71 protein-coding genes and 1 pseudogene (2 of these 72 cut by a window edge) are annotated in these 53,307 nt (G+C 63.1%); 24 read left to right on the plus strand and 48 right to left on the minus strand.

Features of this window, described 5'->3' with window-relative positions:
* The 6 genes from QX071_RS27545 to QX071_RS27570 all read left to right on the plus strand — a co-directional run.
* Positions 1-351, plus strand: the 3' portion of a protein-coding gene (locus tag QX071_RS27545; protein WP_316172167.1) for a hypothetical protein. The gene continues 96 nt to the left of window position 1, outside the view; 351 of the gene's 447 nt are visible here — the last part of the coding sequence; the start codon falls outside the window, past its left edge; its stop codon occupies positions 349-351.
* A 211-nt stretch (positions 352-562) separates the two neighbouring features.
* A complete protein-coding gene (locus QX071_RS27550) occupies positions 563-1,465 on the plus strand; it encodes a hypothetical protein (RefSeq protein WP_316172166.1) in 903 nt (300 codons plus the stop codon).
* 272 nt (positions 1,466-1,737) lie between these two features.
* Positions 1,738-2,502 (plus strand): SOS response-associated peptidase, encoded by a 765-nt coding sequence (locus tag QX071_RS27555; RefSeq protein ID WP_316172165.1) that lies wholly within the window; start codon positions 1,738-1,740, stop codon positions 2,500-2,502.
* Positions 2,499-3,284: an MltR family transcriptional regulator gene (locus QX071_RS27560; protein ID WP_316172164.1), complete on the plus strand. Its 786-nt coding sequence runs from the start codon at positions 2,499-2,501 to the stop codon at positions 3,282-3,284. The genes QX071_RS27555 and QX071_RS27560 overlap by 4 nt, the downstream gene beginning before the upstream one ends.
* An 86-nt stretch (positions 3,285-3,370) precedes the next feature.
* Positions 3,371-3,637 (plus strand): hypothetical protein, encoded by a 267-nt coding sequence (locus QX071_RS27565; protein ID WP_316172163.1) that lies wholly within the window; start codon positions 3,371-3,373, stop codon positions 3,635-3,637.
* Positions 3,638-3,650: 13 nt separating this feature from the next.
* Positions 3,651-3,953, plus strand: coding sequence for a hypothetical protein (locus tag QX071_RS27570; RefSeq protein WP_316172162.1), 303 nt, complete (start codon positions 3,651-3,653; stop codon positions 3,951-3,953).
* Positions 3,954-4,236: 283 nt separating this feature from the next.
* Here QX071_RS27570 and QX071_RS27575 read toward each other — a convergent pair whose 3' ends face one another.
* The 29 genes from QX071_RS27575 to QX071_RS27715 form a co-directional block, all read right to left on the minus strand.
* Positions 4,237-4,419 (minus strand): hypothetical protein, encoded by a 183-nt coding sequence (locus tag QX071_RS27575; protein ID WP_316172161.1) that lies wholly within the window; start codon positions 4,417-4,419, stop codon positions 4,237-4,239.
* Positions 4,419-4,814, minus strand: a complete 396-nt coding sequence (locus tag QX071_RS27580) for a hypothetical protein (protein ID WP_316172160.1) — start codon at positions 4,812-4,814, stop codon at positions 4,419-4,421. The genes QX071_RS27575 and QX071_RS27580 overlap by 1 nt, the downstream gene beginning before the upstream one ends.
* Before the next feature lie 20 nt (positions 4,815-4,834).
* Positions 4,835-5,335 carry a hypothetical protein gene (locus QX071_RS27585; RefSeq protein ID WP_316172159.1) on the minus strand — a complete coding sequence of 167 codons (501 nt, stop codon included), beginning with the start codon at positions 5,333-5,335 and terminating at the stop codon, positions 4,835-4,837.
* A 117-nt stretch (positions 5,336-5,452) separates the two neighbouring features.
* A complete protein-coding gene (locus QX071_RS27590; protein WP_316172158.1) occupies positions 5,453-5,896 on the minus strand; it encodes a protease IV in 444 nt (147 codons plus the stop codon).
* A 3-nt stretch (positions 5,897-5,899) separates the two neighbouring features.
* Entirely contained in the window at positions 5,900-6,403 is a 504-nt protein-coding gene (locus QX071_RS27595) for a lysozyme (RefSeq protein ID WP_316172157.1), read from the minus strand.
* Positions 6,403-6,621 (minus strand): hypothetical protein, encoded by a 219-nt coding sequence (locus QX071_RS27600; protein ID WP_316172156.1) that lies wholly within the window; start codon positions 6,619-6,621, stop codon positions 6,403-6,405. Before QX071_RS27600 ends, QX071_RS27595 begins: the two co-directional genes overlap by 1 nt.
* 68 nt (positions 6,622-6,689) lie before the next feature.
* Positions 6,690-8,207, minus strand: coding sequence for a hypothetical protein (locus QX071_RS27605; RefSeq protein ID WP_316172155.1), 1,518 nt, complete (start codon positions 8,205-8,207; stop codon positions 6,690-6,692).
* A gap of 80 nt (positions 8,208-8,287) precedes the next feature.
* Positions 8,288-8,899, minus strand: coding sequence for a DUF4376 domain-containing protein (locus tag QX071_RS27610; protein WP_316172154.1), 612 nt, complete (start codon positions 8,897-8,899; stop codon positions 8,288-8,290).
* Between the two features lie 15 nt (positions 8,900-8,914).
* Positions 8,915-10,312 (minus strand): hypothetical protein, encoded by a 1,398-nt coding sequence (locus QX071_RS27615; RefSeq protein WP_316172153.1) that lies wholly within the window; start codon positions 10,310-10,312, stop codon positions 8,915-8,917.
* Entirely contained in the window at positions 10,302-11,003 is a 702-nt protein-coding gene (locus tag QX071_RS27620; RefSeq protein ID WP_316172152.1) for a hypothetical protein, read from the minus strand. Before QX071_RS27620 ends, QX071_RS27615 begins: the two co-directional genes overlap by 11 nt.
* A 12-nt stretch (positions 11,004-11,015) precedes the next feature.
* A complete protein-coding gene (locus tag QX071_RS27625; protein WP_316172151.1) occupies positions 11,016-12,152 on the minus strand; it encodes a baseplate J/gp47 family protein in 1,137 nt (378 codons plus the stop codon).
* A 54-nt stretch (positions 12,153-12,206) separates the two neighbouring features.
* Complete coding sequence (locus QX071_RS27630; RefSeq protein WP_316172150.1) at positions 12,207-12,791, minus strand: phage GP46 family protein; 585 nt, start codon at positions 12,789-12,791, stop codon at positions 12,207-12,209.
* On the minus strand, positions 12,788-13,396 hold the full coding sequence (locus tag QX071_RS27635; protein ID WP_316172149.1) for a phage baseplate assembly protein: 609 nt from the start codon (positions 13,394-13,396) through the stop codon (positions 12,788-12,790). The genes QX071_RS27630 and QX071_RS27635 overlap by 4 nt, the downstream gene beginning before the upstream one ends.
* On the minus strand, positions 13,396-14,448 hold the full coding sequence (locus tag QX071_RS27640; protein WP_316172148.1) for a phage baseplate assembly protein: 1,053 nt from the start codon (positions 14,446-14,448) through the stop codon (positions 13,396-13,398). Before QX071_RS27640 ends, QX071_RS27635 begins: the two co-directional genes overlap by 1 nt.
* 5 nt (positions 14,449-14,453) lie before the next feature.
* Complete coding sequence (locus QX071_RS27645; RefSeq protein WP_316172147.1) at positions 14,454-15,686, minus strand: DNA circularization N-terminal domain-containing protein; 1,233 nt, start codon at positions 15,684-15,686, stop codon at positions 14,454-14,456.
* Positions 15,687-15,698: 12 nt separating this feature from the next.
* Positions 15,699-17,828 (minus strand): hypothetical protein, encoded by a 2,130-nt coding sequence (locus QX071_RS27650; protein ID WP_316172146.1) that lies wholly within the window; start codon positions 17,826-17,828, stop codon positions 15,699-15,701.
* A gap of 124 nt (positions 17,829-17,952) precedes the next feature.
* The gene (locus QX071_RS27655) at positions 17,953-18,279 is read right to left on the minus strand and encodes a hypothetical protein (protein WP_316172145.1); all 327 of its coding nucleotides are present in this window, start codon (positions 18,277-18,279) and stop codon (positions 17,953-17,955) included.
* Between the two features lie 30 nt (positions 18,280-18,309).
* Entirely contained in the window at positions 18,310-18,699 is a 390-nt protein-coding gene (locus QX071_RS27660; protein WP_316172144.1) for a phage tail tube protein, read from the minus strand.
* Between the two features lie 72 nt (positions 18,700-18,771).
* Positions 18,772-20,280 carry a phage tail sheath C-terminal domain-containing protein gene (locus tag QX071_RS27665; RefSeq protein WP_316172143.1) on the minus strand — a complete coding sequence of 503 codons (1,509 nt, stop codon included), beginning with the start codon at positions 20,278-20,280 and terminating at the stop codon, positions 18,772-18,774.
* Positions 20,281-20,313: 33 nt separating this feature from the next.
* The gene (locus tag QX071_RS27670; protein WP_316172142.1) at positions 20,314-20,529 is read right to left on the minus strand and encodes a DUF2635 domain-containing protein; all 216 of its coding nucleotides are present in this window, start codon (positions 20,527-20,529) and stop codon (positions 20,314-20,316) included.
* A 21-nt stretch (positions 20,530-20,550) separates the two neighbouring features.
* A complete protein-coding gene (locus QX071_RS27675; RefSeq protein WP_316172141.1) occupies positions 20,551-21,333 on the minus strand; it encodes a hypothetical protein in 783 nt (260 codons plus the stop codon).
* Positions 21,330-21,734, minus strand: coding sequence for a hypothetical protein (locus QX071_RS27680; RefSeq protein ID WP_316172140.1), 405 nt, complete (start codon positions 21,732-21,734; stop codon positions 21,330-21,332). The genes QX071_RS27675 and QX071_RS27680 overlap by 4 nt, the downstream gene beginning before the upstream one ends.
* Positions 21,735-21,759: 25 nt before the next feature.
* On the minus strand, positions 21,760-22,794 hold the full coding sequence (locus tag QX071_RS27685; protein ID WP_316172139.1) for a major capsid protein: 1,035 nt from the start codon (positions 22,792-22,794) through the stop codon (positions 21,760-21,762).
* A gap of 111 nt (positions 22,795-22,905) precedes the next feature.
* Positions 22,906-23,583: a head decoration protein gene (locus tag QX071_RS27690; RefSeq protein WP_316172138.1), complete on the minus strand. Its 678-nt coding sequence runs from the start codon at positions 23,581-23,583 to the stop codon at positions 22,906-22,908.
* A gap of 79 nt (positions 23,584-23,662) precedes the next feature.
* A complete protein-coding gene (locus QX071_RS27695; RefSeq protein WP_316172137.1) occupies positions 23,663-24,991 on the minus strand; it encodes a S49 family peptidase in 1,329 nt (442 codons plus the stop codon).
* A gap of 11 nt (positions 24,992-25,002) precedes the next feature.
* Entirely contained in the window at positions 25,003-25,290 is a 288-nt protein-coding gene (locus QX071_RS27700) for a hypothetical protein (RefSeq protein ID WP_316172136.1), read from the minus strand.
* Entirely contained in the window at positions 25,290-26,915 is a 1,626-nt protein-coding gene (locus tag QX071_RS27705; protein WP_316172135.1) for a phage portal protein, read from the minus strand. The genes QX071_RS27700 and QX071_RS27705 overlap by 1 nt, the downstream gene beginning before the upstream one ends.
* An 11-nt stretch (positions 26,916-26,926) precedes the next feature.
* Positions 26,927-29,017, minus strand: coding sequence for a terminase gpA endonuclease subunit (locus QX071_RS27710; protein ID WP_316172134.1), 2,091 nt, complete (start codon positions 29,015-29,017; stop codon positions 26,927-26,929).
* The gene (locus QX071_RS27715; protein WP_315705046.1) at positions 28,917-29,426 is read right to left on the minus strand and encodes a hypothetical protein; all 510 of its coding nucleotides are present in this window, start codon (positions 29,424-29,426) and stop codon (positions 28,917-28,919) included. Before QX071_RS27715 ends, QX071_RS27710 begins: the two co-directional genes overlap by 101 nt.
* A 543-nt stretch (positions 29,427-29,969) precedes the next feature.
* Between QX071_RS27715 and QX071_RS27720 the strand changes: the two genes are divergently transcribed.
* From QX071_RS27720 to QX071_RS27770, 12 genes and pseudogenes are all read left to right on the plus strand, one after another.
* Positions 29,970-30,278, plus strand: a complete 309-nt coding sequence (locus tag QX071_RS27720) for a hypothetical protein (protein ID WP_316172133.1) — start codon at positions 29,970-29,972, stop codon at positions 30,276-30,278.
* A gap of 218 nt (positions 30,279-30,496) precedes the next feature.
* A complete protein-coding gene (locus QX071_RS27725) occupies positions 30,497-31,381 on the plus strand; it encodes a hypothetical protein (protein WP_316172132.1) in 885 nt (294 codons plus the stop codon).
* Between the two features lie 35 nt (positions 31,382-31,416).
* Complete coding sequence (locus tag QX071_RS27730) at positions 31,417-32,421, plus strand: ATP-binding protein (protein WP_316172131.1); 1,005 nt, start codon at positions 31,417-31,419, stop codon at positions 32,419-32,421.
* Positions 32,418-33,821: a DUF2201 family putative metallopeptidase gene (locus tag QX071_RS27735; RefSeq protein ID WP_316172130.1), complete on the plus strand. Its 1,404-nt coding sequence runs from the start codon at positions 32,418-32,420 to the stop codon at positions 33,819-33,821. Before QX071_RS27730 ends, QX071_RS27735 begins: the two co-directional genes overlap by 4 nt.
* A 13-nt stretch (positions 33,822-33,834) precedes the next feature.
* Entirely contained in the window at positions 33,835-34,059 is a 225-nt protein-coding gene (locus tag QX071_RS27740) for a hypothetical protein (RefSeq protein ID WP_316172129.1), read from the plus strand.
* Between the two features lie 377 nt (positions 34,060-34,436).
* The gene (locus QX071_RS27745) at positions 34,437-36,278 is read left to right on the plus strand and encodes a ParB/RepB/Spo0J family partition protein (protein WP_316172128.1); all 1,842 of its coding nucleotides are present in this window, start codon (positions 34,437-34,439) and stop codon (positions 36,276-36,278) included.
* Positions 36,275-36,487 (plus strand): hypothetical protein, encoded by a 213-nt coding sequence (locus QX071_RS27750; RefSeq protein ID WP_316172127.1) that lies wholly within the window; start codon positions 36,275-36,277, stop codon positions 36,485-36,487. The genes QX071_RS27745 and QX071_RS27750 overlap by 4 nt, the downstream gene beginning before the upstream one ends.
* Before the next feature lie 114 nt (positions 36,488-36,601).
* Positions 36,602-37,426 carry an N-6 DNA methylase gene (locus QX071_RS27755; protein WP_316172126.1) on the plus strand — a complete coding sequence of 275 codons (825 nt, stop codon included), beginning with the start codon at positions 36,602-36,604 and terminating at the stop codon, positions 37,424-37,426.
* A complete protein-coding gene (locus QX071_RS27760) occupies positions 37,413-37,646 on the plus strand; it encodes a hypothetical protein (RefSeq protein ID WP_316172125.1) in 234 nt (77 codons plus the stop codon). Before QX071_RS27755 ends, QX071_RS27760 begins: the two co-directional genes overlap by 14 nt.
* A 58-nt stretch (positions 37,647-37,704) precedes the next feature.
* A pseudogene (locus QX071_RS34135) lies at positions 37,705-38,154 on the plus strand (ParB/RepB/Spo0J family partition protein); the annotation flags it as partial.
* 415 nt (positions 38,155-38,569) lie between these two features.
* Entirely contained in the window at positions 38,570-38,926 is a 357-nt protein-coding gene (locus tag QX071_RS34140; protein WP_410052555.1) for an ASCH domain-containing protein, read from the plus strand.
* A gap of 12 nt (positions 38,927-38,938) precedes the next feature.
* Positions 38,939-39,082 carry a hypothetical protein gene (locus QX071_RS27770; RefSeq protein WP_316172123.1) on the plus strand — a complete coding sequence of 48 codons (144 nt, stop codon included), beginning with the start codon at positions 38,939-38,941 and terminating at the stop codon, positions 39,080-39,082.
* Positions 39,083-39,103: 21 nt separating this feature from the next.
* Here the strand turns inward: QX071_RS27770 and QX071_RS27775 are convergent, their stop codons facing one another.
* From QX071_RS27775 to QX071_RS27800, 6 genes are all read right to left on the minus strand, one after another.
* Positions 39,104-39,364 (minus strand): acyl carrier protein, encoded by a 261-nt coding sequence (locus QX071_RS27775; RefSeq protein WP_316172122.1) that lies wholly within the window; start codon positions 39,362-39,364, stop codon positions 39,104-39,106.
* A 197-nt stretch (positions 39,365-39,561) separates the two neighbouring features.
* Complete coding sequence (locus QX071_RS27780) at positions 39,562-40,707, minus strand: ABC transporter ATP-binding protein (protein ID WP_316172121.1); 1,146 nt, start codon at positions 40,705-40,707, stop codon at positions 39,562-39,564.
* 9 nt (positions 40,708-40,716) lie between these two features.
* Positions 40,717-41,313: a ParB/Srx family N-terminal domain-containing protein gene (locus tag QX071_RS27785; protein WP_316172120.1), complete on the minus strand. Its 597-nt coding sequence runs from the start codon at positions 41,311-41,313 to the stop codon at positions 40,717-40,719.
* Positions 41,314-41,511: 198 nt separating this feature from the next.
* Positions 41,512-42,231 carry a hypothetical protein gene (locus QX071_RS27790; protein WP_316172119.1) on the minus strand — a complete coding sequence of 240 codons (720 nt, stop codon included), beginning with the start codon at positions 42,229-42,231 and terminating at the stop codon, positions 41,512-41,514.
* A 411-nt stretch (positions 42,232-42,642) separates the two neighbouring features.
* Entirely contained in the window at positions 42,643-43,299 is a 657-nt protein-coding gene (locus tag QX071_RS27795; protein ID WP_316172118.1) for a hypothetical protein, read from the minus strand.
* A gap of 11 nt (positions 43,300-43,310) precedes the next feature.
* A complete protein-coding gene (locus QX071_RS27800) occupies positions 43,311-43,508 on the minus strand; it encodes a hypothetical protein (protein WP_316172117.1) in 198 nt (65 codons plus the stop codon).
* A gap of 494 nt (positions 43,509-44,002) precedes the next feature.
* On the opposite strand from QX071_RS27800, the gene QX071_RS27805 reads away from it, so the two are divergent.
* Positions 44,003-44,653 (plus strand): hypothetical protein, encoded by a 651-nt coding sequence (locus QX071_RS27805; protein WP_316172116.1) that lies wholly within the window; start codon positions 44,003-44,005, stop codon positions 44,651-44,653.
* On the opposite strand, the gene QX071_RS27810 is transcribed toward QX071_RS27805, so the two are convergent.
* The 13 genes from QX071_RS27810 to QX071_RS27870 all read right to left on the minus strand — a co-directional run bounded on the left by QX071_RS27810 (position 44,650) and on the right by QX071_RS27870 (position 51,282).
* Complete coding sequence (locus QX071_RS27810; protein WP_316172115.1) at positions 44,650-45,216, minus strand: hypothetical protein; 567 nt, start codon at positions 45,214-45,216, stop codon at positions 44,650-44,652. The two genes, QX071_RS27805 and QX071_RS27810, sit on opposite strands and share 4 nt — an antisense overlap.
* 275 nt (positions 45,217-45,491) lie before the next feature.
* Positions 45,492-45,917 (minus strand): hypothetical protein, encoded by a 426-nt coding sequence (locus QX071_RS27815; RefSeq protein WP_316172114.1) that lies wholly within the window; start codon positions 45,915-45,917, stop codon positions 45,492-45,494.
* 222 nt (positions 45,918-46,139) lie between these two features.
* Complete coding sequence (locus QX071_RS27820; RefSeq protein ID WP_316172113.1) at positions 46,140-46,469, minus strand: hypothetical protein; 330 nt, start codon at positions 46,467-46,469, stop codon at positions 46,140-46,142.
* A complete protein-coding gene (locus QX071_RS27825; RefSeq protein WP_316201067.1) occupies positions 46,466-46,675 on the minus strand; it encodes a hypothetical protein in 210 nt (69 codons plus the stop codon). Before QX071_RS27825 ends, QX071_RS27820 begins: the two co-directional genes overlap by 4 nt.
* Positions 46,672-47,184 carry a hypothetical protein gene (locus tag QX071_RS27830; protein ID WP_316172112.1) on the minus strand — a complete coding sequence of 171 codons (513 nt, stop codon included), beginning with the start codon at positions 47,182-47,184 and terminating at the stop codon, positions 46,672-46,674. The genes QX071_RS27825 and QX071_RS27830 overlap by 4 nt, the downstream gene beginning before the upstream one ends.
* Positions 47,181-47,381 carry a hypothetical protein gene (locus QX071_RS27835; protein ID WP_316172111.1) on the minus strand — a complete coding sequence of 67 codons (201 nt, stop codon included), beginning with the start codon at positions 47,379-47,381 and terminating at the stop codon, positions 47,181-47,183. The genes QX071_RS27830 and QX071_RS27835 overlap by 4 nt, the downstream gene beginning before the upstream one ends.
* 3 nt (positions 47,382-47,384) lie before the next feature.
* Positions 47,385-49,046, minus strand: a complete 1,662-nt coding sequence (locus QX071_RS27840; RefSeq protein WP_316172110.1) for an AAA family ATPase — start codon at positions 49,044-49,046, stop codon at positions 47,385-47,387.
* Positions 49,039-49,425 carry a hypothetical protein gene (locus tag QX071_RS27845; RefSeq protein ID WP_316172109.1) on the minus strand — a complete coding sequence of 129 codons (387 nt, stop codon included), beginning with the start codon at positions 49,423-49,425 and terminating at the stop codon, positions 49,039-49,041. The genes QX071_RS27840 and QX071_RS27845 overlap by 8 nt, the downstream gene beginning before the upstream one ends.
* Positions 49,412-49,708, minus strand: coding sequence for a hypothetical protein (locus QX071_RS27850; RefSeq protein WP_316172108.1), 297 nt, complete (start codon positions 49,706-49,708; stop codon positions 49,412-49,414). The genes QX071_RS27845 and QX071_RS27850 overlap by 14 nt, the downstream gene beginning before the upstream one ends.
* Positions 49,705-50,082, minus strand: a complete 378-nt coding sequence (locus QX071_RS27855; RefSeq protein ID WP_316172107.1) for a hypothetical protein — start codon at positions 50,080-50,082, stop codon at positions 49,705-49,707. The genes QX071_RS27850 and QX071_RS27855 overlap by 4 nt, the downstream gene beginning before the upstream one ends.
* A gap of 267 nt (positions 50,083-50,349) precedes the next feature.
* A complete protein-coding gene (locus QX071_RS27860; RefSeq protein WP_316172106.1) occupies positions 50,350-50,712 on the minus strand; it encodes a hypothetical protein in 363 nt (120 codons plus the stop codon).
* 7 nt (positions 50,713-50,719) lie between these two features.
* A complete protein-coding gene (locus tag QX071_RS27865; protein WP_316172105.1) occupies positions 50,720-50,956 on the minus strand; it encodes a hypothetical protein in 237 nt (78 codons plus the stop codon).
* Positions 50,953-51,282, minus strand: a complete 330-nt coding sequence (locus QX071_RS27870; protein ID WP_316172104.1) for a hypothetical protein — start codon at positions 51,280-51,282, stop codon at positions 50,953-50,955. Before QX071_RS27870 ends, QX071_RS27865 begins: the two co-directional genes overlap by 4 nt.
* A gap of 76 nt (positions 51,283-51,358) precedes the next feature.
* Here QX071_RS27870 and QX071_RS27875 point away from each other — a divergent pair, with 76 nt between their 5' ends.
* The 5 genes from QX071_RS27875 to QX071_RS27895 all read left to right on the plus strand — a co-directional run.
* Positions 51,359-52,090, plus strand: a complete 732-nt coding sequence (locus tag QX071_RS27875) for a helix-turn-helix transcriptional regulator (RefSeq protein ID WP_316172172.1) — start codon at positions 51,359-51,361, stop codon at positions 52,088-52,090.
* Between the two features lie 340 nt (positions 52,091-52,430).
* Positions 52,431-52,691, plus strand: a complete 261-nt coding sequence (locus QX071_RS27880; RefSeq protein ID WP_316172103.1) for a hypothetical protein — start codon at positions 52,431-52,433, stop codon at positions 52,689-52,691.
* Complete coding sequence (locus tag QX071_RS27885) at positions 52,688-52,846, plus strand: hypothetical protein (protein WP_316172102.1); 159 nt, start codon at positions 52,688-52,690, stop codon at positions 52,844-52,846. The genes QX071_RS27880 and QX071_RS27885 overlap by 4 nt, the downstream gene beginning before the upstream one ends.
* Positions 52,833-53,153, plus strand: a complete 321-nt coding sequence (locus QX071_RS27890; protein WP_316172101.1) for a hypothetical protein — start codon at positions 52,833-52,835, stop codon at positions 53,151-53,153. Before QX071_RS27885 ends, QX071_RS27890 begins: the two co-directional genes overlap by 14 nt.
* A protein-coding gene (locus QX071_RS27895) for a hypothetical protein (RefSeq protein WP_316172100.1) crosses the window boundary here: on the plus strand, positions 53,153-53,307 show its 5' portion. It continues 25 nt past the right edge of the window; only the first 155 of its 180 coding nucleotides appear in the window; the start codon lies at positions 53,153-53,155; its stop codon lies beyond the right edge, outside the window. The genes QX071_RS27890 and QX071_RS27895 overlap by 1 nt, the downstream gene beginning before the upstream one ends.

The following is a 53,307-nucleotide window of genomic DNA, read 5'->3' on the forward strand; positions in this document are numbered from 1 at the left end:
TGCACCGGAGCCCCTGCTGGAACAGACCCATGGCAATGGTTCTGCGGCTTCTATCCCGGCAGCCACCCTGGCGAACGGACGGTTGGCACGGCCGCCACGCTCGAGGAGGCCCGCCAAGCATTCGAGGGTGCCTGGGCCGCTTTCTTAGCCAAGCGCACGCCGGAAGACTTTGACGCCTACCGGCGCCACGTCGCCTCTACGCGATGGAAATACGCCATGTGGGACGCCGGCTGCCGCCTGCCGACCCAAAACACCTCCGGACGATCGCGCTGCTTCTGCGGCGCGGAGATCGATCTGCAGACGACCGAAAGCCACATCTATTCCGCCCACATGGCGGCGCCCGCCTTTTGACGATGTCCCCCGCGCATCGTTCAAACCCCGCTCTCGGGCGTCGACATCGGGACGAGATCCCCGGCCGAATGCTTCGCGACGATATTTGACCCGGGGCTATGCGATGGAGATCGCCTAAGGCCGCGCTGGGGCGGAGCGCGACAGCTTGGGCGGCCCTGGAGAATCATTCTAGGTTGTGTCAAGAAGAGCTTAAAAGCTGCGGAGGAAAATCGTGACGATCTGTGTAGCCGTCCAGGTCAACGATTGTCTGGTGTTCGCCGCGGATAGTGCTGTCACTCTGACCTATGGGTCTGATCCCAACGGGCAGGAAATCATCAATGTTTTCCCGCACGGTAATAAGGTCTTCAATCTCCACCGCGACCTACCTATCTGTGCGATGACGTGCGGCCTCGGAAACCTTGGACCAGAGTCCACCGCCATTCTGGCCAAGGATCTGCGTATCAAACTTATGGGAGGCGATGCCTCCTATGCCCTTGATCCTTCGAATTACACCATTGAGGAAGTCGCCGAGAAGACGAGAAAGTTCCTGTTCGACGAGAAGTTCTCGCAGCTTCCGGTCAAGCCTCAGACCCACTTGAATTTCTATATTGGGGGGTATTCCAGTGGTGCCGACGCTCCAGAGCGCTGGCTAGTTAGGATCGAGAGCGAAAAAAACCACTCCCCGGCGCCAGAACGACTTGGCGCCCCAGGCGAAGGCGGGTTGAGCTGGGGCGGGCAGCCCGAGGCTATTAACCGTTTGGTCATGGGAATCAGTGGGAATTATGCCGAGGCGCTCGCCGCCGAGAACATCGATCCGGCAGTGGGCGCACCGATCATCACCGCAGTGCAGAACCATTGCCAAGTGTATCTCGTTAGTGCAGCGATGCCCGTCCAGGATGCCATCAACTTGGCCGATTTCCTGGTTGAAACGACCAAGCGTTTCGTACGTTTTCTCCCGGGAGCCGACATCGTGGGCGGCGAGACCGATATAGCGGTTGTCACCAAGCACGAAGGCTTTAAGTGGATCAAGCGCAAGCACTTCTTCAGCTCTCATCTCAATCCGTCGGAGGTTTCCTATGGCACAAGATACCCAGTCGAAAAAGGAAAGCCCGGGCACTCAGGGGGAGCGAGTTGAAATGCCGAAGTATGAATACCAGAAGGACGACAATCGCTCTTACAGCGTCAGCTTCGCTCTCCCCGAGAAGCATGCTGACAAGCCGGCGAGCAAAAATGTCGCACAGTTGAAGGTATTCTGACGAAGCGCCAGGTACCCCCAAAGGACCCCGCGCCCGAGCGCGGGGTTTTTCGTTTGAAACATCCGTAAGTCGCTTCGGAGCCAAAGGCCCATGAACCACTGCCTGACTTACGACAGCACTGCGCTGGGTGAGCTGCACCGGCCCTGATTCCATGTGCAATCTCTACTCCATGACCAGGAACGTCGACGCGATCCGCCGGCTGTTCGGCATCGCGCCGGAGCGCGACCGCACCGGCAACCTGCCCGTGCTGCCGGGCATCTTTCCGGATTACCCGGCGCCGATAGTACGCAACGGCGAAGGCGGCCGTGAGCTGGTCATGGCGCGCTGGGGCATGCCGTCGTCGCAGAAGGCCCTGATGGACGCCACGAAGCGCCGTGCCGCCAAGCTCGAGGAGAAGGGCAAGACGGTCGACTTCAAGGAGCTGCTGCGTCTCGAGCCCGACAGCGGCACCACCAACATCCGCAACGTCAATAGTGCCCATTGGAAGCGCTGGCTCGCGCCCGCGAACCGCTGCCTGGTGCCGTTCACCTCGTTCAGCGAGTACGACACGGTTGACGGCAAGAAGGTGCCGGTCTGGTTCGCGGCCGAAGACAGCCGGCCCCTGCTCTGCTTCGCCGGTCTGTGGACCAGCTGGACCAGCGTGCGCAAGGTCAAAGAGGGAGAGGTCACATGCGACCTCTACGGCTTCCTGACCACCGAGCCCAACGCAATCGTCACGCCGATCCACCCAAAGGCCATGCCTGTCGTCCTGACCACGGACGAGGAGCGTGACGTCTGGCTGCGCGCGCCGTGGGACGAAGCCAGGGCGTTGCAGCGGCCGTTGCCTGATGATGTGCTGCAGATCGTTGCGCGCGGCGATAAGGAAGATCTGCAGGGAGGATCGGAGATGTCTGCAGGCGGCCGAGGTGAGCGATGACGATGAGCGCTGCAGGTGATGATGCAACTGGCACCGACGGAAAGGATGATGTTTTTCGCAATCTAAATGCGTTGACGCGGGAGTTGCCCGCTTTCGACGAGCGAGGCTTGGTCCTTGCTCTGGCTGCCTTCGCAGAAGACAATCTTGGAGAGCTGCTGAAAACATTCCTCATCGCCACAAAAGCCGCAACCGACCTGCTAGAAGGATTCAATGCCCCTCTCGGCACCTTGTCGTCTCGTATCAAAGCGGCCTTTGCCCTTGGCCTGATAACGAAGGATCAATTTGAGGATCTGGAACGCCTAAGGAAGATCAGAAACGAATTCTCTCACACCTGGAAGCCGATTTCGTTCAATGACGATCCTGTTCGGTCTCACATTAGAGCCATGAACTACAGCAGAGGTGACGACGAGTATCCGGAAACAGGCATAGAGAAAGTGCGAACGGCAATCGGGTTTCTCTTAGTTGAGCTGCAGGTCACCAGAAATCAAATAAGGAAAGCTGGTTTGGGGGCTCGCGTTATCGGGACGCATTTAATTACTGGCGCGCCAGAACATGACGCCGCGATTGAGACAGCACAGGCAAGGCTCGCTGACCTGGAGCTGCGGATATCGAACGCTACTGGAGAAAAGCTTTTGTTCTACCAGATGGTGCGAGAAAGGTGGGTTGAGCGGTTGAGCATACTAGAACGGCGGGTCTTGCCCAGCCGAAAGCAGGAGGTTGTTCAGATGCGAGAAAAGCTCTTGAACGACATTGCACGATCGGCGCCGAATGCGAGTGTATGAACGCCTCCCGAAGTCCGAAGCAGCGGTGGGCAATGGCTTTTACGCCACAAGCTCGCGGCAGCTTCCGAACTTGATACTGGACGGCCATGAGCAGGTTTGTTGAGCTCCGACCCTACGCCAATCCCGAAGCTGCGGCCCGCAAGATAATCGATATTGCCAACGGCTTAGGGGATGTCTGGGACGGGCGGCTATATACTGAGAAACTCAACTGGCCCATGCTGTTCGAGCTTGGCGCCACGCCCTCCGAGTGGCGCGCGGGTATTGACCTTGCCGTACAGAAAGGCTGGCTCTGGATGCATGAGAGCGGCACGTACTACAAGTTCACACAGGACGGCAAAGATCTGTTTGCTTGAAGGAGCGGCGCCTGTGGCAGATCAGATCGATGGGAAATCTGGTTTAGAGCGATGTCCGCGCTGCGACGGCACGCGGTGGATCTGCGAGGCCCACCCAGATCTGCCCTGGGAGGATAGCCCGCGCGGCTGCCGTTGCGGCGCGCCTGGCGACCCCTGCCCGGTCTGCAATCGCGCCGATGCCGATACCCCGCCCGAACTGCCATCCGGCTTCGAGGTTGATCAGGCGCGCGACCTCGAAACCGATCCGATCCTTGAAGACGACATCGAGAGCAGCGAGCTGGCGCCCCGCTCACCCGCGCCAACGCGTCGGCACTGACATGGTCCGCCGCCCCATCGACCTGCCGCCGGCGGCTGCCCGGACCTTCATGGAAGATCTGCAGGCCTATCTCAATGCATCCACCGGCCTGGAAAAGGACGCCATCGCCGCTCGGCAGTTGCGGACGCTCCGCGAGTTCGTTCCGGGCCGGCTTCGCCTGATGGAGGTCCGAGAGCTGTTCGAGACCATGAGCCAGGAACTCTCGAAAACAGGCACAAAAAAAAGCCCCGCGCCGAAGCGCGGGGCGAAGTCTGGGAGGACCCCCACGACGAGGGGCCGACGTTCAGCAGGCGAGCCTGCCGAAGTGGATGACGAGCGCCACCGCAAGAAGGGCGAGCCCTGCCGTAAAGGCGCATAGGAACGCCAGGGAAAGGCGGTCCATGTTGTATCTATCGAGCCAGGCCTCGACCTCGGCGCCGACGAGCGCATAGGCGGCCAGCACCGCAGAGACCAAAGCGTCCCGCATCACACCCTCCTGAAGGCGATCACGCCGCGGATCGATCGCGGCCGCTCGCGGACCGCGTTTCCATCGTTCCCCGAGAGCAGCATGATCCGACCGTCGCCCAGCACGCTGGTGATGATCCCGACGTGATGCCGCCAGACCGCGACTACGCCCCGTGCCGGACCCGCCGCAGCTGTGCCGACGCTCGCCCACGCGCGGGCCAGGTTCAGCCGAGCGTCGTCGATGCCGAGCCGCAGTCGAAGCCAGCAGCCGCACCAGGGGATGCCGGCGCAGGCCTGCGGACGATCGACAGCGCGGTGGTGGTGATGATGGTGTTTATGGTGGGCGCGGCGCGGCCGCGCGTCCGCCGGCGACGCCAGCGCAAGCGCAAGCGCCGCCAGAATGACGGTGCGAAGCATGATAGGTCCTTTCAGGAGGGTCAGTGCGCGCGGAGCTGCTGCTCGAGGCGATCGATTGTCCGCTGCATCTGTTCCTCTCGGCGACGCTGCGCGTCGCGGAGGTCGGCTTCGATCTGGTTCAGCCGCTTGTCATTGACGCTGTAGCGGAACTCGACCTCGGCCCTCGGAACGAGCTTCGACCTCAACTCGTTCACGTCATCTCGAACCGGAGACAAAGCTTGCCAGCCGATCCCGCCAAGCACCGTTACCAGAAATGCCGCGGCCGAAATTAGCACGGCCCACGGGGTCTTGTTGCGCTCGCTAAGCTGGGTCGCCAGGGACGAGAGCGCAGAGCGGAATTCCGTGGCCAGGCTCGCTATGGCCTTGTCAATCTTGGTGTCGAGCCCCAAGAGGCGATCGTTGATCTCGCGTATATCGCCGTCGAGATTGCCGACCTTGACATCGAGAGCCGCCAGCTCGGACTGCGACGCCGCGCTTTCGAGTAGTGAAGCGGCAGACGGAACGGTTGTCGTGGTCGTCACCGGCCGTCCTCCGCGGCCCGGCCGCGCACTTGCTCGTACCATTCTCGGCTCCCCGCCAATCGACCATTTGCCTCTTTGAGCGCGTCCCTCGTCACAGCGAGCCGCTCGCGCGGATCGCTACCGAGCCGCGCCTGCGGATCTTCGACGGGCGCCATGAACGCCGGCGCCGGTGGAAGTTCTCGCGCCAGAGGGGCAGGACTTGGACGCGATGCGCATGCCGCGCAGGTCGTCGCAAGTAAGAGCGCAGCTGGGAGCCGGACGCTTCTCCAGTTCGGCCACATAATCGGCAGTCCTTTCTTCTTCAACCTTGGACTGCTGTTGGATTGCAGCCAGCTTCAGGGAGGCGTCGGCGGCGGCCACTCGCGCGTCGTCGCGATCTTTCGCGGCCGCCGCGAGTTGGGCCCGGAGCGCGGCGGCCTGACATTGGCTGTCGGCCGCCGCGTAGCCTGCGTCGTAGACGTGAATGCCGACGCCGGCGAAGGCGATCAGCAGAAGGCCGAGCGCGATCGCCTCGAGGACGATCGGCGAGAGACCCGTGAGACGAGCGAGAACCGCGATCATCGATCAGTCCTCCCGCAGACACCACGGCCGCTCGCCCCACATTGCGTTGGTGCGACGGTTGTAGAGCCCCTGGAGATACTTGCCGTTGGCGTTTACGTACTTGACCATGGCGTCACAGGCCTCACGCACGCGCCCCTCATTGAGGTCGCGCGCGATCGAGGTGCCGCAGATCCTCGCGGGACCGAGATTGACCGCGAACGACGCAAGTGCGGCCTGACGATGTGGCGGCATCGTCGGCAGCGACGGCACGCACTCGACCACCTTTGACGCGTAGCGCTGCGCGGCCTCAGCGAGAGCCTGCTTGCACTCAGCCTCCGTGAACTTCATCCCGACCCGAAGCCACGGCCAATCATAGTTCGTGATGCCCCCGCACACCGTCACGACACCCGGCGGGTCGAACGGCAGATGCTCGGCGACCAGGCTCATGCCTTCCCAGTGCCCGACCAGGACGCCCGCGAGAGCCGCGCCGGCGGCCGACAGTCCAACCTTTTTGCTCACCTTCGCCATCAATCTGCTCCCGGCTGCTTGAGAAGACGCGCGACGCCGAATGCGACGGAGAGGACTACGCCCCCCGCTGCATATGCCGCGGTCGGAATGTGGTCGGCGAGCGCCGGCCAGATCATGATCGCGCCGCCAACGGCGCTCCAGAACGCGGCGCCCGCGATAGCGGCCCGCATGCTGTGAAGGCGCAGCAGTTCGCGGCGCCAGTTGTCGATCAGACGCATAGTCCTTCCCTTTCCCCATGAAAAAAGCCGCCCGATCGGGCGGCTGTTGCGCTTGATATTTCTAACTATCAGCCGCTGATGCCACTTACTGTGACCTGACCGGAGTAGGTACAGCTTCCGGCATTGTGACCACCCAGCATCGTCGCGTAATAAACGCCCTCTCCGCAGATCAGTGACGTGACGGCACTCACGCACTGATTGTTCGCCGTGTTCTGGTATTGCACCGTGCTCGGACCGACCGCAGCAGCGGCCGCGCCTATAGCCGCGTAGCCCAGCTGCATTCCAAGGTTTGATACATCCGTGCAGGAGACGTTCGCCATCGTCGAGGCCTGCACCGTGTTTTCGTCTGCCCACACCAGGAAGTAACAACGAGCTCCAGGCGAACCGAGGCTAGCCCCCCCGCCAATCTCTTGGAAGTATCCCCCCGGCGAATTGACGCTGCTCAGCAGAGCACCGCTCAACGCGCGCGTGCGGCGATTAAACCAACTCGCGACAAGAGCGCTTGTGAACTGCGCACTCGCGTTGGTGTAGATCAAGCCGATCAGCGATCGGCTGTCGTCGCCATTCTTGATCTCCGTGCCGACATTGCCGACCGTTGCGCTCGTCGCGCGCGGTGTTGTGCTAAATTCACCTGTTAGAACACCGCCACTTACGAAGTCGTATACGTAGTAAAGAGTGTTCGGCGCTAGATTTTGACCGGCGACGCCGTTCACATAGACGCCCGTGTTGGAGAGCCCCGCGATGCCCGCCGCCGGTATCCGGTAGACCTGACCGTTGATCTTGTGAAGATCGCCTTTGAACGGCTTGTACGAGAGGGACGTCGCGCCGGAGTACAGCAGCCGGCCGCACTCGTGCACCATGCCCAAATTGGCAATCGCCTGCAGTCGTTGCGCTTCGCTCAACGCCTGCGGATTGGCGTAGAGGACTGCGCCTGCCGGAAGCACGCCAGTCAGCTGCGAACCGTCTACCGGCGGCAGCTTGGCGTTGCTGTCCAACTGGACGATGCCGTTCGCGCCCGTGCCGACATTCAGCCCAGCTGCCGTCCCGAGCGACGGCCGCCCGGCCAGATCGGCATAATTTCCGGAGACGGCAACCGCCGCCAATCCCAGGTTGGAGACAGCTTGCGACTTCTGCGCCGGGTTCAGCCCCTGCGGCACGTCAACGCGCAGACGCACACCGAGCGCAGCCGTGACGGTCGCCGCGTAACTGGCGTCATCGTTGATCGCGTCAGCGAGCTCCTTCAGCGTGTCCAAAGCCCCGGGCGCGCCGCCCACGACGTTTGTGATCGCAGTCCGAACATACTCGGTAGTCGCGATTTGCGTGGAGTTTACCGTCTGCGCGGCTGTCGGCGCGGTCGGCGCACCTGCCAGCTGCGGTGAATAGGTCGGCGCGAAGGACGCGATCGCCGCTAGGGCGATCTTGTTCTGGCCGTCGATCGTGAAGACGACATTTGGCGTCACCGCTACAGCATCGAGCAGCGCCAGCGTGCCGCTGAGCGCGTGCGGCGCGTCCCAATGCGAGGGCTGCACCGCGCCTGGATCACCGTTGTCGCCGCGGCCAGACTGGAATTGATGGGTAATCGGCATGAATCGGCCTTAGCTGGCGTGAAAACGAAAACGGCGACGCCCGAAGGCGACGCCGTTTGCTCTCTCGATGGTGTCAGTGCTTAGCGGATGCCGGCGTAAGCTTGATCGATGAGCGGGAGCGAGATGATCGCGCCGCTGTCGATCTGCGAGGCCACGTCGGCCTCAGCCGCAAAGCACGCCTGGACGTGCTGCGCGATCGCCACGGCGGTCGCCTCGATCTGCGCGGCGTTGAGCGCCGTAAAGGCGCCATCGGCACACTTCCACTGCGTCGTGAAGGTCGCGTCCTTCACGGCCATATTATAGGCACCATTGATCATGCCTTGGCTCTCGCGGCTCGTGTCTAGCGCAACCCCGTTGATGGTCATGCCACCGGTCTCTTTCCGGTAGCGCGTCGCTGCAGAGTAAGCCTTCAGCTGGGCCTTCGTGTAGCTGGTCGGCGTCGGCTGAGCGAAGGTCGTACCGTTGAACAGCCACTCATCTCGGAATGCTCGCACGTAACCCCACACCTCCGCTTCAGAGTCGAGCTTCGAGGGCATCCGGCCGCTCACCTCAGAAAGCCAATTCTGGTAAGCCGTGTCACTCTCCGCAACGTAGGTATTAGTTGCGCTGGAGTAGACGCCCTCGGTCGATCCGACCTTCCAATACCAGTTCGCCGGATCGAACCGGAACAACTGGCTCTGTTTCTGCAGCATGAGATTTTCCCCTCTTCACTCGTAGACGGCGTAGCCGTTGGTCGACGGCGCGCGCACGCCAGGGACGTTGCCTGGGTAGTGGTTGTCGCCGTTACCTGCGACTGAGCAGATCGCGTTCTGGACCCTGAACTTCTGCCCCGTCACGTTCCCGCCACCGGTGATCGAGCCGTAAACGATCTGGCTGAAGCCGTTGTAGAAGACCTCCATCCAGCCGCCGCCGTTGCCCATCGTGATCGGGCTCGGAATAGTGAGCGTGACGTTCGATAGGCTTGGCACCTGCACAATGCCGCCGTCGCCGCAGTAGCAATGCCACCCCTGCGTTGCCTGCGGGTTCGCACCCTGCGACGGTCCGCTCGCAATCATGTTGCCCGCATAGGTGACAACGGCAGCCTGAGTGACCGCGAGATGGTAGCCGCTACACACTCCCCAATCGATGTTCGTCAGGAGAACCGCAGTGCCAGCGCCTGCTACATTGGCCCCGCACATCGGATCGCTGGTGTACGTGCCGGAGGTCGATAGCCGAAAGCCGTCGAAGGTATGCGCGCGACCACAGTTTTGCGCAGCGATCGCAGACACTCCGTTGCCCGCGATGATGCAGTTGCCCGGCGCGCCGTGATTTCCGATCCAGTTCACCGACCCCGAGCCGGCCATCGCCGGCAGGCTGACGCCGGCATAGGTACCGTCCGCCACATGAACGTTGATGTTGAAGCCGTTTAGATTGAACCGCGTGATGTAGTTCGCGGCCTTCTGCAGCGTGGCCCAGGGTGCCCCACTGCTCCCATCGTTGGCATCAGAGCCTGTGTTGGCGACATAGAAGTCCCGGCTGGCCTGAAGATAGATCGGAGCCCCTGGCATCTTCTGCGACCAGACAAGTTGCGCCTTGCCGTTATAGATGCCGAATGCCTGGAACTGACCGCCGAGCAGATCGCCTTGCTGGAGCGGCGTTCCGTCTGGCCGCACTACGGGGATCACCCCGAGCCCGTTGACGTTGATGTCGGTGGGGCCAGTGTTCGGATTGGCGACGATCGCCTCGACGATCATGCCATTCTTGTACTCGATCGGTGCAGGGGAGAGCGCAACGACAACATGGTTGGCTGTTCCGCTGTCGAGCGCAAACTTCGGCTGGTTGCGCTGGATAAGCTGCTGGACCGACTTCAGCAGGATGAGATCGTCGGCGTTGTCCTGAGTGATGATATCGACGCCGCCGCCGCTCTTGCCGTTGCCGCGAGCGAGCGAGCGCAGGACCCCGAGCATCTGGTTGAACCACGCCGCGTCGAACTCGGTGCCGTCGTCCGCATCGAGCGAGCTGCAGTCCTTGAAGAACGTGTCGGTCGCGGTGAACGAGCGCGTTTCTGACGGACGAGCGGTCACGCCGCCGGCGCCCAGCGTGGGGCCGAAGAGATCAAGATCCATTGCTGTCTACCTCGAAGAAGAGCTGAATTTCGGCGTGAACGATGCGGGACAAGATGCACTTGAGCGGCGAGAGATCAGGCCCGCAGGTGAGGCGTCGGCCGGCGCGCATGCGACCGGCCAGAGATGGGAGGTATCGGCCACGCGGCTGATAGGCCGGGCTTGCCGCCAAGTAGACGATGATGCGGAGCTGAGCGAAGCCTACGGTCCGGCCTGCCCTCGCCCTTCCTGCCCGCGATTGACCGGCGCGAGAACCGCAGAAGCCAATCGTCTCGTTGCAGCTGATGGACCAACCGGATCTAGCTGCGATTGACTGGTAGTATTCGCAGCGCGTGCCCCCGATCGCCGCGACCTTCGTGCAGAGCTCTGGGAAGGGGTCGCACGCATCAGGAAGACCGTATTCGATCAACCACTCGTCGCGTGTCTCGTTGACGCTCTGACACCAGAACTCTTCACGCAAAGCGCAGAGCCGCTCGGTCGCATACTGAAGAACCACGGCGATCGAACGCCAGTATTGCCAGATGACGCTCGGCTTGGTCCTGACCGTCGAGAAGCCATCGTTGTCGAAGGCCTCCGGATCGAAGCCGATCTCCTGGCCCGGCATCGGCACGCCGTCGTTCGTCTGCCAGGCGCGTCCTCGCGGCAATAGAGCGAGGAGCGCGGACGTGGTTTCGTCCAGCGTGGGGCAGTGCATAATCCGACGCCTTTAGGTGAAGGTGACGCTTCCGAGCACAGCCATCTCGCCCGCCTGGAGCGCGACATCTGCGGTCGGCGAGACGATCCTGTGCCGCTGCTCGCCGGTGGCATTGGCGACCGCCTGCCATATCCACGACAACGAGAACGAGAACGGGCTCGCCAGATACGGCATGCTCCCGAACGCGCCGTCGCCGCCAGCGGGCCGAGACAGCCGGAAGAAGCAATCCTTGAGCTCTGCCAAGACGGCTTCCTGGACCTCCGAGGTGTTCGGCTGGAGGCCTGCGATCGTGACATTCACCACGATTGGATGTGGCGCGGCGACGGTGACACTCGCTCCAGCAGGCCGGAGCATCTCGATATAGTCCTGCACGCGTTGAACATCCGCCGCTTGCGGAATGCCGTTGGCATAGAGGTCGTACATGAGCGGGAAGACCCGCACCGTACCAGGCCCCCTCCACAGACGCTCAACGTAGACCGTGGGGCGATCGAGGAAGAACGAGACGCCCGAGACCTGACCGGCCCACATCACGTAGTCGGCGGCACTTCCACCATGGGGCGGATTTCGCTTCCGAAACAGGATGCGAGCGCGCCAGCTCTCCATATCCTCGACGTCGGTGCCGAGCGCGAGCCCATTGGCGTCGACCTGCCCAATCGGCTGCGTCGAGCTGGTGGTGCTGACGCCCGACACCATGTCGAGCGGCGTGTTCGGATCGCAGTTGCCGATCGCGCCGTCCGTCGCGGCGATGATGGGCACCGTCAGGGTCCCCGACGTGGTAAGCGCGCCTCCGGCCGTGACGAGATATTCCACACCGTCAGATCGCTGCAGGACTGCGTTCGTCTGGACGTTGATGTTGTCCGTGACGTTGATGATGAAGTTGCCCGAGGCGGGCGCCGCTGGCTTGCGCGGAATGTTGTACTCCTCGCCATGACGCCCGAGACTTTCGAGATCGGGGGCGCGATATGCGAAGATCTGCTTCTCTATGTAGGCCGCAAAGCCGAACAGGCCAAAGATGCCGCCGGCCATCACCTTTGCGGACACATAGACGTTGTTAGGCCAGACCCAGGCGTCCGATCCCTTCAGGTTGGCACGGAATGACTGCCGTGCCAGCTGCATCAGGTCCTTGAGGTTCGGAAGAGAGAACGACATGAAAGCCTTGCCCCAAAATGAGAAGGCCGCCCATGAAGGCGGCCTGAGGTTTCGTCAGAGAGGTTTTTGAGGGAACGGTAACGGCGGAGGTGACGTAATGGTCTGCCGCCAAATGTCCTCAAATCGATCGTCGTACACCTTACTGCCGTCACGGCCGTACATCTGGACAGCGAGATCGCAGCGATTGATCGCGAACTCGGCGATCGCCTGCACTTCGATCCGGACCACCGCCCGCTGAAACACCAGCGGCGCCAGCGCCTCGAGCGCGATTGCCTCAACCCACCTTCGGGTCTCTTCCGTCAGCGGCGCGCGCTCGAACACCCAAAGCAGCGAGCCCATCTCGGTCTCGCCCAGCTCCGCCAAGATGTCCTCGCCGTCGCCGAACCAGCCGCGGCGATCGCCGTCCTGCACCAGGTAGAGCAGCGGATGGTCGTCCGGAATGCGCTTATCGGTGAAGAACGAGATGATGACAGCGGTGTTGAGCGCGGCCTTAGACCGCAGGCCGCCTTGGTTTTGCGGCTCGTCGGGATCGGCGATCGCCCAATCGGCCTGCCCCAGCCACGGCTGCCAGGCGCTATCCCACAGCAGGATAGGTTGCTTGTCGCCGCCTTCGTTGATGCGAACGCGCAGGCTGCTCATACCGCATAGACCTTCGTTGCGCAGCCGCCGCCGCAGAGACCGATCAATGTCCCGCCCTCGTCGCCGAGGTCGACGCGTTCGCTCTTGAGCACGACATGCGGTGACGTGTGGGTGATCTTGCCGCTCTCCAGCTTGACCGAGCTGTCGTCGAAGGCGAGCGTCATCGAGTTGCCGTCGAACACTATCGAGACGGACGGTCCGTCATAGTCGCCCGCATCCTTCGCGTCGTAGCCCTTTCCGAGCTGCAGCACGATCTTCTTGTTGTGCGTGTACGCGAGCTGATCTTTGTCGCTCTGGATCAGGTTACCGTACTGATCAAACAGGCCGGACGATCCGGCCGGCCTGTTCTTTGGGCGATAGTCCTTGTGCCCACCGTCCAGATAGACAGTGCGGTCCGACCGTGCCCCCATTTGCAGCACCAGGCCGTCGGTGTCGTCGGGCGGCACGGAGAAATGGCCGAACTCCATCACGCGGTAGATCTTCTGCGGACGCTCGCCCTTCATGATCTTGAGATCGACCAGCTGCTGGGTGCCGCTGTCGTCCACCTTCACGATGCGAGCACGCCGCGTCGCCGATCGAATGCCGTCGTCGTGTTCGTATTCCATCAGCCCATGTTCCAATCTGCGCCCGAACCGTTACCCTTCCCTCCGCCGGCGCCCTCGCCGCCGTAGGCACGCGGATCGACAAGGTTGAGCGTGGCGATGCTGCCGCCGTCGTTCTGCACGTAGTCGACGCTCTCGATGAGCATGTCCTGCGAGATGTCGAGGAACTGGCTCTCGGTCCAGACCAAATTGCCGGGGGCCCAGAGCTGCCCCGTGTCATCGTGGAAGCCCTGCACCGAGATCGTGGCTTTCAGCGAGTTGCCGGCCGCGCGGTTCTTCCGGTTCTTGGCGCGCTTCTTCGCCCGATCTTTCGTGGTGTCCTCGTCCTGGACGATGATGATCGCGCGATGGCGTCTGATCGCGCTGTCCAACTCCTGCGCCTCGATCTCGAGGTTGTCGTCGCCGTGCCCGAATGGGCGCTGACCGCGAACGACGATCTTGGAATGCCGGTTCCGGGCGTTCTGCGAGCCACGGCCGCTGAGGATGTTCACTCCCTCGATCAGCGATCCGCTCTGGCGCTGCTGCCCAGCCTTGGTGATCTTGGCATTGCCCTCCGGCGTCCCCATGATCGTGAAGCCCTGCTGACGCGTCAGCTTCTCGACGCAGCGATAGCAGGTCTCGCCTGGCGTGATCTGATACTGCTCGATCTTTTCCAGCTGCTGATCCGTCTCCCATTTGGCGCCGTACTCGCTGGAGATCGCCTGCCCGATCTCCAACGGATCCTTGTTCCGGAAGTGGCCGGTATCGTGCTCGGCGCTGCCGTCCACCAGGTCGGCCGACTTCGATCGCCCGCTCACGCTGATCATCGCGTGAAAGGCCGAGAAGGCCGGCTCCTTCTCGTCGACAAAGCCGGTCAGCAGCAGGTCGCCGTTGGTGGAGATCGATACCTCCGTGCCGACCGCGAACACCTGATTGGTCGCAGAGCCTCCAAGCTCAGCGGCGACCTCGATCGAGAACGAGCGCGCAGCCGCATTGATGGCGGCGTGCACATGGAACTCCTCGAACGCGGTCCAGCGGCCGCCGCCGGCGGTGATGGTGATAAGCTCGGACCACATGCTCGCTATTTCCCAAGAGCCTCGAACGTCGTCGGCATGAACGACGGGTGTTGCACGAGATTGCGCGCGACCAGCTCGTCCGACCGGTTCGGGTCCCCGTAGAGCCGCCAAGCCCAATAGAGCGATGGCAGCACGAGGTTCGCCTCGACCGTCAGGACGGGAGCAAGATCGAGAACGGCGCGTGAGAGGTATTCGATCACGCTGTTCCGGAGCGCGGCGATCGCGTTGTAGAGGTCGATATCGCCGGCAGGGATGACCACCAGGATGGCTTCGATGTACTCGGCCACATTGGCACGAAGCGTGATGGCCGACGGCCTGTCGGTCAGCGTGAGCCTCGCGATCGCCTCGCAGTAGGCCGTCAGCGCGGTGAGAAGCAGCAGATGCTTACCAGCCACATCGTTTCGAGCAGCCGTGAGCCGCCCTGGCGTCGGATAGGGATTGACCACGACGCCGGAAGACGTCGGGACTGCGGCGCTCAACGTGCCGTCGCTCGCGATAGCTCCGAAAGCCGACACGGCGCTCGAGGCCGGCATGCCGCCGGCGATCGCGCGCCCAGCGGCAATGATCCGCGCCGGCAGCTCGCCGACGTGTATGAGGTCCTCAATGAGACCAGGAGCCGCGTCGAAGATGGCCTGGGTTTCAGTCCGCTGGCTCGCGCTCACGACCGGATCGAGCGGCTCGCTCGTTCGGATCGCCTCGACGGCCGCAATAGCGTCCTGCGCGCCGTTCGTCGCCGCCGCGACCACATAATCGGGCTGTCGCGTGACCTGGATGGACGAAACAAACGCTGCCGCGATACTCGCCGCAGCAGCGTCGGCCGCGACAAACACCAGGTTCGAGAGCATCGAGACAGAAGCAAGCGCCGAGGCGTAGCCCTCTCGAACGAAATGGAGCTCAAAGCCGATGTATCCGTGCTGATCCTTGGACCGCTCCCGAGCGAACTTCAGGCACCGCGTCAGAATCGGTCCGTGTGTCGGCAGCACCAGCGTGCCGGGCCCGCGCATCGCACAGGTGGCGATCAGGGACCCGGCGTCGGTGTCTGCGCTGTCCGAAGCAACGTAAGCCGTGACGCGGAACGCTCGTTTGTCCTCGCCCAGGTCTTCGAGATAGGGGTCATCCCGCATCGGAAATTGGTGGATGACGATCCTGCGACCGCCCTCCTCCTCATCCCGCTCCACCCAGAACGGCGTGCCCTTGTAGGACGCCTTCCAAAGCGTCTTGAGCCAATCGCGCGCCATTCCGTTCGCCTCTTACTTCGATGGTGGTGGTGATGGAGTCGTCGGAGCGGACGACGGCGCCGACGCATCGGGAGACGACCGGCCAAGCGAGCCAGGACCATTCCCATTGCTGCGCAGATTGCCGATCAGCTTCATGGCGTTCTCGAGCTTCGAGACCGTCACCTTGAGCAGCTCGCTTGCCTCGACCGCAATGCTGATTTTGGCCTCGCCAGCAACCTCTCCTTGCACCGACACGTCGACCTTCTGTGGTGCATTATCGAGGGGCTGGACCGGCGGCATCGCGCCCGCATCAGCTTCCTTAGGCCGAGAGCGCGGCAGCGGGATGCCTCCCGATCTCTCGGGCTGCATCTCCGACAAAGCCATGCCGCGTCTGTGCTCTCGGTCGATCTCTTGCATCCGCTCGATCTCCTCGTCGGTGAAGATTGGAGGCATGCTCTTCTGATTGGTGAAGGCGTACTTGCCCTGATCAAGCTGGAACTTCTTCAGCCTCCAGGCCGCCGTGTCCCGCTCGTTCAGCCCATATGCGGGCTGCAGCTTCTGTTCGGCCTCTTGCAGTCGCCTGCCGAGCTCCTCGCGATAGCTGAAATCAGACGGGTCCTCGGCCGCACGCTGTCGGGCACCATCGATGATCGCGCCGAGCGGCGTGTTCTTAGGCACCGATCCCGTCTCGATCGTCTTCGTGATGTTCGAGAAGGCGCTCGACGCCGCATTGAGGCTGTCGACCACCGGCCCGAGCTTGACGAACGCGGTGGCTGCGTCCTTTAGCTGAGTGACCATGCCATCCCAGGCCAGGAACGGATCCCGGGTCTGCAGCTGGTCCATGTCCTCCAGCTTCTTCGTTTGCCGATGTCGCGCCTTCTCGACGAGCGGTGCGTCCAGCAGGTTCGTCGCCACCAGGTCGGCCGCGTTGCGCGCGGAGAACCGCTTGGCGAGCCAGGCAACGACCGTGCCCTTGTCCTCCTCGCTCATCTCCTCGCTGAAGTGGACACCTGACTTTTCAAGCAGCGGACGGATGTGCTTCTGCGTCCATTCGAAGTTGTTGGCAATCCACCCCTCTTTGTCGACGAGGTTGCCATTCTTCATCAGACCGTCAGCTTCCAAGGCTCCCTTCGCTTGCTTCGTCATCCGCGCGCCGACCATTGCCGATAGGCCGGTCGACAGCTTGTTGCCGAAGCCGGTCGTGTGCGAAGCCAGGACCGGGAAGACGTTCTCCATGTAGTCTTTGGAGAGACCGTACTTCGAGCTGCTGGCCGCGGCCATATCCGAGCGGAACTGCTCACCGGTGTAGTCCGGGTTCGCAGCTTTGGCGCGTGCGAAGGCGTTCAAGCCCTCTGTGATCTGCCCTGCCGTGTTGGCCTTGCCCATGCCTTCGAGCGCGCGGACGATCTGCTCCATCTCGTGCTCGGTACCGCCTGAGAGCTTATTGGCGATCAGAGCACGCGCGTATGGCTCGGCGACCTCCTTAGATCGTTCCCAGCTGCCAAGACGCGAGGCATTCGAGCGCAGATAGTCGAGCACCTCAGTGCGAGACAGAGACGGGAATTTCGAGCTGATCGCGCTCGCGATGCTCATGCCCTCCCGCTGCTCGTCGTCGGTGAGGCCCATCATCTCGTATTTGGTGAAGGCTCGGCCGCGCTCGGCCGCGCTCTCTGCCGTCGCGTGCACGCCTCGTGCAGCCGCGTAGCCGACGCCGCCGGCGGCGCCCAGCCCGACGATGTGGGCCGCGGTGTGCTTCAGCCCATGGCGGACGCGGTGCATCTCCTTTTCACGGGAGGCAAACTTCTCCTGGACCTTGTGTGCCTCCTCGGTCGCGGTCTTGACCTCTCGCCAATGCGCAAGCGTTCGGCCGCGCCAGCGGTCGATCTCGCGCATGTAGTGCGCCGGATGCATCGGCCCGACGTCGCGGATAGACTTGTCGAGCGCCTTGAACTCCTTCTGCACCCCTCGCAGCTCGCGCTGTGTGAGCTTGAGCCGCTTGAGCTCTCCCTCGAAGAAGTCGCCGGACAGCTTTGGCGGCTTGATATCCGCCAAAGCCTTCGCGTCCTTCGCGACGCCCTTGAACTTCTTGGCGATGCTATCGAAGACGTTACCGGTCTTGTCCTGAGCCGAGATTACGGCTTTCGCTTCGATGATCTTCGCCATCACATACCTCCTCGCCGTACCGGCACTCGCCGCGGCCGCCCTTCGTAGCGAGCCGACCAGAACTCGATCTCGTCGATCGAGAGGTCGTTCGCCTCCCCGATGGTGAGGACACGCTCCCGAAAGACTAGGTTGTCGACTTGTCGGCCGAGATCGCCTTCCGGGCGGCCTGAAAAAAACCGTGCACGGCCTCCCGGAGCTTGAGCGCGTCGGCGAGGCCGAGCTGCTCGAGCAGAGCGGCATCCTGCGGCTCGACCAGCAGGCGCTCGATGTAGCCGTGCACCACCTCATCCTTGTCAGAGGTGAACATCAGCCCGTCGTCGCTTCGCGCATATGCAGACGGCTCGCCGAGCGCAGCGATGTCTCGGTACTTCGGCGGCCGCAGAACGACCTCTTTGATCTGGCCTCTTCCGCCCTCGATGGGTTCGAGGAGCGCAATCGTGACGTTCGGCATGGGCTGTCCCCTTGTCCTGCCTGGTTGCGATTAGAGATTGATCGTCTTGCAATCGTCGGCCGCGATCGAGAGGCCCTCGATCTCACCGGTCGACGTGTCCTCCTGCGGATCGCCGACCCAAAAGGCGCCGGACATGATGTGCTGCTGCCCGCCATCGGTCTCCGTGAACGTGACCTGCATGTCGGTCATCTGGAGTACCGTCTCGTCCCACACCAGCGGCTTCTGGTCGGTCGAGCGGACGAAGCGATCGAATGTGCACTCGGCCGTTCTCGCCTTCGGCTGGACGGTTCGATAGAGAGTGCCGTCCTGATTGACGCCCGACGCGTTGGTCTGGTTCGACTTGGCGATCTTGATGACGCCGCGAGCGGAATAGGTGACGCCGTTGATCACGATGGAGACACGGCCACCGGAAGTATGCATGTGAGAGACCTCTCGATTTGAAGGGAAGGCGCAGCAGCAGAAGGCGCGGCCGAAGCCGCGTCTTCATGCGTGTTAGGCCGGGAATTCCAGGAAGGTGGTCGCATTCATCGCGAACACGCGGAACTGGTTCACCACGTCGACCGGCACGTAGGCGTTCACCCGGTTCGGATCGGACGAGCGCTCCACGATGACTGCGGTTGCGAACGTGTCCGCATTGTCCACGAGCCCGGCCTTCGTCAGCTCGCTGTAGACGGCGATCACCGCGGCCTTGAGTATCCTCGCCGTGACGATGCCGGGGTTGCCCGAGGGATTGTCGTCCGCCAACGCGCAGCGCCCGTAGTTCTGAGTGATCCGCTGCCGCATGTAGCGAACGAAGTAGACCATCTGCAGACGGGTTTCGATGTCCAGCCAGGTGATGTCGGGCTGGTTGTACGAATTGGTCTGATAGGTCGTGACCACGCGGTCGAGCGCGACCGTCCCGTCCCGCTCCACCGTGAAGCCGGCGATGCCGTCCTGATACAGCGTGTTCCGCTGGGTAATGCTGAACCAGTTCGCCCGACTGAAGGGCGGAAGGATGCCGACGAGCGGCAAGGTCTGCACCGGCATCGAGATGCGGTAGGCTTGGTCCAGCTCTCCGCCGAGGTTTTTGTCCGACGCGATCGCCGAGCCGTAGGCGGATGCCCAGCGCCACGGCGGCGACGGGCTTTCGGCGACACCGAGGATCGAGCAGTTCGGATCGTTGAGCCCCGAGCCATAGGCGGCGAGGTTCGCGAACGTGTCGAACATCACCGTGAGATGGTGCCCATAGATCTGCTGGATCGGCGACCATCGGCCGGAGATGCCGTCGAGGAACGGGCGCACGGTGCCCAGCGACGTGGCGTCTGCATACGGCGACAGGATGTAATCGAACTCCTGATCGCCGAGCGAGGCAAGCGCCGCTCCAAGCGTCGGAACGCCGGTGCCCGGGGTCCCGCTCGCCACCGTCAGGTAGGAGTTGATCGAGCCCTCGTTGCCGAGCAGGTTCGTCCGCACGTCAAACTTGCCGAACAGCGTGCCGGTGTGCCGCGCAGTCAGCGTCACGACGTTGGTTGCGGCCGACGCAATCACTGGGAAGGCGAGCTTCCGGCCGAATTTGACATAGCCAGCGTTCACGACGGCCGCGATGTTCGCCGCGATGTTGGTCGTGGTGTCGGTTGCCGCGACGCCGACCTGGACGAGCTCGCCGCCAACATACAGGGCTAGCGTCCCGGACTGGCCCGCGATGCCGGCACCAACCGTCACGGTCCAGGTCTGCGCATTGCCGGCGGGGTCAGCCACCGGCAGCATCCAGATTTCACCGAACGGATTGTTCTGGCGCGCCCAGATCGCCATCTCGGTCAGCATCGAGCCGACGCCGGTCTGCGCCGTCGGATCGCCGCTCAGAATGATCGGCGTGTTTGCGACGGCGCTGCCGTCGGACGTCTTCTGCCCGACCAACAGCGTGCGGCTCGCGCTCTGATAGGGCGACTGGCCGGCGTTGATCTCCGCATAGAACAGAGGGACGCGCAGGTTGGCGGGGATGTTGTTGAAGCGGACAGACATTAGTGCACGGCTCCTGTTGCGATGGCGGGCGCGTTAAACAGAAGAGCCGCCTTGCGGCGGCTCTGACGGTTCGGACTGTGGCGGTGATGGCAACGGCGGATCAGTGATGATCAGGTCGCCAGTGATGATGAGGCGCTCGTAGTAATCGATGCGCGGCACCCAATCGCCTTCGGGCTCCATCGGCTTGAAGTTGCGGTCAGGCATGCGGACGCGGCCGCCCGGACGCGGTTTGACGTAGACGGTGTTCATCGTTGGCTTTCCCTTGAGAGATTACGGCGACGACGTGCCATTCAGCTGCAGATTGACCTGGAAGCTGTTGTCACTGGTCTGGGGCGATCCGCTGACCGAGGTGTAGTCGATGCCTTTGAGCGGGTCGACGGTGACAGGCGCGAGAGCGTTGGCGAGTGCGACAGCGACGGCATAAGCCGCGCTGCCTGGGGCGAGTGATTTCGCCACCGATCGCATTGGCTCCGGGAAGACATCGAAGCCGGTCGGCGGCGGCTTGTCGCTCGGATAGATCTCAAGCTGATCGTCGCTGATCTCGCAGTCCCAGGTCAGCACGCGCGCGGCGATCTTGACGCCGCTCTGGTCCATCACCTGGCGGTGACAGTTCCGCTTCCAGACCCTGATGATATTGCGCCAGAGGACCGACGCGGCATCGAGCCCGGAGGCGAGCTTCTGGGCGATTTGGAATTCGAGGAAGTCGAGCGAGGCCTCGTGCTCAGCGTCAGTGGCCGGATAGCCCGGGACGAAGGCCGTGCCGCCCTCCTCCATCGGCACGTCATAGCCCTGCACCATCGCGAACTCCAGCACGAGCTTGATCATCCGGCGAAACGGCGGGCCGCCGTTCTGCCGCGAGAGCGCGTCGCCATCGTCCTCGTCGGTGAGCACGATGATCGTGGGCAGCGCGTCGGCATGGTACGTCTCAGGCGAGAAGTCCTCGATCCGGCTGTCATAGACGCGGTTGCGCGCGATCGTGGGCCCGCTGTTGGTGTCGGCGCCCTGCAGCGCCGCGATCGTCGCAAGCCGCAGAGCGGTTCGAGCCAGCGTCATGTTCCGCGTTTCCGAGATGTCAGAGCGATGGTGGTCCGGCCGAAGCCGTCCGGCAGGATGCGGTCGATCGCGTAGACCGCGCCGTCGAGCTGACGCGTCAGCTTGTCGCCCTTGCGCGGCGTCCAAGCGAGATCAGCATCGGCGAAATTCGCAGATGGGAATGAGGTGGTCCAATTGTGGGCCACGTCGTCGGTAATGGCGCCGCGCGTCGACGGCGTCTTCGACGTGGAAGGCCCATCCCAGGTCCCGATGGCGTCGAACGCGGTGCGCGAGCCGTCCGGGAGCGGCCGTCCGTTGGGGTCGGCCTGAGCCATCATTGGCTCGATCGTGAAGGCCTCGCCGAAGGCCTTCTTCAATGAAGCGGCGAGCCGTGCGGCCCGAGCTGGATTGGAAGTAGCCATCGGCGAGGTCTCTTTGCGAGGTGAATTAGGGCGTGGTGCCCTGGTGCAGCGCGGCCGGCTGAGTGCAGATCGGCAGCGGGTAGGAATAGGCCTCGACGTCGGCCCACTGATCGCGGTCGCGATCGATGAGCATCTCCGAGTAAGTCTCCTGCCCCAGCGTGCCGAGATGCTCGAACTTCTCACCCGGCGACAGCGCCCAGCGGAAGATGCCCGTGCCGAGCGGGAAGAACTTCACGTTCTTCGAGCCGACACCGAGGCTCACGCCGTTCGCGTCGTCGGCATCGCTGCCCCGGTAGTTGATGAAGGTGATCTCGCCATAGCGGAAAGCGGACCACTCCTTGCCGTGGTCGTTGCGGAGATCCGCAGCGGCCGCCCAGTTGAGATAGGTCTTTTCGATCTCCGGGTGGCTGGTCAGGTTGTCCCAGAAGGTGTCACCGCAGATGCCGACGATCGAGGTCGGCTGTGCGACACCCTTCAGGTTGACCTGGATCGAGCGACGCACCTGGGTGCAGAGCTTGCGCACAGCGCCCGTTGCCGGCGAGGCATTCGACAGATCGAAGTTGATTGCCGCGGGAATGGTCTGTCCCATCTCCTGGCTCCAGTCGATGATCGTGCTGCCGGAGGCAGGGTCAACGACCTTCGCACCCGTTACCAGATTGAACAGGTGGAATTCCTTCGTGAGACCGAAGTTGCGCTTGATCTTGAACTGGCGACGGCCCACCTCGTCCTGCAGATCCTTGAGCGCGATCTCGTCGCCGAACCGGCGGATACCCATCAGCTCGCTCGCAGTGACACGCGAGCTGTCGGCGAAGCGGAGCGTCTGGTAGGAACGCGCGTTGCGCTTGTCGCCGCCGGTCTGATGCGGCGCCGCGCCGCGCGGCGAGAACGGCAGGATCACAGCGCCGGTCTTGCGGTCCTCGATCCAGATCACGTCGGTTCGCACCGGGTCCGGCTCGTACAGCCCCGGCATGTCCAGTAGGGTGTTCGGCAGGTAGTCCATGCGATCGATGGCAGCCGACAGCTGGATTGCGCTGAAGGCGTCCTGACGGAAAACGTTCATTGAAAGCATCTGAGGCTTTCCCTTTTCGAATTGCGCTTTCGGCGCAGATGGAAACGAAAACGGCGGCGCTGAATGCGCCGCCGCCAAAGGTCAGATCAGAGAGAGAGCGAGTTATCGGCAGATGATGCCGAGCCGACGCAGCTGCTCGATGCACGCCGCCTTCTGAGCCGCCGAGGGCGAGCCACCGAAGGTGAGATCGGACAGACGAACCTCGGAATGCCGCGCGGTCATGGTCGCCAGCTTCGTTGCGGTGCCATCCGTCACAGTCGGATACATCAGGATGCCGACCGGGTTCTGTGAGCCATCGACCGCCGCCGGATCCCAGGCCTTCACCTGGCGATCGGCGTTGCTCTCAACGCCGACCGTCACCGAGAACGCATCACCGGGCACGAAGTCGGTCGCGCCGTCGGCGATCGCGAACTTGATCTGGTTGGCGAACGCCGCCGCGCCGACGTTGTACTTGCCGATCGACACGCCCTTCGGATCGAGAACCTCGAAGGTGCCGGCGTTTGCAACCGCCGCGATGCAGAGCAGACGATAGATGCCGTCCTGCGCGGCCGCGAGGACGGGGGTGGTGGCGTCCAGCGTGAGAACGCCGTTGCCGGTGTTGCCGCTGTCGGCCGCGCCACTGGCCGTGGTCAAGGCGATCACGTCCGTGGCGCCGACGACCTGACCGGCGGCAATGTTCTGGTTGAGCGCGACCGTCACCTGATCGCGGGAGAAGTAGACGTCCTCCGACACCAGGTACGCGCCGGCGTGGAGGGTCTCGGTGAGAACGAGTGCAGTCATTGGAGAGAGCTCCGGTTGAGAGATGCGGTTCGCGAAGGCCTACGCAACCCGCCTTCGCAGGGGTGGAGACGCCGGCGCGTTACCGGGCGTTCTGTTTGTTCAGCTTGGCGGCGATGTCGCCCCAGCCGTAGTCGCCCTGCGCTCCAGCCTGAGCGGCCTTGCTCTCCTCAGTGAGGAAGAGGCCATGCGCCGCCTGCGGCGCGCCACCGGCGGCCGCCTTCGGCAGCACCGCCAGCGTCGTCTTCGCGACCTCGAGCGAGGTGTCGGTCTTGAGCGCGAGGTTGAGCGCGGCATCGCTGCGGCCCTTGGCTTCCTCGCAACCGATGATGCCGTTGATGCGCTCGCGCTCGGCGGCAGCGCCTTCCTTGCGGCCCTGCTCGAGGCCAGCCGCGTTCGCGGTGGCGGTGGCCTTGTCAAACTCGGCCTTGAACGCATTCGTGGTCTCCGCGCGCGCGGTGGTCACGGCAGCGTCGAGTTCGGGCTGGGTATAGATCTTGTCCATGGATGCCCTCTTGGGGTTGGAGTTGCGGACAGCGCCGCTCTTGGAGAGATCGGCGAGCACTGTCTCGAAGCTGCCGATTGCATCGACCAGGCCGGCGTCGACCGCCGCCTGACCGATATACGTGCGCGCCTCCGTCGCGCGCGCGGCCTTCTCGGTCATGCGACCTTTGCGGCCTTGCGCAACGCTGGAGACAAAAAGCGAATAGAAGTTGTCGACCTCAGCCTGGAGACCTGCCCGCACGTCCGCCGACAGCGGCTCATACGGGTTGCCGTCGACCTTGTGGGCCCCGGCATGGATCAGCGTCGGCTTGACGCCCTTCTGATGCAGCGCGTTCGAATAGTCCGCGTGCATCAGCACGACGCCAATGGAGCCGGCCACACCGCTCGGCGATGCGACGATCTCGGTGGCAGCGCTCGCGATCGCGTAGGCTGCGCTCGCGGCCATGCCGTTCACGACGGCGACGACAGGCTTGGACTTGCCGACCGCGCGCACGCGGTCCGCCATCTCGAATGCGCCGACGGCCTCGCCGCCTGGGCTGTCGATGTCGAGGACGATCGACCTCACCTCCGGGTCAGACGATGCCTGCGCCAGCTGGAAAGCCAGCCCTTCGTAGGAGGTCATGCCCGACCGCGCGCCGAGCCAGGCGCCGCGGTTCACGAGCGAGCCGAGCACCTGGATCATCGCCACGCCCTTATCGACGCGATAGACGCGACCGTTGCCGTCGGCGCCGATGTAGCTGCCGCTGAAGCGCGAGGCCTCCGGGGAGGTCGCGAGGTCCTTCAGCTCGGTGGCGTCGATACCGATGCGGCCTTCCAGGATGGAGGCGATCAGCGCCAGCTTGTCGGGCAGGATCATCAACGGCCGGTTGAGCACCCGGTCGGCGATGTGCATGAGAACATTCGTCATGGATTGGCCCTTCAGTAGCGATAGCGGCCCGGAGGGAGGCAAGTCCGCTGCGAGCCAGCGCGGATTGCGAACCGGCGTCGCGGATTGACGCCAGCTGTGCTGGCTGCGCATTCGGCCTGTGCCGCGTTCATCTCGTTGCGCAGCGTGTCGAGATCTGCGGCGTGAAACCGGACCTCCTGCTCGCCTTCCGGCCCTTTCGTCCGGATCAGCGTCTCTCCGCCGCCTGAAACGATTTGGAAGTAGGCGTCCCTGAGCGCGGCGTACCGCGCGCAGGGGTCATCCCAATTGACGGTCGCCATTACTCGTTGCCTCCTGCGGACTGGTTGTCGTCCCTGATCAGCTGATCGGCGAGCCGATCATCCTGCGCCGCCTGGGCGACGTTGCCCTCCGGAAGCCCGAGCTTCTGCCGAAGCTTCATCTCGCGCTCTCGCTGCTCGTAGACGTCTTCCCAGTCCTGACCGAGTTCGGCGCAAATTTGCTCGTCGGTCATGACGCCCATGTTCCGGTAGCCCTCGTGAGCCTTTTGGGTCTTGAGGTCATCGGCTTGCGGCTTCGGCGGTCCGCGCCATTCGGATTTCGTCGCTGCATCGGCCTTCGCGCGGAAGCCCTCGATGCCACCCGGGAACGGGATTTCACCCGCCTCGATCTGCTCATCCAGCCATGCGCAGTAGACGGCCTGGCAGAGGGGAGCGGCGATGTGCTTGCGGCGATAGAGCGTGGTCGGCCAAGTCTCGCTGGTCGCCATCCGGACGCTCGAATAGGTCGCGCCCGAATAGTCGCCGGTCAGTGTCTCATAGGTGGTGCCGACGCAGCGCGCGATCTCCCGCAGGAGCATCTTCGCGAACGCCTCATAGTTGTCGTTCGGCGAGTTGCTGGCGTTGAACTTGAGCTCTTCGCCCGGGAATAGGTGCGCGATCTTGCCGCCCCGCCCCAGGTCGATCTTTGTGCTCTCGTACCAGTCGCCCTTGGCGCTGAGCAGGCCTTCCAGCGAGCCGCCGCCGACGCCCTGCTCCTCGTCATCCTGCAGCGCCTGCAGCACGTCCTGCGTCGGCGCCTCGCTTTGCAGCGTGGCCGCGAAGATCGTCTGAATGAGCGCCGCCTGCAGCGTCAGATCCGACAGGTTGTCGTACTGACGGACGATCTTGAGCGCGGGAGCGAGCGGCGTGATGCCGCGGACCTGACCGGCGAGACCGTCAAAGACGTGGAGCACCTGCTTTCGACCGATGCCATCGCGTGCCGGGATCACCTCCGGGAACTCAGTGTCCCACTGATGCAGCCGCAGCATGATCTTGTAGGAGAGCGGGAAGCCCCAGGCCGTCATCCGCACACCCTGATAGGTGTCGATGTTGTTGCTGTCCTGCCGCAGCTTGTGCGCGGGCAGCAGCTTCAGCTTCACGCGGGTCTTGGCGAATGGATTGCGCGGACGCGGCAGCAGGGCGAGGACCTCGCCGTGGCTGAAGAAGCTATTGAGACCCGCCCGGGTCATCTGGCCGAGCGTCTGCTTTCCAGCGGCGTCAACCTCGATCGGGTTATTGGCATGAGCCTCGAACTTGCGCTCGACGTCGCGAGCCCACTTGTCGGCCTCGTCCTTCGTCCAACCGAGCGCGTCCGCGTCCGGCTTGGCAGCGAGCCGCAGGCCGTCGCCGATCATGTTGACGCACGCCTGCTCGATGCCGCCGGCGAGCCAGCCGGAATTGTGCAGGGTGTCGATCGCGCGCGCTGCAGCGCTCCAGTAGCCCGCGCGCACGTCCTCGCGCTGGTCCCGCAGCGCAGGCGTCCAGGAGTGGAAGAACGGCGAGTGCTGCTCGCGCATGTAGAACGAGCTGGGCTTGCCCACCCCGGCCGGAGGCAGAGCCCCCGGCACGAGGCGAGCATTGCTCCCGTCGCTGCCGATGCGATAGCGCGGCTTCGATTGAGCCTGCATTGGTGACGTTCCTATCGGTTGAGACGCGCCGCCAGATTGAAGAAGCGTCCTTTCTTGACGCTCGCCATCGCAGGCACTGGTGCCGCGGCGCCGGCCGGCTTCGTCAGTTGCTCATAGAGGTCGTTTCGTCGTGGAGCCGACGGGGGGACATCCGCCGGCTCCACTGGCTGCGCAGCAGGAGCGGGCGCAGGAGGAGGTGTCCTGCTGCCTCTGCCGCGCAGATGCTGAACGTTGAGCTGGAAGCCGGCGGCCGCAGCCATCGCTTCCGCGTCCAGGTAGTGGTTCTCGCGCGAGCGCACGATCCACTGATGCTTGTTGTCCTCTGTCGTGACGCGAACCTCGGCGATCAGCTGTCGGCAGTAGTTCTCGTCCACGTCGTTGTGCAGGTACCAAGCGCCCGGCTGTTCGACCGGCCACACCAGCTTTTCATGCACGAACGATTTCCAGTGGTCGGGATCGAGCCGCATCAGCTCCAGGCCGTACGGCGCAGCCTTGCCCTGGCTCGTCACCTCGATCTGCGCCTTGATGAGCGGACGCAGCAGCGGGCGCGAGGACCCCTTCGTCGGAAAGACGAAGCGGCGGTGCCGCCGACAGAACTCATAGACGCGGTTGACCGGCACGCCCTCTTTCTTGCCGGGCCGGAAGCCGCTGTCCAGGAAGGCGAGCTTGATCAGGTGCCCGTCGATCGGCGTGGCGAGGAAGTCGTCCAGATCGCTCCAGATCTCCGCCTCGGCCGTCTCGCCCAGCAGCTCGCCGTGCTTGATCAGCCAGGACGTCCCGCGATAGCCCCAGCCGCGCACCACATAGATGAGCCGCCGCTTGCCGACGTCGATGCCCGCGGTGAGATACCGAACCTCCGGAGGCACCGTCCCAGATCGATAGCCGAGCCGCGCGTTGTAGATCTCCTCCCACGGCGGCACGTCACCGCCGGCGTCGACGAACAGCTCGCCGAACTGAGAGTTGATCGCCGTCTGCACGCTGTCCGGCTTCAGCGACCGCTTGGCGCGAACATAGAACTCCGCGCGCTCGCCGAACGTCCGGAATGGCGAGGCCAAGCCGGACACCCAAAACGAGAGCGTAGAACTCTCCGGCGGCTCGCCGTGGACGAGGCCATTTTGATCGACACTCTGACCTGGAGCGACGTGCCGCCCTCCCGCGTTCATCTCGGCCTTGTGCCGCTCCTCGAGCACGCATCCGTTGCGCGGACAGCGGAGGAAGGTCTCTCGCCTCGCCTGCAGCGGCGTGGCGTTCTCAGGGATCTCCAGCAGCTTGAAGCGCGGGACGAACCATTCCTTGCAATGGACGCACTGCCAGCACCAGTGATGCCGTGTGCCCTCTTGCCAAAGCCGCCAGATCGGCGATTTGATATCGCTCACGGCATCCGGCTCGGTCTGTTTCCAGAACTCCAGGCCAGTCACCTCGTCCAGTTCGGTTTCAATCATGCCGACCGAGGGGGTTGAGACGATGCCAGTGACGAAATCGGCGTAGGTATCGCCGCGCGCCTCGACCAGGCCGAGCGGATCGCCCTGCCCTTTGATGTTCGCCAACATCTCGTCGTATTCGTCGACAAGCGCCATTGACGCGGGGTCGGACTTCAGCGCCGTGGACGAGCCAGAGTGCGCGAGGCGCAGCCGCGTCCCGTTCACACGCTTAAGCGACTGCTTCTGCTGCTTGCCGTTGATGCCGCCGACCATCTTCGAGGCCAGCGACTTCGATTGCTCGAATAGCTCCCGGATGCGCGGCTCGAACTGATCGCGGATGAAGTCCTTTGTCGGGCCAACGTACAGGATCGGCGCCGGGCGGTTGTCGAGGCGCTCGCCGATGATGTCGAGGAACGTCTCGGTCTTCGAGCTCTGCGCCGCCGTGACCAGCACCACGCGACGATACTTCGCGCTGCTGAAGGCGCGAGAGAATGGGATCGAATAGGGCGTCAGGTACGGATTGCGCTGGCCGGGCCAGCCGGTACCTGGGCCGTAGACGCGATTTGCCGCGCCCCACTCGTCAGGCGTCTGGATCTTCGGAACCCATATCGATTGACTTGCCGCTCTGAAGAAGCTGCCACGCTTCCTCAAATGCTCGGCGGCTTCGTTCGAGTGCGCCATTGACCTGCTTCTGGATTTCCGTGCGGAGTTCAAGATCACGCGTCGACGCCGCCGGCACACCGCTGAGTTCGCGGCAGAGCGTGCTCAGGATTTCGCCCTGCCACGTCAGCACGTCGTCGACCTTGACCAGCTCTCGCAGCTCGCGCGCTGTCTGCATTTCGATTTGAGCGGCGCGCGCGTCCTGCACGCGCGACGCTGAGGCGCTTTTCTGAGCCCGCCTGTTCTCGTCCTGCAGATATTTAATGTAGCCCTGCACCACATCGATGATGCGGTACCGGTTCTTACCGACCGACTTGATCCAGCCGTCTCGCTTGAGCCGATTGAACCATTGCGGCGTGATCATCAGCAGCTTGCTACCGGTGTCGCTGTTGCACTCTCCCGCGCCGGGCTTCTGCTCCTCCGCAGCCATCCAAAATCTCCTTCTACAGATCGTGTTTCGCTAGGCGGAACGCGTGGCACTGATTTGCCCAGATCCATCCAAAAATTCGGATTTCCCGGGCAAAATCATAGGTTTCGCCCGGGGTTTTCTCCCCCCTTGCGGCGCGTTACGCCATGCTACATTCTGTAGAAGCGTTGGACCGCAGGGATGCGAGCAGAGAACGCCACCGATCGAAGCCCCCGCGCAAAGATCGACAATGGATTTCCGAAACACGGAAACGCGCTGTTTGACATTCGGATCAGTAAGAGAACGGGGCGCGACGCGCCTACTGGCTTTCTGCCGCCCGCGCTCCTGCTTCGCATCGAGCCACCCGCTCTAGACGCACCGTCGCGATGACGACGTGTCGCAACAGTCTAAGTCGAAGCGCGCCCCCGACACCCCGCAGCGCTCATTCCCGCTGCGCTTCTCCGAAAACGATCCTGCATCGCTGACGCCCTCGCTGATCATCATGGCAACGAAACGAGGGAAGGGATTTCAGCCTTTCGCGCCGCTGTCAGAGAGCGGCGCGACGGGATGCAATCCAGCATCAAAAAGGAGATCACAATGGCTCACCCCGAAAATCCAAAGCACAAAGTGAGCGACGGCTGCGCCTTCGGTCGCCTCCGCGCTGCTCAGAAGCTTCGGGAGACGATTGAGCACATTCTCAACGTGGCGCATCCGAGTTCCGGCATCTTCGTCGATCAAGTACGCGAATATGCTGGCGCTCAAATCGTCTTCTATCGCGCGATTGCATCATCCTACGAGCATGCACGCGTCGCTGTGTTCGAGCACGGCGAGCACGGATGGCGCAAGTTGAACGACATTATCGCCGCGCAAGCCTGACCCCTCCTCCATCGACAACGCAGCACAGAGCGCCGCATCGCGGCGCTCGATGGTGCGCTGTGCACCGAAAAGGAGATCAAAGCATGGGTTTCGAACCGGACGCCGCGTCGAGCGGTCGAAGCGTGCTCCTCTACGTCTGTCTGGCGCTCGCCATCGTCATCCTGGCGAACGTCATCAGCACATTCCCCTCACTTCTCGACTAACAGGAGACCTTCAGCATGACACGCAATCTGCTTTCGCAGAAAGCCGTTCTCGCTAGCCTCAACATCACCGGCTGGACCACCCGACGCCTCGACAAGAGCGTGACGAAAGAAGTGAACAATCGTCACGGAGCATCCGATGACGCCGGCCGCTACAACAAACTGCTCATCGCAAAGACCGCGACTGAGCCGCTCACAACGATCGCTTCCCGAGCGCGGCAAGAATTCTACGATCTGAGCCAGCCCTGGCTCGATACCGGCGCACGGGTGCTGCCATCCGCGCTCTACGTCGACTTCAGCACCAAGATGCGCAAGCACAAGGCCGATTACGATGCCGCTGCTGATCAATTCGTCCGCGCTTATCCGGATCATGTGCTGGAGGCTCGAAAGCGGCTCAACGGCATGTTCGATCCGGCCGACTACCCGCCTCAATCCGAGGTGCGGAAGCTGTTTGACCTCGACGTCAAGATATTCCCGTGTCCTGACGCCGCAGATTTCCGCGTCGATATCGCCGACGAGCACGCGGAGGACATTCGAGCCGACATCGAAGCGCGAATGCGTGATGCGCTGGAGGCTGCGATGCGCGAGCCCGTCGAGCGGATCATTGAGACCGTGGGCCGCATGGCCGAACGTCTCAAGGCCTACAAGCCCGCCGCTCGCAAGGGAGAGCGCACCGAGGGCCAATTCCGAGACAGCCTCGTGGAGAACGTCCGGTCCCTCGCAGCGATCCTGCCTGCCTTCAACCTGACCAACGATCCGCGCCTGGCCTCCATCTCGGAGCGCATCAGCCGAGAGCTGTGCGTCGTCGAGCCGCAGAAGCTTCGCGACGATCCGAAGGCGCGCAAGAGCGTGCGTCAAGCCGCCGAGGCGATCCTCGCCGACGTGAACGACTTCATGGCCTGACCGGCCGCAACACACCGCAAAAGGAGATCAAACACATGACTACCGTTTCTATGGCCGTCGCTCGCCGCATGATCATTGCCTGCTACCGGAAGAACGTGCCGCTGATGCTCACGGGCTATCCAGGGATGGGCAAGACCGCGACATACGAGAGCGTCGCCCGCGAGCTGGGCATCGGCTTCATCGACTTCCGCCTGGGGCTGAAGGACCCCGTTGACGTCGGCGGAATGCGCGTTCCTGACGCCAAGACCGGTAAGCTGCGGCACTACGTTCCCGACGACCTTCCGGACGCCGAGCGCGACGGCGCCGCTGGCATCATCCTCTTTGACGAGATCAACGCCGTCGCTCAGATGATGCAGACGACGGCTTACGGACTGATCCAGGAGCGGCGGATCGGCAAATGGCGGATGCCGGAAGGCTGGGTGCCGATGGCCGCCGGAAACAACGTCTCGGACCGCGCTGCCGCGCAGCGCATGTCCACGGCGCTCGCCAATCGCTTCCTTCATGCCGACGTCGCGCCCGATCTGGAATATTGGGTCGACAACTACGGCCTTGCGAACTGCCCCGACGCGGGCATTTCGTTCCTGCGCTTCCGCCCTGCGCTCTTCCACGTCATGCCGAAGCCTGACGAGAAGGCGTTCCCCTCCGCGCGATCCTGGACCGCAGCCTTCCGCTTCCTTGACGAGGAGCCGACGCTGCGGCACGCGCTGATCGCGGGAGAGGTCGGCAACGCAGCCGCCGACGAGCTCGAAGGCTTCCTGCAAATCCGGGCGTCAGCCGTGACGCTCGCCGAAATCCTCGCCGATCCGAAGGGATGCAGGCTGCCGCCGAAGGACAAGCCCGCCGTCAGCTACGCCGTCTCCGGGATGCTGGCGAATGCGATGACGCGCAAGACCGCCACGCCGATCATCGAATACGCCGGTCGGCTCGGACCGGAATACGAGGTTCTGATCGCCCACGATGCGCAGAAGCGCGACAAGTCGATCGCCAACACCAGCGCTTTCGGTGCCTGGGCCGTTCGGAACCAGGAGGTCGTGCTGTGACCGATCTCCGCATGACCCGCGCACGATCCGCGCTCATCATGGAGCAGCCCTTCTACGGCTCGCTCGCCATGCGCCTCGAGCTTGTCGAGGCGTCGCAATTCGAGACGACGGCGACCGATGGCCGCCGCCTCTTCTTCAATCCCGCGTTCCTGGACGAGCTGTCCGACCGGCAGATTGTGGGCGTCGTCGCCCATCTGGTCCAACACTGCGCCCTCAAGCATCACGTCCGCCGCGGCGCGCGCGACCCGGAGAGGTGGGAGCGCGCTTGCGACTATGCCGCCAATCCGATTCTGACACGCGCTGGCTTCCATCTGCCTGACGGCGCTCTACTCGATCCCCAATACGAGGACCTTAACGCCGAGGCCATCTATCGCATCCTAGAGCAGGCCGACCGCCAGCAGCAGGCTGATCAGCAGCAGGATCAGCAGGACCAGGATGCCGGAGGAGACGGCCAGAACGGTCCGCAGGGCCAGCCCGACCCGTCCGGCCAGGAAGGCGACAGTCAGGGCGAACACGCCAGCCCCTCGCAGGACGGACAGCAGGGCGACCAGCAGGACGGCAACGACCCATCTGGCGACGGAGACCAGCCAGCGGACACCGGCGATGCCGACGACCAGCAGGGCGGCGGCTCCGATGCGCAGAAAGGTGACAGTGGCGAGGCTCAAGGGGACTCCTCCGGACGCGATCCGGGGCGATGCGGACAAGTCCTCGACGCCGCTCCGGACCACGACGAGGCCGCGACAGCCGAAGCCGAAGCGGAGTGGGATATCGCCGTCCGCCAAGCCGTGGCGATCGCGAAGAAGCAGCACGCGGGCACGGTACCCGGCTTCCTGCAGGAGACCGTCACCGATCTCGCCGATCCGCGCACCGATTGGCGCGCGGAGCTGCGACGCTACACGACGCCAAGCTCCACGAAGGACTATTCGTGGGTGCAGCCGAACCGCCGCTTCATGTCACAGGGGCTCTTCACCCCTGGGCTGATCAGCGACGGCATCAATCACGTCGCGATCGTCATCGACAGCTCAGGCAGCATCGACCAGGACGCTCTCCGCCGCTTCGGGGGCGAGTGCCAATCGATCCTCGACGAGGGCGGCGTGGATGAGGTCACGGTGCTGTTCGTCGACACGCGCGTTAATCGCGTGGATCGCTACAATAAGGGCGATCAGATCGACTTCACGGTCAGAGGCCGAGGCGGCACCGCCTTTTCACCGGCCTTCGCGTGGCTCGACGAGAACGCGCCCGAGATCGCCTGCGCGATCTATCTGACTGATCTGGACTGCACCGATTTCGGTCCGGAGCCCCTCTACCACGTGCTGTGGGCCGCCTATGGCGACCCGCGAAATATCAAGAGCTACGCCGCGCGGCTTCCGTTCGGCGAATGCATCGACGTGCAAACCTGAAAGGAGATCAACAATGCGCCCCCTCAACCTGCACCGCGACGACCTGAAAACCCTTGTCGCCGCTCTCGCGACGGCCGCCAGCCGTCACGAGAGCATGGACCGCGCCGGCGTCGGCATTCGCCGCGGAGCCAATCACGCGAAGATCGCTGAGCAGATGCGGAAGCTGCGCGCGAACCTCTCGCTGACGCTCAACGAGAACCCCGGCGAGCGCGACTTCGCGATGGGGCCACGCCCATGATGGTCTCACACCAATGCAAGACGTGCCCGACCATCCTCACATACGAGCTGCGGACCAATCGACGCGTCTATTGCGAGCCGTGCAGGATCACCGCTCACAAGGCTTCAGCTGCGATCACCCAGCGAATGCGTGACGCCCGCTACGGCCGCGCGAACCGCGGCTGCATCCGTGGCGCTCTCGCGCGTCTCGAACACGAGGAGCGCACATGATCTGCACCGAGGTCAGTGCAGCAGAGCCTCGTCCTTGTCCGCGCTGCGGCCTGCTCTACTGCCACCGCTATCCGTGCGTCTCATGACGTTTCGACGGCGCGCATCCTCGCGGTGCGCGCACCGAAGCGCCATCCCGGCGACTTCACCATGATCCAAAGGAGATCAAACATGACTGCCACTATCAACGCGACCACCGCCACCCTGCCGCTCTCTCAGCTCCGCATCGACGAGAAGTCGAACGTCCGCCATGCCAATCGCGGGCTCGATCCCGTGCTCGTCTCCTCGATCAAGGCGATCGGACTGCGCTCACCGCTCGCCGTGCGCAAGAATGGGAAGGGCTACGTCATCTTCGCAGGAGGACAGCGCTTTCTGGCTCTGCAGGAGATCGCGAAGGAACGCGGCGAGCCGGACATGCCCGTGCCTGTGATCATCACCAACGAGGCAGACGCGGCCGCTCGCGAAGCTTCTTTGCACGAGAACGTCGCCCGATCCGCAATGCATCCCGTCGACGAGTACCGCGCCTATGCTCAGCTGGCGAACGACAAAGAAAGCCCCATGTCCGTCGACCAGATCGCGAAGCGCTTCGGCGTCTCCGAGAAGGGGGTCCATCAGCGTCTCGCTCTCGGACAGCTTGACGACAGCGTGCTCAACGCGTGGCAGGCCGGCGAGCTGGACGGCAAGGCCGCGAAGCTGTTCACGATGCAGCCCGACAAGAAGGCGCAGAAGTCAGTGCTCGAACAGCTCCGCGTCGGCGGCTACATGCATGAGCACACAGTTCGCGAGGCCCTGGGATTGGGCTTCAACTCCCGCGCCGGCAAGCTCCTCGAACTCATCACGGAAGAAGCGTACCTCGCTCGCGGCGGAAAGCTGATGCGCGATCTGTTCGCGGACGAGCGGAGCGACAACACCTCCGTGAGCGATCCCGTCCTGCTCAAGGCGATGGGCGATGAGCTGATCGATCGCGAGATCGCGCGGCTCAGCGCCGAGGGCTGGGGCACCGTCTCCAAGGTGCGACCCACGGATATGTGGAGCTATCCGCAGATCGACGTGACCGGAAAGCCCACCAAAGAGGAGGCTGCTCGTCTCAAGGAAATCGAGAAAATCTTCGCCGCCGCCGAAAAGGCGGACGAGTATCTGGAGAACAACGACGAGTTGGAGGAGGAGCAGGCTGCGATCCAACAGAAGATCGAGGAGCGCGCGCTTGCCACTATCGACGCGAAGAAGAAAGAGAAGGCGCTCGTCTTCGTCTCGCTCAGCCATGATCTGTCGCGGATCATCATCGAATTCCGCAATCCGCCGAAGGCGACTTCGACCGGAACGGCTGGGAAGGACAAGACGAAGAACAAGAGCAAAGCCGCGCCGGAGGACGCGATCAGCCAGGCCCTTCAGCTGCGTCAAGCCGAGCAGCTGACCGCCGCAGCCCAACTCGCTGTGACGCATCAGCCGCACGTCGCGATGGCGATCCTGATTGCCGGGATCAGCAGCAACGACGACGCGCTCGGCATCCATCAGACGTCAATGTCGCACAATCGACCGAAGTTCGCGGCGACGCTGGCCTCTGCCTTGAAGCTCAACACCACGGACCAGATCAAGGTGCTGACGGAGTTGGTGTCGAAGAACATCAACCTCGTGAAGCGCTATCCCGCCGCCGCCGTCCTTGATGACGCGTCACACCGCGCGCTCGCCGAGGCGATCGACGGGAAGAAGCTGACCGCGATCACCCGCGAGAAGTTCGACGCGAAGGACTACTTCGCGTCCGTCTCTCGAACCGTAATCGTGGAAGCCGTGCACGAGGCGATGGGGGAGGAGCACGCTCGCAAGGTCTCGGACATGAAGAAGGACGAGGCCGCGAAGTTCGCGACCGCGAACCTTCCGAAGCTGAAGTGGCTGCCGAAGCAGCTGCGCGTGCCTGGATACGACGGACCGACCGCGAAGGCCGCTCCGAAGCCCGCAGCCAAGGCCTCGGCGAAGAAGGCTGCCGCGAAGGCTGCGAAGAAGGCGAAGCGATGACACCCCGTCAGAGCGAACTGTTCGAGAAGCCGCCGCGCACGACGCGCGGCGTGCTGATGCACGTCATCGATGCCGGCGCCAACCTGACCGGGCCCGGCCTGATCTGCCAGCTGCAGTGCAGGAAGTGCGAGCACAAGTCCGAGTGGTTCGTGTTCGCGACGGTCACAGAAGCGAAGCGCGGACTGCCCTGCCCGCGCTGCAACGCCTGAAACGAGCAGGGGCGCGTCCCTGCACAGGACGCGCCCCCTCGCCGACGAAAAGGAGATCAAGCCGAAACGCCGGCGGACCTCCTCTCTACTACCAACCGTAAAGGAGATCAATACGTGGCTATCAAACGCAATGACGTGCGCCTCAACACCGACGCGCACCGGCCTGCCCGTGACCTGTTCGTGGAGCGGATCAACGCCATCTGCTCTCGCGAGGGCTGGCGGCCATACGAGGCTCTCACCCACACCATAGACGCAACCTTCCGATCGATGCGCAGCGCGACGCTGCAATTCCAGCCCGAGCGCCTCGCGGCGAACGAAGCCGAGTACATGAAGATCGTGCAGCGATGCCGGAAGCCCAGCGAGAGCATGGAGGATATCGCCGCCATGCTCGCCGCGATCGTGTCCGCGCTCGAGGCGGAGCCGATCGACTTCATCGGTCCGATCTTCGAGGAGCTGGCCGCCAGCTCACACCTGGGCCAGTTCTTCACGCCCTACCACGTCTCCCGACTGATGGCGGACCTCATCATCGCTGAACCCGACCGGATGCTGGCCGAGACGAAGCGAGGTTTCATCACGCTGCAGGAGCCAGCCTGCGGCGTCGGAGGCATGACGCTCGCCGCGTGCGCGGTTTTGCGGGAGCGCGGGATCAACCTCGCGACCCAGGTGCACTGGACGATGGTGGACGTCGACTACACGGCTGCGGCAGCCGCGTACATTCAGACCAACCTCTGCGGCGTCTCCGCCGATATCTTCCACGGCAACACGCTTGCGCTGAAGACGTGGCTCGCGACCCCGACGCTGGCCGCGATCCTGCACACAAAGCGCGTGCGGTATGAGCAGGAGGCGAAGCTCCCTGCTCCACCGCTCCCCAATGCGCCGCGCCGCAAGCCCGTGCAGCTCTCGCTATTCGCTGAGGAGACGGCCGATGCAGCAGTTTGACCTGTTCTCTCCCGCCATCGAGCGCCGCGCCGAGATACCGGCCGGTGCCGTCTTCCAGAGCGGCGGCCGCTTCCTGAAGGTCCACCGGGTATTCGGCACCGACGCCGCCGCGCCCGTGATCGTCGAGGAGTTGCAGAACTTCGGATCGACCATCAAAGGGCAGTTCGGGCTCTGGTCTCAGGACACCGTGAGCCGCGCACTCGCAAGGGGGCTGAAATGAAGCACGTAGCCCTGCCTTGGCGGCCCTGTCGAGCATCTGTTCGTGGTGACGCATGCCGATGATCCAGCTCTCGCAGATCACTGCGAACCCCGATCAGCCGCGGAAGACGTTCCCCGAGGAGCACATTCAGCGGCTGGCCGCCTCGATCAAGGCGCGCGGCCTGATCCAGCCCATCACCGTACGCCAGATCGGCCGAGATCGGTACCAGATCGTCGCCGGCGAATGTCGCTTCAGAGCTCACCAGCTGCTAGGCGCGGACGATATCCGCGCCGAAGTCGTCGAGATCAGCGCGGAGGAAATGGCTCTCCGTGCCATCGTCGAGAACCTGCAGCGCCAGGACATGAACCCAATCGAGGAGGCGAACGCGTTTCAGCTGCTCCGCGACAAGGCCATGTCCGATCAGCGCATCGTCGACGAGCTCGGGCTCAAGAGCACGGCGCTCGTGCAGCAACGCATCCTGTTGCTGCGCCTCCAGCCGGAAATACAGAGGCTTGTCGCCTCCGGCCAGCTGGCATCGACGATGGCGGGCGGTGTCGCGCATCTACCGCCGCACCGGCAGATGGAAATGGTGCGCGCGATATCAGCTGGCAAATTCACGACGGCCGAGCAGGTCAAACACGCCTGCATCGCGCTTCGGGACGCGGAGGATCAGCTCGACGTGTTCGGCGAGCTGCCGCGCGCGTCGCCACGTGATCTCGAAGCGGTGTCGCGGCTCGAAAGCAAGATCACGTCTATCGCCAGCATGGTCTCGGCGGGCTTCAAGGACGGAGAGTGCGTAGCCGCGCAGCGAGTTGCGCCGGATCGTGTCCGGACAATGGCCGACAAGTTGGTGTTAGTGCGTAAGCACGTCCTGCAGATGGAGCATGATCTGCGGCGCGTGGCATCACAGACAGAGCTCCTACAAACCGCAGGATTATCCAACGATGAAGGTCAAAGGGATCAGCATCCGCCAGCCATACGCGTGGTTGGTCGTGTCCGGACTAAAGCCAATCGAAAACCGAAGCCAGAACACGCGGCACCGAGGACGGCTGTTGATCCTGGCATCGCAAAAGATGCACGTCCACAGCGTTCGCGAGGTGTCGCGACGATACGGCGTCGAAATTCCGACGCTGCTGCCGATGGCCGGGATCATCGGAGAAGTTGAGCTGGTGGACGTTGTGACGTCCAGCCGGTCGAAATGGTTCGAGGGGCCTTTCGGCCTGGTCCTCGAGAACGCTCGCATCTGGCCGAAGCTCGTCCCCTACAACGGCAAGCTCGGGTTATTTGACGTTGAGCTATGAAAGGAGATCAAGATGGCTACGAACGACGAACTACGATTCGCTCTGGAAGACCTCCTCGCTGCAGAGAAGGACTTCCGGGACACGCTGCCGGCGAATTGGGAAGGCGATCCGCTTCATTATGCCTGTGGCAAGGCACGCAAGCTTCTGACTGAATAGAGCCCCTGGGGCGAGCGGCAATCAAGCCGCTCGCCCCTTCTCGGCGAGCAGCTCGTCGATCGCGGCGCTCACCTTCCCCACTTCCCACAACTCATCGCTGGCGAAGCGCTCCATTGGGAGACGCACGCCGAAATGCTTGTCCAACGCATACGCGCTGTCGAGAAAATCGAGACTGTCGATCGCCAGATCATCGAGAATGTGGCTCTCGGGTGTGATCTGCGCGCGCGGAATGCTGCAGTGATCCGCCAGAATGTCGGCGACCTGCTCGAACGTCGAAGCCATATTCCCTACTCCTCCTGAACAACCGATAGATCATCAGCAGACGACCGGAGCACGGCAGCCCCGACGCCCGATCCGCGCCCACAAAGGGGCACGTCGGCGGACATGCCGCCGATCGCGAGTGACAGACGATCATGTGAAATCCCGCCCCTCTCCGGGCATCCCGACCAGGCGAACGGCCCGGCGCGCGGGAAAGTCTCTCAGGCCTTCACCGCCTCTTGTCCCTCGATGAAGGCGCGGGCGGCCGCAGGATCCTCCATGGCCGGCCCGCAATACTCGAACACAGCGCACGGCCGCGAGCCCATCTTCCAAGCCTTGGTCTGGCGATTGCGCATCTGAGACGACTTGGTTTTCACAGGGCTCATCGTCCCTGGTTCCTTCGTCATCAGCCATTTGTCGCTCCGATCGAACGACCGGACGAGCGGCGGATGCGCAGGATACGTCCGGAAGCGGTTGCCGATCGCCTTGTGCGCGGCTCCGAGCGTCTCGACCATGATGAAGATCAGGCCGAGCCCTTGATAGTCCGGCAGCGTCACGCCACGCGACGACGCCTTGATATTGGTTGCGGTGGCGTGCGGCCGATGCAGGATGCCTTGGAAGGCGGCCGGCTGCCCATTCACGAACAGCACGTAGCACTGCGCCGCCTTGTGCAGCTCGGTCGTCAGATAGTGAAACGGAGCGAATAGTTCCCACGCCGAGCGATCGACGCGTGCGATCTCGACGCTGATTGCTGGTCGTCGTTGAAGTAACCTCCAGCGGAATGACATGGTAGCCGGTTCGAGAACCCAATCCGGCTGCAGCCATTCCTCGACGTCATAGTGGCAAGTGACAGCGACGAACTTGCGCTTGTTCTTGCGGATGAATTTCTGCACGGCGTGACAGCCGATGTGGGCCACCTTCCGATCGACGACAGACGTGAACTCGTCCACCATCACCAGGTCGCCGCCCTCAAGCAGATGGCGCGCCAGCTCGACGCGAAACTTTTCGCCCGTCGAGAGAACGCCGTGAGGCTTCATCCACGACGGGATCGTGTTGAAGCCGACAGCCCCGCAGACCTCGGCCACCTGCTCGATGCCGAATTTCTTGTCGAAGTCGTCGATCACTGACCGTGCCGACCACTGGACCTTGCGCTCCTCGCCGAACAGCTGCCGCGAGACGGACGATTTACCCGCTCCGGACGGGCCGACGATCAATCCGACATTCCAGTCACGCTCCTCAATCGGCACGTCGCCTTCCCAATGGTGCGACAACTTCTCGGTGGCGGGCACGTCGAACATTCCCGACAGCTGCTTGACGCGCGCCGAGCGTTCGAGCGTCGTTTCGACGCGAAGATCAACTCTTGCCATAGTCCCTCGTTACGAAATCAGGGCCTCCGCTTTGAGGCCCTGCTGCTCCAGCTCCTCCAAGAGCTTGCTCTGATGCTGCTCGTTATCGCAGCGGATCACGATCGAATAGCTCAGCCCCTCCAGCTGAGCCGACGTGTCGGGCGGCTTCCCCCCTACATCATCCTCCACCGAGCCGAACAGCTTGTTGAGATCAGCCTCGCTGAAGCCGGTTAGATCGAGATCCATGCCGGCGCCGGCGAGCTCGCCCAGCTCCAGCTTGAGTAATTCCTCGTCCCAGCCGGCGTCGAGCGCGAGTTTGTTGTCGGCGATCACGTAGGCACGCCGCTCCTGCTCGCTCCAATCCGACGCGACGATCACCGGCACGGCTTTGATGCCGAGAGACTGCGCCGCCATGACGCGGCCGTGTCCGGCGATGATCGTACAGTCTTCCGCGGCGAGCACCGGGTTCGTAAACCCGAACTGCTCGATCGATTTCGCGATCGCCGCGACCTGGGCCGGGCTGTGGGTACGCGAATTCCGTGTATAGGGCTTCAGCTGCCCGATGGGCCAGTGCTGGATCACGAGCTTGCGCTCCGATCGCGGCTTCGGCGTCGTGTTTTTTGCCATTTCAATCCAGGCGCAGCGCGCCCTGCATCCGCTCCGGGCAGTCCCCGTCATAGCCAGGGAGCGCCCGTCGTCTCTCTCCCTGCTCGTCCGCGTCAACGATCTGTCTGTCCTCGCGGCAACGCGCCGCAGCGCGTTGCCGGTTGAGGAGCGCGCGGGATCGCGGCATCCAGCGGTCGCTAAACGCATCGCGAGACACGATCAGTCGCGCGTGGTGAGACGAGCTGCGTCGAACTCGGCGAACACCTTCTCGGTCCACGAATTGACGTAGCCTCGCATCGTGAACGAGTTGTTCTCGTCCGCACCAAAGCCCGTGAAGGACTTCGCCTGGTCCGGCACGCCCGCCTTCCTCGTGTTGGCGTCGACGAATTCCATCGCCCGCGTGTTGAGCTTGGGGATGTTGACGATCACCGCGCTGCTGTTGAGCGCGTCCTTCGACACGTCCGGCATGTTGGCGAAGAAGCTGGCGTCGTTCGTGTGATGATTGATCACCAGGTAATGCCGCACGGCGTCGCCCAAGGCTTTCGCCGTCTCCGCGATCTCCTCGATCGAGGCTATCGAGCTGCCGATGACGTGGAACAGAGCCAGGCGCATCAGGCCCTGCTCGGCGAGCCGCACGCAACCGAGATCGTGGATCAGTTGCACCGTGTCGGCGAGGATCCCCGCCTTCATGTCGATCAGCGAAACCGGCGTCTGCTGCAGGCTGTCGAACACCTCCATCTGGCCGTCCGACGTGGAGAGGTCCACGACCTGCGTCCGGGGACGCTGGAAGCGGATGAGATTGCCCTTCGGCATCTCGGTGTCCCAGCCGCGCGCCGGCATGCCGCGCTGCGCAAAATAGTCCATCAGGGCGATCGAGCTGGTGGTCTTGCCGACGCCGCCCTTCTGCGCGCCGACGAAAATCGTGAACGGTTTGGGCATGTCCCCCGAGCCTCTTCATTTCGTAGAAGTTGCCCGATGCCGTCGGCGCCGCGGAGACGATGGAACTCGCGTCGAGAGGGGGGGGACCCCCGACCCCCTCCCCCGACGAAACGAAACTGAAATCTGCGATTTCCTAGATACGCTGGCGCCGGGGACCCCTCGCGCTCGCATGGCGCCGACGCGGGAAAGGGTCCCTAACCGATCCGGCAACTAAGCGGCCACTAATAGACCGCATCACACGCGGCAACTAAGCGGCATGTAAGCGGCTATCAGCCTCGGTCGGACGGCAGGCAACCAAGCGTACAGTCAGCAGCGCTGTGCAACGGCAACTATCGGACAGCGTTGATGGTGATCACACGATCGGCAACTAATCGGCTGACGCCACTGCCGAACTAACCAGAAACTAAGCGGCTAGAACGGCAATGGGTCGTTCAGCGAGACATGCGAATACCGCTTCAACACATCAGCTGCAGCAGCGTCTTGGGCTGCCTTATCGGCGCCTCCGCCGATGATGGCCCCGGTGATGACGCCCTCAATGATGGAAGGCAGGAGCACAGCCACTGTACTATAGAACGCGGCAGCTGATGGACCAGTGACCATCTCCTCGGCGATGAAGAGGCCGGACTTGACGACCTCCATCGGGTATTTGGCCTTGCCTTTGCGCCTGAGCACCTGACCGCGCGCGATCGGCTTGGTTCGGTTCGGCCACCAGCCGGCCATGATGAAGGTCTCAGGGAAGACCTGCCGAGCATTCCACGGCGCTGCGCTGACGCCTTGAGCGGTCTCTCGCGCTCGGAAGTATTTCAGCCGGATGTTGCCGCCCTTGGACTTGATCACATAGGTCGGGCCGCGCACCGCGCCTTTGAGCGCCTTGTCGATCGTCTTCCGCTGCAGGCCAGTCTGGGCTGGCAGCTCGCGCTTCATCGCTCCCATTGCGACAGGGCCGACCGTGCTGACGGCGTGCGAGATCGCTGCTGGCATTCGGGCCTTGGCCCGAGCGAATTTGTCGCCGACGGCACCGATCTGGCGGGCGTCGATATCGATCTTGATCCCGCCTGCGCCAGCCATGTCGACTTTCCCTACCGTCTCGGAGATCGCGCAGCGAGGCGGTTCCGCGCCGCTGTCACTTGGTCTCGAAAGACCGCCTTCGCGTCCTGCACCACGCTGGTCGCGACGAAGGCCAGCTCCTTCACGACGGTCTCGGCGTCGCCAACCTTGGCGGCCTGCACCGTGCGCACGAGCGCCTGCTGGCGCTTCTGGCAACCGCCACAGCTCATGATCCTGATCCTTAGAGAGAGAGGAGATTATTCGGCCAGATCGGCCTGATGGCCGACTGGCCTATCTCAGGCATAGGTTCCCTTAAGGGAGCGTGCGCGCGTAAAACGCCGCGAACTCGCAGCTTTCGTCAACGGTGCAATGTATGAGAATTGGTGATTTGCACCGATGCACCGCGCAGGAATTTCCGAAAAAACACCGCTTCTCCAATGGTTTGACTGGATGTGGTGGATTTGCTGTAATCGCCTTACATGCACCGCAGATGCACCGATGCACCGCTTCATTAAATTTGTGGAAGAACAGGCATTCTGGTCAGGCCACCTGATGGTGCATAGGTGCATGCACCCAAGATGCACCGATGCACCAAGGTCGGCCGCCCGTTTCCGACATCCGCCTCCCCGTCTATACTAGGTTGCAATTCGAAACAGCGACATCAGGAGGTGGCCTATGCAAATCCCCGCTAGTATCCTCCGCTCGCTGAACGGAGCCTGCTGACATGACGGAGGAATGGCCTTCATACCTCACCGGACGTCGCGATCACATCCACGCGCTTGGGGTGATATCTCTGTCCTACAGCGCCTTTGAACGCGACTTATTCACTCTCTACGCCCACCACCCGGGCGTTAAAGGAATGCCGCGTGAGCTGGTCGATAAATACTGGTCGTCTCAGAGCGAATTCAACCAAGTAAAGTCGGTTCGCGAGATCTTTCAAATGTATGAGACCGACCCGGCTCCACTGAAGTTCGTTAATAAGCTGATGGACTACTTCGACTGGTGTTCGCACACCCGCAACCAGCTCATGCACTCCGAATATTATCCGTCCATATTCGGAGGCGTTGCTGACAAGCTCTATCTGATCAAGCGAGCTTCGAAGGCCAAATCGGAGTCAATCTACATCACGCTAACTGTCGACCAACTGCGGGACATCGCCGACAAGATTGAGCACGGAAAGCGAGAGTGCGCGGCATTCATTATTTGGCTTCGCATCAGGGATATCCCGAGGGAAGAGTTGCCGCGCTCATATGGGGTATACGCAGCCGATCCGATGCCCGAGCCCCTTGAAACCCCAGCGAAGATAACGGGGCTTGACCGCCCGCATGACGACCCACCAGAGTACCTCAAAAGGATGAGCGAGCGGCCCATCTAACTTGATGCCATGCGGGAAGTCTCTCGGAGACGGACGGCATCCGCTCCCTTAGCGATCGCCTCGAGCATGGCGGCTTTCCGGGAGTGCAGATAGTCGTGATAGCGGAGCTTGGGATCAACCTTCCGGGCGGACTTGAACACGCGGTTGAAATCTCGCATCTGGCCACTAGCCGTCATCGCCTCGATCGCCTGATTGACCGTCGCCACAGCGTCCATCGCCCGCGTTACGGCCAGCGCGTGCGGGGTGATGCCCACCTCGCCCTGGGCTGCCAGCCGCTCCAGCGCCGCAGCAGTGCCGGCCTGGTCGATGGCGAAGTTCATCTCCTGCCGCCAGATCCATAGCCGATAGCCGAGCACGTAGTGCGCGCCGCGGCCGCAGCAGTAGACGATCTGGCCGGCCTCGCGCCCGATGCGGGCCACGTCGGCCGAGCCGACATGGCCGTCCGGATCAATCCACACGGACGCGATCCCGGCCGCCCTCATGAAGTATTCCGCCAGCTGCTCGTTGCGCGTGCCCTTGCCCACCGCAATGCGAAGCTGATTTTGATCCATGACGTCAAGCATTCCCCTTCACCCCTGCTTGTTTTTCCGCAACGACCTCCGGTCCGTGGTGAACCGGTGCCCATCGGCGAACTCGATCAGGCACTCATTCCGCACGCGTTTTACTACTCGACATGGATGCTTGTGCCGCCCGTCTCGCGTCCAGCGATAGACGAACGGCAGACCGGTGGTGTCGAGGAGGACGAGCTCGGGCTCGGGCGGCGCCGGCGGCTGGTAGCGCGGGCACCATTCCAGGTGCGGCGCGGCCTCCTCGTTTTTGCACCAGAGGCAGTGCGTCCTCACGGCTCCAGCCACGCCACTGCGGCAGCCGCTAGGCCGTGCTTGTCGGCGCGGTGCTGCGCCAGGTGCTCGGGAAGGCGGAAGGTCGAGCCGCAGTCGCAGACGTGCGGCTTCTTCGGTTGAGCCGCGCCGGGGTGCTTGTCCTGCTGGTGCTGCGCCAGGGCGTTGCAGTCGGCGAACAGCTTGCCGCAGTGGCACTCGAACGGCTTTCGCTCCTTGGCGATCGCGCGCCTCTCGCGGTTGTGCCGCGCTGCGCGGCGGGCCCGGCTCGCTGTCCGGTACCGAGCCGGCGCCGAGTGCGTGTCCAGCGGCGCGCTGCCTCCGCAGCTGGAGCAGCGCTGCGGAAAGCCGGCCGCATCGCCCAGGTATTCGCCGCATCCCTCGCAGAGGATGCCTTCCAGCATCATTTCGGCGACCTCACCCATCGGAGCGCTCCGCTTGGCAGCCGGACGTGTGTGATGACTTACCGCCGCAGCTGGGGCACACCGTCAGCGTGCTGGTACACCTCTCCTGTTCGACAGCCTGGGCGATCATCGGCGCGGTTAGAATCACGATTTGCGCCTTCACCCTTAGTTGCGCCGGCGGCAAGCTCGGTGGCAGCGCGTCGATCAATTCGACCGTTTTCAGCGCAAGAAGATCTAGGTCCACTATCGCCGCCCCCTTCCACTCGTTTGCCGCGGCGTCGCCGCCGGCGCAGGCTGCAGCTTCCGATCGCCGCCGCCGGCGAGCTCGGCCAGCATGATCTCCCGCTCCTCGGCGGACAGCTCAGGCACCGCGACGGTATCGGCCCGCTTCTGCACCACGAAATGGTGGATGATGGCGCTCGTGGTCGGGTGCTGCACGCCATAGGCAGTGACCAGCTCGAAGCCGTTCGCAGCTACCTGCGCCAGCCAGACGGCAATGCCATCGAGTGACACATCTGGCCCGATCGTGAACCGCTCGATCAGGTAGTTCGTGGTTTGCGCTTCCTCGCTCATGACAACTCCTGCTCCTTCGGCTTCCACTCGTCGCAGCCGTTCTCATCATCAACCCACGGCCAGGCCGTCGTGGCTTTGCCGTACCTGTCGAAGCCCACCATCGGTGCTCGCTTGTGGCACTCCCCCAACGTGCCGATCTGCACACTGTGATGGTCGACTATCGGCTCACCTCCGCGCCACAGATCGCAGTTTCTGCATTTCTTCATCGCACCGCCTCTCCTGCTCTGTTGAGACCATCGGCGATCGCGCGCAGCTCGTGCCACGGCACCGAGTGATGGCCGTCCTCGACCTTTTCGAACTCCTCGACTTTCAGCTGCGAGGCCCAGCGGTTGACGTCACCGGCGCTGGCAAACACGGCAGGCAGAAACCGCATCGGCCAACCGATCGCGTCCTCCATCAGCTCGATTTCGGCTGCGGTGGCGTCGACCTTCACGTGCTCATCTTCGTCGCTGTCGACGGGCTCCTGCTCGAACACGGGCCACGCCGTCTTCACAGACGCGGGTCGGATTTTTATCGGTAACCGCTTCAAGGTGCGGTGCGCCTCGATCAGCCGATTGCCGACATGGCGCGGCGTCCAGCGCTCCGGGGCGCGCGGCCGATCGACGACGCCACCAAGCCGGCTCGGATCCATCAGCTTCCATGTGCCGGGGATCAGGCCTTCGCGCGGAGGCATGGGCAGATCGGTCGCCTTGCTGGTGCGCTTCTTTTTCGTCATGCGAATAGAGGGCCGATCGGCTCGGCCCTTTTCACCTTCTGCGCGTAATCCATCCGGATTGCGGTCAAGAGCGCGATCTGCCGCGCGGCCTGGTCCTGCGTGAGCTTGCCGCTGCGGATTTGCCACTTGTAGACCCGATGCCGCAGCTGCATCTCACGGTCGATTTCGGCAAGCTTTTCGGCGTCGGTGAATGCCATGGCTCACTCCGGGAATTCAGGTTCAGGTTCTGCGAACGCACGCTCGTAGTTCTCAGCCCGGCGACGCGAGTGCGTCTCTTTCAGCTCCGGGTGGTATGCTCCGGTCCACCACACAACGTTGAGATCATTGTTGATGCGGATGATTCCCTTGTTCTGGAAATACTGCTCGGCGCGCTGCCGGCGCGACTTCGCAGTGTCTGCACTCAGGTCTGATGGCGTGAACCGTGTCACGAAGGTGCGGTTGACGACAGACGTTCGCACCACGAGCGAGCCGCGCGGCAGGCTAAGCGCCGGAGGCGCGGCCTCGCCGAACTCGTGGAGAGCCTCCCAGAACGCCTTGAAGTAAGCTATCTGGATAGGTCCGAGCTTCGCCTTGTCCTTGGTGCCCTTCGACGACGCCTGCTTCGCCGCCTCCTGCTCTGCCGGTGTCCAGTTCGGTGGCCTCACAACGCAGGACGTTCGCACCTTGCCGAACTTGTTCTTGATGCCCGTTTCGATGCCGTGCAGCACGAAGTCGAACGTCTTGCCGGTCTCGCCTTCGCGCTGTTTGACGATCTCCAGCTGCCTGACGGGGCGGCTGTCGTTGTCCTTGATCTGAATTTTCTCCCGGCCATCCAGCTTGGTCTTGTAGGAGACGGTCAGGATGGTCGGCACGTTGTTGGTCAGCTGCTCGTTACCGCGATGCTTTCCGAGCGCGTTGGTATGGCCAACAATGATCACGGCGCAGTCGAGAGATCGGCAGATGCGCTTGTAGCCGTCTCGGATTTTCGAGACGACCTCGCTATCGATCTCCGAGGCGCCAGAGGTAGCGGCGTTGTGGGTGTCGATGATCACCGCTCCCGGCTTCCGACCGCCGAACTCAGTGGCGCAGATGCCCTCGATTTCCCGGATCAGCTCATCCACATTCTTGCCGCCCTCCGCCCACAGATCGAATGGCGACGTCAGCGCGGCGAACGGCAGCTCTGCCTCGACACCGAAGTGCTTCGCATAGGCCAGCAGACGCCCGCGCGCGCCGCCGCCGCCCTCGTAGCAGCACCAGATCACGGGGCGCGGCTCCAGGATGCGCTGGCCGAAGAATTCCTTTCCCTGCGCGATCGCCAGACCGAGATGCGAGGTCAGGAAGGATTTTCCCGTCTGCGTCTCGCCCATAACGATCACGAGCTCGCGCTCGGGGATCAGGTCTTCGACCAGGAAATCGACGTCCTCGACCGTGACGCTGTTGCGCTCCGCGAACAGTAGCGCGCCCATTTTGGACTGCCAGCCGTCGAGACCGACGAGGTTCGTCTGCCCCTGCTGATAGAACCGACGCTCCGCGCATTCGAGTATCTCGTTGGCCAGCACCGTTGCCTGATCAGGCGTCACATCAGCGCCGGTCGCAATCAGATAGCCGACCGCCTGCTTGTCGGTGCGGCCGGCGACGTCGGCGCCGCCGAGCCATGTCACAACGTCATCCGGGAAGAAGCTTCCGTCGGCAGCGACGAGCTTCTCGAACAGATGGCCCATGGTGCGATCGTAGAACTCACGCGGCGACACAAGCTCGCGAACGTCGCCGATGATCTCCGGAGAGCGCAAGAGAGCACCGAGCAGCTGATGCTCGGCATGCAAGTCCGTCAGCTTTGCTCCGCCTTCGTCGACTAGATCGCCAGGCAGATATTCCTCAGTCATCGACGCCCAGGTCCAGCAGGTTCAGGAGGAAAGTCTCGCCTTGGCCGAAGATGGCCGCGAGCAGCTGGTGCACCACGTCGACCTTTTCAAGATTGAAGCGATCGGCGATCGCCGCGATCGCCGGCGTGTATCGCTCCGAGATCTCGGCGACGATCGGTCCCGTCGAGCGCGGCCTGCGGCCGGGCTTTCCGTTGAGGGCGATGTTGTACCGCTGGCAGACTGCAGAGATGCGCGGCGCCTTGCTCTTGGTGCCATAGATGTCGTCGGAGATCTCTGCCGCGCTCATCCCCCTTGAGGCGAGATGGCTGATGTAGGCTCTCCGCTCGGCAGTCCATTGCGTGATGAAGTATTTGTCCCCGCCGAAATCAGGCTTTTCCATTTGCCCGCCCCCTCAACCAGCTGATCGCCTTGTCGGGATGATCCCGGCAGTTCTCGAGAAACCGGACGAGACACATGCCCATTGCGGCGCGCTGTATCTCGTCCGGATGTGGCTGCTCGGATAAGCCAGCCAGGAGGCGCGCCCGCTGAGAACCTAGGATGCGGTGCACTTCCATCCACGCGAAGTCAGCCATCTCAACGATGTTCAGCTTGACCTCTGCAAACTCCATCGCGATCTCGATCGCTTCGTCAGCCTGCCTCTCTGCGATCGGGTTCAGCGTCATAGGACCGCCTTCTGAGCGCGTCCCATGCCAACCTCGAACCGCATCTGCTCAAAGCGCCTCCTCTCCTCAGGCGATCCGAAGCAGTGGACCATGTAAAACCAGCACGCGATTGCGTCGGCCTCGTCGTCGTTAGAGACGGCGAAGCCGAGCAGCTTGGCGATACGAACGAACTCGTCTTTCTTGGCCTGCCCCTTCATCCCTCGCCCGCACCAGAACATGCAGACGTCAGAGGGATTGATTTGACGAACACGGATATTGAGGCCGTAACGCTTGGAGCACTGCTTCTCGAGCGCCGGACCGTAGCAAGCCAGCTTCACAACGGTCGTCGGCGTGGTCTTGATGAAGAGGCTCGGCTGCTCGAAGCCGACGAGCACTGGCTGCTCGCGGATCAGCGCGAGGCGGCAGAACTCCTCAATTTGTCCGAGATGCGTGCCAAGATCCGCCCCGGTTGAGCTGAAGACGTGAGTGCCGAATGTCGGGAGACCGCCGGGCTCGCCGACGGCGAAACCAGTGCTGGCAGCGAAGTCGAACGTCAGAAGCGTTCCGTTGATAGGCACAGCTCACCCCTCCGCGGCAACGCCGCACTCAGCGGGGCTGCAGCGACCGCGCTGCAGCCCGAGACGCACATACGCTGGGAAAAATTAGGAGAAGTCCGCCTCGTCGAGGCGTGCAGAGATCAGGTCGCCCATGGGCGTGCCGGCCATCGCGGTCGCAAATTCCCGCATCTGGTCGAGATCGTCGTCTTCGAGCCCGGATATCGCCTCGCGCGCCTTTCGCTCGTAGTCGCGCTGCTTCCACAGCGCCTTGAAGGTCTTCTTCCGGACGCCCGCCGCCTTGATCTCGTCGAGCAGCTCTTTCTGCTTCGCGCGCGGACCGTCTTTGCAGACGCGCATCGCCTCCATCATGATATCAAGCGCCTCGTCTTCGAGGCCCTCAAATCGATCGAGGAATGCTTCGATCGCTTCCTTGCTCACCGCGTTGGTAGGCTTCGCCGCTTCCGCCATGGTCCTCTCACTCCGGTGCTGGTTGGGATTGTTTTACGCGGTAAAATTTCACCGAGATCGGGCCGCCTAAGCCGTGGGTCTCGCGATCGCAGATGCCTTCGCGGTGCAGGTCGATCAGCACCGCGCGCACCGAGGCCGGGTGGTACACCCGCATCCGCTCTGCCAGCTCGCGCGGCGATATCCACTCGCCCTCGCGCAGATGCTCGGCGATGACCGAGCGGAGGATGGTGCAGCGGCTCGTCACGACGTGAGCGACGCCATGTGGGCGTGGATGTCGAGCAGCAGGTCGCCGTTCACCCGATCGAAGCCCTTGCTCGGATCCTCGTCGTGCCGCCGGGCGGCGGCGTCCCGGATTGCTGGCCAGTGATCGCTGGCGATCTTCCTCCGCAGCTTCATCACGCCGACGTGGCTCGGCTTGACGCCGATATCCCGTCCAAAGTCGGCATCACTCGGCCAAAGGCCGATCAAGTCGTCGATGGTCTCAAGCTTGGGCTGCTCGGCTGGCAAGATTTCGGCTCCCGTTAACCGCTTTGGGCCGCCGTTGCTACGTTTTGTAATATTTTCTGTCAACTACTTTCTGTAGAAACTTTAGTGATATTCTCCGCGCACGATGGGTAACAGCCTGAAGAGCCAGAGGTATTTGAGTGTGATCAATTTGCGCACGAAGGGTGAGCGGCTGGAATGGGTTCGCAAGCAGCTTGGTCTAACGCGTCAGGAGGCCAAGACCCGCACAGGCATGGCGCTATCCACCTATTCCGCCTACGAGAATGCGGAACGTGGAAGGACGGGCTCTCGAAATTTCAGTTACGAGCAGGCCGAGGACATCACCAAGAAGCTCGGCGCGCCGAACGCCGCCCATTGGATCTATACCGGCAAGGGCAATCCGCCACCACTCGCCGGCGGCAGCGGCGCAGGGCCTGGCCCGAGCAGCAGTCCAGCGGCCGTGACGAAAACAGCCACGCCTCCGCGTGCGACAGCCAAGCCAGCGCGTCCAGCCGCAACTCGCATTGTGGGCTATGTGGGCGCCTCCTCCGGCGAGGGAGCCCTCTATGGGTTTGCGCATGACCAGTACGACGAGATTGACGCACCTCCCTTCGCGAACCCACACACGGTAGCGGTCGAAATCAAGGGCAAAAGCTTCGGCCCGCTGATGGAAGGAATGCTGGTGTTCTATGACGACGTGCGGCGGCCAATCACCGACGACCTCGTGGGGTCGATATGCGTCGTGGGTCTAGCCGACAGCCGCATCCTGCTGAAAAAGATCGTCCGGAAGAACGGCGGGTTCCAGCTCCTCTCGAACAATCACCAGGATCCGCCGATCGAGGACGCCGAAATCATCTGGGCGGCGAAAATGATCGCGATCGCCCCGCGTTTTTGAGTTGCTCACCGATTTCCACAGCCGATTCCACCGTTCATAATTGGGTGCATCCGAGACGGTGCATCGGTGCATCCGGTGCATTGGCACGGCCGTTGCTACGCGCGCCCGCACGCGGAGAGTTATATTCTAATCTCTCCTAAGCGCCCCTTCAGGGGCGCGTATAGGATCGATAGAGCTGTTTCTGTAGCCGAGACCGGTGCACCCGCGATCATACACCGATGCACCGGGCGCTCGCCTAACGGCGGCGCTCGAAATATTTTCTACAGATCGTAATTGACACTTACCTGCTACAAATCGTAGTACCGCTCCCGGCAATGATTTGCGAACGGGAGGCGGCGCGATGGACTACTTCGGCTATGCGGCGCGGAACCATCTGGGCGTGCGCCCTGGCTGGTTTCGCCGCCCCGAACTGTTGAGCGGCACAGCGCACACGACACTCCTGCGCATGCCGCCGCTGCGCCTCTGGTCGCTCCAGCCGAAGATTGAGGCCGAGAACCGCGAGAAGGATGCCGTGCTGCGGCAGACAGCGATCATCGTCGCAGGGCTCGCCATCGGGCTCGTCGTCCAGCGCGTAGACGGTGGTCTCGAGGTGCTTGCATGACCTTCATCGTCGGCCTGATCGTAGGCGCAAGCGCCGGAGCCTGCTTCGGCGTCTTGCTGATGGGCAAGTTGCTGCTGGGCAAGATCACTGATCTGGAAGGCCAGATCTGCGTCCTTTCGATTGCGCTCCGTGAGGCCGGTCATGAGCCGCATTGAGCAGTTCAGCACCAGCGACGAAGCGCGCTCCATCATCGACAACGCGCTGGCGAGCGGTGAGTGCGTCGTCCTCAACGCAGTCGGCGCGCTCGTAGGCACAAAGGACGATGCGATCAGCTGCTTCCGCCACGCGGCATCCTGGCGGCTTATGACGTTTGGCGAGTTCGAGATCCTGGCCTGCACCGACAAGCGCAACGTCCAGATGCTGGCCTTCGACATCAACACTCCGCGCGGCTGCTACCTCTACGGGGTGTCAGAGCACGAGCTGCAGCTGTCCATGTGCGACATGATGGGGAGCGCCCATTGATGCGCATCGACGAGTACGAGCTCGAGGCGGCGGCGGCGGCAATCCAGCGTGTCGTCGCCAACCGATCAGGGCGCGGCCGGAACTGGTTCGCCGTCCCGGAGGCGCAGCGCCGGCAGTATCGGGAAGAAGCGCGGGCTGCGCTCGAGGCTGCGTC

The organism is Bradyrhizobium sp. SZCCHNS1022 (genome assembly GCF_032484835.1).
GTDB lineage: Bacteria > Pseudomonadota > Alphaproteobacteria > Rhizobiales > Xanthobacteraceae > Bradyrhizobium.

Bases quoted from the DNA above. Each gene is read 5' to 3' on its own strand.
- QX071_RS27790 (WP_316172119.1), bottom strand. From the start codon at position 42,231: ATGCCCAAACCGTTCACGATTTTCGTCGGCGCGCAGAAGGGCGGCGTC.
- QX071_RS27715 (WP_315705046.1), bottom strand. From the start codon at position 29,426: ATGGCTGCGGAGGAGCAGAAGCCCGGCGCGGGAGAGTGCAACAGCGAC.
- QX071_RS27615 (WP_316172153.1), bottom strand. From the start codon at position 10,312: ATGGATCTTGATCTCTTCGGCCCCACGCTGGGCGCCGGCGGCGTGACC.
- QX071_RS27620 (WP_316172152.1), bottom strand. From the start codon at position 11,003: ATGCACTGCCCCACGCTGGACGAAACCACGTCCGCGCTCCTCGCTCTA.
- QX071_RS27845 (WP_316172109.1), bottom strand. From the start codon at position 49,425: ATGGAAAAGCCTGATTTCGGCGGGGACAAATACTTCATCACGCAATGG.
- QX071_RS27605 (WP_316172155.1), bottom strand. From the start codon at position 8,207: ATGCCGATTACCCATCAATTCCAGTCTGGCCGCGGCGACAACGGTGAT.
- QX071_RS27690 (WP_316172138.1), bottom strand. From the start codon at position 23,583: ATGACTGCACTCGTTCTCACCGAGACCCTCCACGCCGGCGCGTACCTG.
- QX071_RS27665 (WP_316172143.1), bottom strand. From the start codon at position 20,280: ATGTCTGTCCGCTTCAACAACATCCCCGCCAACCTGCGCGTCCCTCTG.
- QX071_RS27560 (WP_316172164.1), top strand. From the start codon at position 2,499: ATGACGATGAGCGCTGCAGGTGATGATGCAACTGGCACCGACGGAAAG.
- QX071_RS27775 (WP_316172122.1), bottom strand. From the start codon at position 39,364: ATGGCTTCGACGTTCGAGCAGGTCGCCGACATTCTGGCGGATCACTGC.
- QX071_RS27830 (WP_316172112.1), bottom strand. From the start codon at position 47,184: ATGACGAAAAAGAAGCGCACCAGCAAGGCGACCGATCTGCCCATGCCT.
- QX071_RS27745 (WP_316172128.1), top strand. From the start codon at position 34,437: ATGACTGCCACTATCAACGCGACCACCGCCACCCTGCCGCTCTCTCAG.
- QX071_RS27580 (WP_316172160.1), bottom strand. From the start codon at position 4,814: ATGCTTCGCACCGTCATTCTGGCGGCGCTTGCGCTTGCGCTGGCGTCG.
- QX071_RS27890 (WP_316172101.1), top strand. From the start codon at position 52,833: ATGAGCCGCATTGAGCAGTTCAGCACCAGCGACGAAGCGCGCTCCATC.
- QX071_RS27700 (WP_316172136.1), bottom strand. From the start codon at position 25,290: ATGGCGACCGTCAATTGGGATGACCCCTGCGCGCGGTACGCCGCGCTC.
- QX071_RS27805 (WP_316172116.1), top strand. From the start codon at position 44,003: ATGACGGAGGAATGGCCTTCATACCTCACCGGACGTCGCGATCACATC.
- QX071_RS27575 (WP_316172161.1), bottom strand. From the start codon at position 4,419: ATGCGGGACGCTTTGGTCTCTGCGGTGCTGGCCGCCTATGCGCTCGTC.
- QX071_RS27695 (WP_316172137.1), bottom strand. From the start codon at position 24,991: ATGACGAATGTTCTCATGCACATCGCCGACCGGGTGCTCAACCGGCCG.
- QX071_RS27815 (WP_316172114.1), bottom strand. From the start codon at position 45,917: ATGGGTGAGGTCGCCGAAATGATGCTGGAAGGCATCCTCTGCGAGGGA.
- QX071_RS27860 (WP_316172106.1), bottom strand. From the start codon at position 50,712: ATGGCGGAAGCGGCGAAGCCTACCAACGCGGTGAGCAAGGAAGCGATC.
- QX071_RS27675 (WP_316172141.1), bottom strand. From the start codon at position 21,333: ATGACGCTGGCTCGAACCGCTCTGCGGCTTGCGACGATCGCGGCGCTG.
- QX071_RS27770 (WP_316172123.1), top strand. From the start codon at position 38,939: ATGGCTACGAACGACGAACTACGATTCGCTCTGGAAGACCTCCTCGCT.
- QX071_RS27640 (WP_316172148.1), bottom strand. From the start codon at position 14,448: ATGTGGTCCGAGCTTATCACCATCACCGCCGGCGGCGGCCGCTGGACC.
- QX071_RS27710 (WP_316172134.1), bottom strand. From the start codon at position 29,017: ATGGCGCACTCGAACGAAGCCGCCGAGCATTTGAGGAAGCGTGGCAGC.
- QX071_RS27785 (WP_316172120.1), bottom strand. From the start codon at position 41,313: ATGGCAAAAAACACGACGCCGAAGCCGCGATCGGAGCGCAAGCTCGTG.
- QX071_RS27795 (WP_316172118.1), bottom strand. From the start codon at position 43,299: ATGGCTGGCGCAGGCGGGATCAAGATCGATATCGACGCCCGCCAGATC.
- QX071_RS27800 (WP_316172117.1), bottom strand. From the start codon at position 43,508: ATGAGCTGTGGCGGTTGCCAGAAGCGCCAGCAGGCGCTCGTGCGCACG.
- QX071_RS27555 (WP_316172165.1), top strand. From the start codon at position 1,738: ATGTGCAATCTCTACTCCATGACCAGGAACGTCGACGCGATCCGCCGG.
- QX071_RS27685 (WP_316172139.1), bottom strand. From the start codon at position 22,794: ATGAACGTTTTCCGTCAGGACGCCTTCAGCGCAATCCAGCTGTCGGCT.
- QX071_RS27645 (WP_316172147.1), bottom strand. From the start codon at position 15,686: ATGGCGCGCGATTGGCTCAAGACGCTTTGGAAGGCGTCCTACAAGGGC.
- QX071_RS27595 (WP_316172157.1), bottom strand. From the start codon at position 6,403: ATGGCGAAGGTGAGCAAAAAGGTTGGACTGTCGGCCGCCGGCGCGGCT.
- QX071_RS27760 (WP_316172125.1), top strand. From the start codon at position 37,413: ATGCAGCAGTTTGACCTGTTCTCTCCCGCCATCGAGCGCCGCGCCGAG.
- QX071_RS27680 (WP_316172140.1), bottom strand. From the start codon at position 21,734: ATGGCTACTTCCAATCCAGCTCGGGCCGCACGGCTCGCCGCTTCATTG.
- QX071_RS27650 (WP_316172146.1), bottom strand. From the start codon at position 17,828: ATGGCGAAGATCATCGAAGCGAAAGCCGTAATCTCGGCTCAGGACAAG.
- QX071_RS34140 (WP_410052555.1), top strand. From the start codon at position 38,570: ATGAAGGTCAAAGGGATCAGCATCCGCCAGCCATACGCGTGGTTGGTC.
- QX071_RS27720 (WP_316172133.1), top strand. From the start codon at position 29,970: ATGCAATCCAGCATCAAAAAGGAGATCACAATGGCTCACCCCGAAAAT.
- QX071_RS27655 (WP_316172145.1), bottom strand. From the start codon at position 18,279: ATGCCGAACGTCACGATTGCGCTCCTCGAACCCATCGAGGGCGGAAGA.
- QX071_RS27780 (WP_316172121.1), bottom strand. From the start codon at position 40,707: ATGGCAAGAGTTGATCTTCGCGTCGAAACGACGCTCGAACGCTCGGCG.
- QX071_RS27630 (WP_316172150.1), bottom strand. From the start codon at position 12,791: ATGAGCAGCCTGCGCGTTCGCATCAACGAAGGCGGCGACAAGCAACCT.
- QX071_RS27835 (WP_316172111.1), bottom strand. From the start codon at position 47,381: ATGGCATTCACCGACGCCGAAAAGCTTGCCGAAATCGACCGTGAGATG.
- QX071_RS27565 (WP_316172163.1), top strand. From the start codon at position 3,371: ATGAGCAGGTTTGTTGAGCTCCGACCCTACGCCAATCCCGAAGCTGCG.
- QX071_RS27660 (WP_316172144.1), bottom strand. From the start codon at position 18,699: ATGCATACTTCCGGTGGCCGTGTCTCCATCGTGATCAACGGCGTCACC.
- QX071_RS27740 (WP_316172129.1), top strand. From the start codon at position 33,835: ATGCGCCCCCTCAACCTGCACCGCGACGACCTGAAAACCCTTGTCGCC.
- QX071_RS27730 (WP_316172131.1), top strand. From the start codon at position 31,417: ATGACTACCGTTTCTATGGCCGTCGCTCGCCGCATGATCATTGCCTGC.
- QX071_RS27635 (WP_316172149.1), bottom strand. From the start codon at position 13,396: ATGGAATACGAACACGACGACGGCATTCGATCGGCGACGCGGCGTGCT.
- QX071_RS27600 (WP_316172156.1), bottom strand. From the start codon at position 6,621: ATGCGTCTGATCGACAACTGGCGCCGCGAACTGCTGCGCCTTCACAGC.
- QX071_RS27885 (WP_316172102.1), top strand. From the start codon at position 52,688: ATGACCTTCATCGTCGGCCTGATCGTAGGCGCAAGCGCCGGAGCCTGC.
- QX071_RS27725 (WP_316172132.1), top strand. From the start codon at position 30,497: ATGACACGCAATCTGCTTTCGCAGAAAGCCGTTCTCGCTAGCCTCAAC.
- QX071_RS27590 (WP_316172158.1), bottom strand. From the start codon at position 5,896: ATGATCGCGGTTCTCGCTCGTCTCACGGGTCTCTCGCCGATCGTCCTC.
- QX071_RS27880 (WP_316172103.1), top strand. From the start codon at position 52,431: ATGGACTACTTCGGCTATGCGGCGCGGAACCATCTGGGCGTGCGCCCT.
- QX071_RS27825 (WP_316201067.1), bottom strand. From the start codon at position 46,675: ATGAAGAAATGCAGAAACTGCGATCTGTGGCGCGGAGGTGAGCCGATA.
- QX071_RS27610 (WP_316172154.1), bottom strand. From the start codon at position 8,899: ATGCTGCAGAAACAGAGCCAGTTGTTCCGGTTCGATCCGGCGAACTGG.
- QX071_RS27750 (WP_316172127.1), top strand. From the start codon at position 36,275: ATGACACCCCGTCAGAGCGAACTGTTCGAGAAGCCGCCGCGCACGACG.
- QX071_RS27820 (WP_316172113.1), bottom strand. From the start codon at position 46,469: ATGAGCGAGGAAGCGCAAACCACGAACTACCTGATCGAGCGGTTCACG.
- QX071_RS27670 (WP_316172142.1), bottom strand. From the start codon at position 20,529: ATGAACACCGTCTACGTCAAACCGCGTCCGGGCGGCCGCGTCCGCATG.
- QX071_RS27625 (WP_316172151.1), bottom strand. From the start codon at position 12,152: ATGTCGTTCTCTCTTCCGAACCTCAAGGACCTGATGCAGCTGGCACGG.
- QX071_RS27840 (WP_316172110.1), bottom strand. From the start codon at position 49,046: ATGACTGAGGAATATCTGCCTGGCGATCTAGTCGACGAAGGCGGAGCA.
- QX071_RS27850 (WP_316172108.1), bottom strand. From the start codon at position 49,708: ATGACGCTGAACCCGATCGCAGAGAGGCAGGCTGACGAAGCGATCGAG.
- QX071_RS27810 (WP_316172115.1), bottom strand. From the start codon at position 45,216: ATGCTTGACGTCATGGATCAAAATCAGCTTCGCATTGCGGTGGGCAAG.
- QX071_RS27705 (WP_316172135.1), bottom strand. From the start codon at position 26,915: ATGCAGGCTCAATCGAAGCCGCGCTATCGCATCGGCAGCGACGGGAGC.